Source organism: Mycobacterium sp. GA-1199 (genome assembly GCF_001500045.1).
Lineage (GTDB): Bacteria > Actinomycetota > Actinomycetes > Mycobacteriales > Mycobacteriaceae > Mycobacterium.
Window position 1 is genome coordinate 1 of record NZ_LQIX01000019.1, and the last position, 57,141, is coordinate 57,141.

Genomic DNA, 57,141 nt, shown 5'->3' on the forward strand with positions numbered 1-57,141 from the left:
CCCCCGCCACCCCCCCCCCCCACGACGACCACCACAACAGACGCCCCCACGACCACCGCGAGCGACGACGACACCGCAACCACGACAACGGCGTCGTCATCGCCTGCCGACGACTCCGCCGCGGTGATCGGGGCCAACTGCTCCCCCGAGGGCGCGACCGCCCAAACCGCCGACGGCTCGACCGCCTACTGCTCGACGCTGCAGAGCACAGGCGCCACGATCTGGTCGCTGACCGAGGGCGACGTCCCGAGCCCGACGGTCACCACCGAGGCGACCGAGCCGCCGCTGCCGGTCGCCGAGGAATCGCCCGTTCGGGTGTGCATGGAGCAGACCGGTCAGACCCGCCGCGAGTGTCGAAGGGACATCCGGGAAAGCAACGGTTTGCCGCCGCTGCCATGAAATACGCCGTCGTCGCGCCCGTTGCGGCGGGCGTCACCGCAGACCCCGCCTTCATGGCCGCGTTCGCCGCGCATCTGGAGGCCTGCGGGTTCGAGTCACTGGTCGTGGTCGAGCACACCGTCTTGATGTCGCGGTACACCAGTGTCTACCCCTACGACGTGTCCGGTCGGGTCGAACTGCCCGCCGACTGCGCCGTGCCCGATTCGCTCGATCTGCTCGCCTTCCTGGCCGGTCACACCCAACGACTCGGGCTGGCCACCGGCGTGCTCGTGCTGCCCAACCACCACCCCGTGGTGCTGGCCAAGCGGGCGGCGACGGTCGACGTGCTCTCGGGCGGGCGACTGCGGCTGTGTGTGGGAATGGGTTGGCTCAAAGAGGAGATCGAGGCGTGCGGAGCCGACTTCGCAAGCCGGGGCCGGCGCGCCGACGAGCAACTCGCCGTGCTGCGGCTGCTGTGGCAGGACCATCCCAAAGGTGTCGACTTCCACGGCGAGTTCTTCGATTTCGACAACGCCATGAGCTATCCGAAGCCCTTGGCGCACATACCAGTTCATGTCGGCGGGCACAGCAGGGCGGCGGCGAGGCGGGCAGGCAGGCTCGGTGACGGGTTTCAACCGCTCGGGGTCGGTGGCGCCGAGCTGACCGAACTGGTCTCGCTGATGCGCGAGGAGGCCGAACGATGCGGGCGCGACCCCGAGGCGCTGGAACTCTCGCTCGGGCACCTCGTCACCAAGATCGACGCTGAGCGGGCGGGCAAACTCGAGGCGCAAGGTGCGGACCGCGCGATCCTGGCCATGCCGTCGACGACCGATATCGACGAAGCGCGCGACGTGTTGTCCGCGTGCGCGCAGCGGCTCGGGCTGGGCTCCGTGGGGTCCTCATGAGGCTCATCACCGCCGACCGACTGGCGCTGGCCGACCTGGTGCACGTCTACGCCTCGGCCGTCGACGACCGCCGCTTCGACGACGTCGTCGAGCTGTTCACCGAGAACGCCGAGCTGCGGCTGCCGGACCCACCGCGGACGCTCGAGCCGGTGCGCCGTCACCACGGCCGCGACGGGGTGCGTGCGGCGATGGCCTCGCTGGCCGCTGTGGCCAGGACCGAACATGCGATCGTGGGCGAGGTGTACGCCGCGGCCGACGAAGCCGACTATGCGCTCGGCCGCATCACCTGCATAGCCCACCACTGGACTGTCAGCGGCGGTCAGGCGTCCGATCTGGTGTGGCATCTGCGCTACGACGACGAGTATCTGCGGACGCGGGCGGGCTGGCGCATCCACGGTCGCGCGTTGACGATCAATGCGATCGAGACTCGGCCGGTGCGTCGTCTGCGATTGCCGCCATCAGACGGTCCAGCAGGACCCGCTGACCCTTCAACAGCTTGGACCGAGCCTGCGCCACGGGAAACCAAGCGACCCGGTCGATTTCGGGATACTCCTTGATCGTGCCCGAACCTTTCGGCCACTCCATGGTGAAGGTGTTGGAGAAACAGCCGTCCAGGTCGAGGTCGCCTCGCACCGCGAATGCGGTGACGATCTTGCCGCCGGGCTGTTTGACGGGTGCGAACTCGAGGCGGGGGCCTTGCGGCGGAGCCTTGCCCAGCTCCTCTTCGAATTCGCGGCGCGCCACGGCCCACGGGTCCTCGCCCTGGCCGTATTCGCCCTTGGGGATCGACCAGGCCCCTTCGTCCTTGCGCGCCCAGAACGGTCCGCCCGGGTGGCCGATGAGCACCTCGACGTCACCGTCACGCACCCGGTAGAGCAACAGTCCCGCACTCAACTTCGGCACGTTCTCCATCTTCCGCGAGCGACCGTGGCTGTACACCGACACGCCGCGTCCAGGCGTACAAAAGCGGTCGCTCACGGCCGGGAAGGGACCACACGAGTGGCGGTCAGTACTTGCGGTCGCCCTCGCTGCTGTCGAAGAAGTCCCAGTCGCCGTCGTCGTTCTTGACCTCCATGCGCCAGCCGAGTTCGGGGTCCGCCTTCTGGTCGACGAACCAGGCGTGCGCATCGTCGGCGCTCTCGATGTCCTTGGTGTCGACAACCTCGCCCTTGGGGTTCAGCACGCGATAAGTAGCCATGCCGACACAGTTCCCCGGTTCAACGGGTTTGAATCAGCCCGCCTTCGGCGTCGGGATGCCCTCGCTGGCCGAGAACTGCGCGTCTTCCTGCGTGGACAGCCCGAACGAGACGACGGACCGGTCGAAGAACAGATCGGTCAGGTAGGCCAGGGTCACCGCCCAGCGGTTGACGAACCGCGGAATCGCATACACATGGTAGGCGCGGGTCACGACCTTGGCCGGGAAGCCGGACAACTGGATGTTGAGCGGATTGGCCACGGCGTAACGCGGGCCAAGGTCGACGACCAGGCCCATGTTGCGGTGCTTGTAGCGCTTCGGTTTGCCCACGCCGAGGCTGGCTGCGACGTTGCGCGCCAACACCTTTCCCTGCCGAGTGGCGTGCTGGGCGGTCGGCGGCGTGATCTTGCCGGGCTGTGTGACGTCGGGCACCGCGGCCGCATCGCCTGCGGCGAACACCCCGGGGTGGTCGGGAACCTCGAGCTCGGTGGTCACTTTCAGCCGGCCGCGCTCAGTCGGCAGCCCCAGCTTCTCGATCAGCGGCGCACCCGTCACCCCGGTGACCCACGCGACGGTATGGGTGCGGATCAGCGAATCATCGCTGAGCACAACATGTTCGGCGTGCACTTCCTTGAGCGTCACTCCCAGTCGGACATCGATGCCGCGCGACTTGAGCACGCGCTGCGCCGCGGCACCCAGCTTCTCCCCGACTTCCGGCATGACCTGTTCGGCGAGGTCGAGCAACAGGAACTTGACATCGTTCGGGTCGAAGCCCATCTGATTGGCGGCCGCGTCGGCCAGCGCCCGCAGCTGCACCGCCAGTTCCGTACCCGAGTACGACGCGCCGACCACGACGATCGTGCGTCGCGCCTGACGGCGGCCGGCATCGTCGTCGACATCGGCCAGTTCGAGTTGCTGGAGCACGTGATCGCGCAGATACAGCGCTTCGGCGGTCGACTTGAGACCACGCGCGTGCTCGGCGAGGCCGGGCACGTCGAACAGCTTGGTGACCGAACCGGGGGTCAACACCAGCCTGTCCCACGACAGCGCGCGTGATCGTTCCTCGGGATCGGTGAACGTGACGGTGCGTCCTTCGAAGTCGACCTCGTCGACGCGGCCGCGGATCACCTGCACCCCGCGCAAGGCGTTGGCCAGCGGGATCGCGACGAAGCGGGCATCGACCAACCCGCCGGCGACGTCAGGTAGGAGGGGCGTGTACAGCATGTAGTCGACCGGGGAGATGATCGAGATCTCGACGTCGGAACGCTCTTTGCGCAGTTTCTTGGCCAGGGTGCGCGCACACTCGAAACCGGTGAACCCGCTGCCGACGATTACCACGGAGGTCATGCGCCCGACTGTACGGAACCGCCCCCGTCGGGGAATGCTGGAGGCATGACGCGCCCGGAACCTCTGCGCCGATTCGACCCGTTCCGACCCCTCGACATGTTGACCGCGTTGTGGTCCTCGGCGGCGGTGACGCCGGTCACCACCGGGGCGGCCGCGGCGTACCGGACGCTGTTCCTGACGGTTCGCCGGCTCGTGGTCGGCAGGCGACTCAACGTCAAACTCGACGAGGCGGACCTGACGCTGACGGTCACCGAGTTCGACTCGCGCCTCGACGTCCGGGGTCTCTCGGTCGGCCAGCTCAACGACGTACGGCTGGCCGCGCGCGACATTCAGTGCAACGGGGCGCAGTTCGACCACGCCACCGCGGTTCTGCACAACGTGCACATCCGGCCGACGGCACCGCCGGTCCTGGTCGCGGCCCCCGTCGAACTGACGTTGGAGATTCCGGCGCCGGTCCTCGACGAGGTGTTCCGCTGGGCCGCGCCGCGATTCTCGGGCGCGATCGGCGCCGACGGTGTGGCCCGGCTGCGTCTGGCGCGGCGACCGGGGGCCGGCCACCTCGAGGTCGACGCCAAGATGGACGGCTCGACGCTGTGGCTCAAACCACGCTGCCTCACCTTCGGCCGGACGCGCTGTCCGCTTCCGGCGCGGACCCCGGCCTACCCCGTGCGGCTGCCCGAACTACCGCACGGTGTGCGACTCACCGCAATCAGCTTCGCACCGGGTGTGGTGCAGCTCTCGGCGTCGGTCGCGGAGTGGCGGATGGACCTGCCCCTGACACGGCTTGAGGACATCCTCGGCCAGTTGAGCGCAGTCGGCCGTCCGCTGCAACTGAGCCGGTTGGGGCGCCTGCTCTGACATTGTTTGCGCACGCCGAACACCGTTGCGCCGCTTAAAATTTGCCAATCTTCGGTCAATTTCTGCCAGGGAATTAAAACCGTCTCTTCTTGGTTGCCGCCAATGAGCCGACCGGAACGGGTTCGATCCGAATTTATTTGGTGGAAAGCCGCTTTCAGTGGCTCGCAGACAAGAAAAGAGGCACGTCAATGAAGAAGATAGGAATCGCAGCCGTAGCGAGCGGACTGACCGCCGCCCTGATCGGGCTGGCCGCACCGGTGGCCGCCGCACCGGCGGGGTCACAGAACGCACAGGACACCATCAACCAGCTCAAGTCTGAGGGGTACAGGGTCATTGTCACTCAGGTGGGGACGGCCCCGCTGAGCGATGCCGAGGTGGTCGCGGTCCGCGAGGGCCCCACCTTCACCCGGATCGACGCAGGCGCCCCGGTGATTGGAAGCAGCCACAACTACGTCACGCATCAGGACCGTCTCGTCTACGTAGACGTCAAGTAGCCGGTTCTTGAAAGACGGCGCGAGAGGGGCACCCGCAGGGGTGCCCCTCTTCGCGTATGGGCACAATCCTCGCTGTGGCCGAACTCGCCCGGTATCAGGACGGCACCGCACGGGTCGTCATCCTGCTCGACGGCGCCGACCTGGTCTTCTGCACCGACTACGCGGACGGCGAACCGCCGACGGGCACCTCCGAGACCCGCATCCGGGTCTCGGATTTCGTCGCCCGAGGCGAAGGTCCGTGGCCCTGGTACGACCTCGGTCCCAAACGCGAGGGTGTGTTGCGAGCGCTGGCCGGACTCGGCGTCGACCCACCGGAATGGACAGAGCCACTACCACCGGACGTCCTGGACCTGTTCTGCCGGGCGCAGCGCGGCGACTCGGCGGTGATCGAGATGCTCGCGATGGGCGCTGATCCCGATCCAGTGGACGCGTGTGGTGCGTCACCGCTCTGGTACGCAGTGCGCTCACCGGGCCTGGGCCTCGCGGTGGCGCTCATCGATGCGGGCGCCGACGCGGGACGCCGCATCGAGTTGTCGGCCCGCGGTGAGCGCTACACCACGATCCTGCACGAGATCGTGCGCAATGGGCGCACCGTGGCGCTGAAACATGCCCTGGCCAACGGCGTGTGCCCGGCGCTGCTCGACTCCGAAGGCGCGACACCGCTGCACGTGTTCGGCGGCGACGGCGACAACGTCAACCCGGAGTCGGTGCGCGCACTGGTGCGCGCCGGTGCGCCGGTCGACGCCGCGCTGCCCGACGGCACCCAACCCATCGACCGGGCCGCGCGGCAGCTGTTGCCCGCGACCGTCGCCACACTCGTCGATCACGGCGCCGACCCCCGGCGCGGCCTCGACGCGCTGATGTCGTGGTGGGCGGCCGGGGTGTCGTGCAGCGTCCAGCGGGCCGGCGTCGTCGCCGACGTCGTCGAGGTGCTGCGCTCCGGTGGCGCCGAGGTGAGCCAACGTCACCGTGACGCCGCGGCAGCCGCCGGCGTCGAGCAGGTGGCGGCGGCCCTGCGTCGTTGAGGTTTCAACGCGTGGCCGGATACGCCCGCCACGTCCCCATAGGACCCGGCGACGGCCCCTAGATGCCGAGGAACGGCAGCGGGATCGGCGAGTTACCGCTGCCGATCGACGACACCATCGCGGGGCAGAACATCGAGATGGCGATGCCGGTGAACATGGTTGCCGGACCCGGTGACATGCCGCCCATTTCGGCGACCTTGGCCGCGACGTTGGCGGCGTTCTGGCCCGGATCGGCGAGCATGGGGCACACCTGTTGACCCACCGCGACCGCACTGCTCGGATCGCTCATGACGACGCCGGCCTCCGTCACCGCGTTGAGAAAGGCGTCATCCACTGGGTCGGCCTGCGCCGGCGCGGCCACCAGGGCTGCGGCGGCGAGAAGTCCGGAGGTCAGCGCGAGCGCCGACACGGGTTTGCTAAGCACCCGGGAATCCTACGCTGTGGAACCCTCAGACGCCCGTCCAGGCGGTGTCGATGGTGGCGCCCACGTCGATCACCTTGGCCTTCTGGGAGGCCGGGCTGTCGATCTCGCCGGCGACGTGCGCGGCGATGAACCGCCGGATCTCGGCGTCGATGCCGCCGAGAATGCGCACCACCTCCCCTCGCAGCGACTTGGATGTGACGTGGATGGAGATGTCGGAGGCCCGCGGTTTCTCGACGTCGAGGATCAGCAGCAACGGTTCGGCGGCGCGCGCGGTGGCGTTCAGCGCGATCTCCCCGAAGACCATGAACTTCGGCTTGTCGATGCGCAGATCGACCATCATGTCGATCTCCAGCGGGATGCGGATGGCGAACGTGATCAGCGGTCCCACGTGGCGGGTCAGTCGCGGCTCCTGGATCCGCACCCTGGCGGTGACCTTCGCGATCTTGCCCGGACCCTGAGCGATCGGGCCCATCTCGAACTCATCGCCGGCGATGTCGGCGATGGCGCTGCCGACGCGCTGCTCGGTCACCGCGACCTCGAAGAATCTGCGGCCGAATTCCTCGTAGGTGATCTCGGTGGACTCATCATCGACAGGCATGGTGCTCATACGGTCTCACGCGCCCGGCTCGGGCCGCACGCGACGCGACCGCCGCGACCGAATCGAGACACCTCGTGCACGCCCCTCGCGATGCTTCTGCAACCGTTCCGCGATCCCGTGTGCCGGCCCGTCAGCCACCGTCGTTACTGCGCGCCTCGGCCCCGCTCTCCTCCGCGTCGATGGCGTCGTCGGAGAACGTCTGGCCGACATAGGTGCCGTCGTCGTCGCCGTTGTCCTTGCCGGCGCGGGAGCTCGCCACGTGGTCGTCCTCGGTGACGCCCTCTTCGCTGCTGTCGTCATCTTCGCGCGGAGTCATGCGGCCGGATTACCCACGGTGGACGTGGTCAAACGGTCGCTGGACGAGGACCGGGGAGGCACGAGCTTGAGCGCCAGGAGCCCGAGCAGCGCCACGATCAGGGCCGGCGTCCCGTACAGCAGGACCCCCATGGCGAGGGTCGTCGTCGAACCGCTCATCGCGGCGGCGACCACGTGGACCGAGAACACCCAGCTGGCCATCAGGGCGACGCTCATGACGACCACCGCGACAGCCAGGCTGCGGGCAGGCCCGTAGTGCCGGTAACCGGTGACAGTGAGCACCGCAACGGTGGGGATGCCGAGGATCGCGGCGGCCATCCACGTCTGCTCGAGCGTCGCGAGCTGTCCGATCGTCGGCAGGATCAGGCAGGAGGCCAGTACCGCGGCCAGGACCACGCCCACAACGGCGACCTCGCGTGAATCAGTGTGTCGCATGGTTGCCGGGTTGCCCCGGGTCGAGAAAGCGAAACGTCGGGTGGTTCAGGCAGGCGTTGCGGCGTAGTAGCGGATTCGCCTGATCGCGAACGGTTTCGCCGCCACGTCGGCGATCAGCACATCGCGCGTCCCAGCGCCTTCGATGCCGCACACCAAGCTGTGACCCGACCCGATCAGTTTGCGGGAGCGGGCGCCGGTCAGCCGGGCCAGCAGTTCTGTGCTGCCCATCGGTGTGTGGTCGCCGGCGGTGATCTGTGTGCCACCGCCCACCCAGCGCCGCAGCCCGACCTCGTCACCCGCATGGGCGGCCGCGAGGAACTCCTCGAACCGCCGCTTGCCCTGGGGGCCGACGCCGCGGAAGCCGCTCAGAAAACCGAGCGTCCCGACAATGCCCTGGTTCGTCAGCAGCCCGCGGGACAGCTGGAGCCCGGCGGGAACCGATCGGATCCCGCCGCTGAGGAACTGCCCGACCATAGCCGGAAGCTCCCAATAGGCGGACAGCTCTGCGATTTTCAGCACGCCAGCGTCGTCGTGGAGGTGGTAGCGCAGGTACGCGGGGATCCGCAGGGTCAGACCCGCCGCCATCCGGACCTCGAGCGCCAGATCGCGGACCACGGTCGAGCCCACCACGATGTCGACGTCGCGGTGGAACACGATGTCGCGCGGGCCGACGAAGGTGTCGTAGAAGCGGGTGACGGCCGTCGTCCCGCGGTGCGGCCGGGCACCCACCGGGTCTTCGACGATCGCGTCGAAGGCGAAGGCGGCAACCCACGCCTCGCGGTCGTGGACGGCGACCGCGGCCGGGGAGCGCTCGACGGCGGCCAGGGCCTCGGCCCGGGAGATGGCCATAGAGGTTGCCTACCACTTCGGGATCGCCTCAGTCGACTACTTCACCGCAGGCGGGCACACTGGAAGCAATACCGCGCAGAGGTGCGGGCGCCCCAGGAGGAGGCACCATGAGCAGCAACGGCCCGTTCGGGTTCGACCCCGAGGAGTTCGACCGCGTCGTGCGCGAGGCCGGTGAGGGGCTGCGCGACGCGCTGGACGGCCTCGGCAGGTTCTTCAGCACGTCGGGGGAACGCGCGGGCTGGGCCAACCTGGTCGACGAGTTCACCCGTTCGTCGCGGCCCCGACGCGAACCGGAGACCACCGGTGAGACCGGTGACGGGGTGTGGGCGATCTACACCGTCGACGACGACGGCGGTGCGCATATCGAGCAGGTCTACCCCACCGAGCTGGACGCGCTGCGGGCAAACAAGAACAACACCGACCCCGCCCGCAAGGTGCGGTTCCTGCCGTACGGCATCGCGGTCAGCGTGTTGGACGCCGGCGACACAGGTTCGGCCCCCGACTCCACTGCCACCGACGACGCCTAGCGCGAGATCGCTTGCCCCGCTTCACTGCTGGTTCGAAGGCTGCGCGTCCAGTGCTCGCTGAATGTCGGGTTTCATCTGCTGTAGCTGTTGGCCTGCGTAGCCCCAGCTGTGGATGCCGGCGGGGAAGTTGAACACGCCGTTGTTCCCGCCCGCGGCGATGTAGGCGTCGACGAACGCCCGGTTGGACTCGATCGCGAAGCCTTCGAGGAAGCCGAGCCCGGCGATGGGCGCGTCGGGATTGGTCAGCGCGGGGTCGGTGAGTGTGCCGTCGCCGCAGTAGATCCAGACCCGCGTCCCGTTGGCGGCGAGCCTGCCTGCCTGCACCGTGGGATCGTTGCGGGCCCATGCCGGATCGCCGGGCGGGCCCCACATCGCGGCGGGATCGAAGCCCCCGTTCCACATCTGGGCGACCCTGACCTGGCCCGGGCCGTTGGGCGCCGACAGGTTCAGAAACCCCGACAGGGAACCGGCATAACTGAACAGCTGCGGGTGGTAGGCCGCCAGGATCAGCGCCGCAGAGCCGCCCATCGAGAACCCGACCACGGCGTTGCGGGTCGGCCGTACCCCTTTGTTGGAGGCCAGCCACGCCGGAAGCTCCCGAGTCAGGAAGGTCTCCCACTTGTAGGTGTAGGTCGCGCCGTTCCCCACCGCGGGCGCATACCAGTCGGAGTAGAAGCTCGACTTGCCGCCGACGGGCATCACCACTGAGATACCCGAGTTGTCATACCAGTCGAAGGCCTGGGTGTTGATGTCCCAGCCGTTGAGGTCGTCGCCGGCCTCCATGCTGTCGAGCAGATACAACGCCGGCGAGTCGGCGCCCGCGCCGAGAAACTCGACCCGGACCGGGCGGTTCATCGCCGCCGACGGCACTTCCAGGTGCTCGACCGGCAGGCCCGGATCCGAAAAGGCCTGCGCGGACGGGCTTACACCCCCGGCCGCGAGCGCCGGAAGCATCGCGGCGGCCACTGTCGCTGCAGCCCATCGCGTAACCCGGCGGAGTGACGGCCACTTCATGAGCGCCATCGACGACCTCCTTCTCATCGCCGTCCCAGAGCGGACGATACGCCCGCCCGCACCGGATCGATCGCGAAATGGCATTCCGGCAGGGAAAGTTCGAGTGGACGCCTGCTGGAACGCCATTTCGCGGACTCGCGCACCCGGCCGCCCCGACCCGTCAATTTTGTTATGTTTGCACAAATAGCGACTTTGGCGGCCGCATGGTGTGGCGCGATGCGGACATCTGCGGAGCTCGCCGGTGATCGAGGAGGCGCCGACGTGAGATCGCTGACATACAAACGGCTTTTCATCGGCGGCCGATGGGAGACGCCGGCCACCGGGCAACGTATCGCGGTCATCTCGCCCCACACCGAGGAGCAGATCGGCGAAACACCCGAGGCCGCCGCACAGGACGTCGACCGCGCGGTACAGGCCGCCCGGACGGCCTTCGATGAGGGCCCGTGGCCGCTGATGAGCGTCGACGAGCGCATGGAGAAGATCGAGAAGCTCGCGACGGTCTACGCGGCCCACACCGACGAGATGGCCGACCTCATCACCGCCGAGATGGGCTCACCGCGCAACTTCAGCCGGTTGGGGCAGGCGACCGGTGCGCTCGCCCAGATGCATCTGATCTCGGCCGCCGCGCGGGAGTTCCCGTGGATCGAGCGGCGGCCCGGGTTGTTCGGCGACGCGCACATACGGCGCGCACCCGTCGGCGTGGTGGGGGCGATCGTGCCGTGGAACGTCCCGCAGTTCCTGATCATGCCGAAGATGATCCCGGCGCTCATCGCGGGCTGCACCGTCGTGGTCAAACCGGCGCCCGAGACGCCCATCGACGCGATGTGGCTGGCCGAGATGCTCGAAGAGGTCGATCTTCCCGACGGAGTCGTGTCGATCCTTCCCGGCGGACGCGACACCGGTGAGCACCTGGTGCGTCACCCCGGCGTGGACAAGATCTCGTTCACCGGTTCCTCGGCCACCGGACGCCATATCGCCGCCGTGTGCGGCGAGCAACTGAAACGCGTCAGCCTCGAATTGGGCGGCAAGTCCGCGGCGATCATCCTCGACGACGCCGACATCGAGCGCACTGCCGAGCATTTGAAGACGGCAAGCCTGATGAACAACGGGCAGGCGTGCGTGGCGCAGACGCGGATCCTGGTGAGTAAACGCCGCCACGACGATGTGGTGGAGGCGCTGAGGGCGATGATGTCCGGGCTTACGGTGGGTGATCCCGCCGACGACACCACCGACATCGGACCACTGGTGGCGCAGCGTCAACAGCAGAGAGTGCAGGGCTACATCGACGCGGGACGCGCCGAAGGTGCGCGAATGGTGTTGGGCGGCACCGAGACACCCCATGACCGGGGGTGGTACGTCCAGCCGACGCTGTTCACCGAGGCGACCAACGAGATGCGCATCGCCCGCGAGGAGATCTTCGGGCCGGTGCTGACCGTGCTCACGTACTCCGACGAACGCGACGCCATCCGGATCGCCAACGACAGCGACTACGGGCTGGCCGGCTCGGTGTGGACGGCCGACGTCGCGCACGGCCTCGAGATCGCCGCACAGATTCGGACCGGCACCTACGGGATCAACATGTACACGCTCGATACGACCATGCCGTTCGGCGGGTTCAAGCAGTCCGGGATCGGTCGCGAGTTCGGCGCGGAGGGACTGTCGGAGTACATCGAGTTGCAGACGACCATCAGCGCGGACAAGTTGCCGGATCTAGCGTGACAGCTCGAGCGTCAGCTCCGCCGGGCAGCACAGCTCGCCGCGTTGATTGAACACGGTGATCTGCAGATCGACCAGGCCGGTGTCCCGCTTGCCCACGACGCACCCGCGACCCACCATCGAGTCACCGGCGTAGATGGAGCCGAGCAAGGTGATCTTGCGGCGCACCACGCGGCTGTAGGGGCCGGCCCAGTCGGTGGCGATTCGGTCGACGAACCCGGCGATGTGCATCGTGTTGACGAAGATCGTCGGATGCCCGTGCTGTTCGGCGTAGCGCGGGTCGTAGTGTGCCGGAAAGTAATCCCACGTGGCACCGGGGTTCATCACGACGCGCTGGTAGTCGATGTGGTCCACCAGTTCGGGCAGGTCCGATCCAACCGTGACCCGCTCCCATTCCACGCCAGGCTGCGCCCTCACACCTGCTCCTCGGGTGTGAACCGGAACAACGTGTTGCGGTTGACGGCGACCAATGTCCCGTCGTCGCGGCGGAACTCGTCGCAGGTTTGGACGAAGTGCCCGAGCCCGAGGCGGGTGCGCTTCAGTGGCGAAACCGAGACGACCTCCTCGATCAGGGCCAAGCGATCCCCTTCCACGATCGCGCACGGATACTCGGCGTCGTTGGCGGCGTTGATGAACGTGGTCCCGGGCAGCGGCACGCGTATCGCGATCGCCGCGACCGCCGGCCGGCCGTTCGGCAGCCACGGCGGTGGAATCAGCCACCCCATCAGCAGGCCGGGCGGCGCGAGCAGACCGCCCCACTGGCGGCGGGCGAAATCATGGTCCCAGTAGCCCGGATTGGAGTCGCGGACCATGGCCGCGAAGTGCTGGATGCGGGCCGCGCTCACCACGGTTCCGGCGTACCGCGGCTCGGTGCGCGTACCGACCATCCGCAACGCGTCTTCGTACGTGCCGAACGCCAGCTCATAGGGGACGGTTTCCATCACCCCGGTAACGCGCTCTCACGCGGAGCCGGGTCCCAGGCCAATCGACGCGAGGCGAAATACCACCCGCCCCGCTCGTAGACGAGGCTGTCGGTGTAGCCGCCGGTGGCCTCGAGTTCGTTGTCGCAGAACAGCAATGCGACGCATTGTTGAGTCGCTTCGATGCCATCGACCGTGATGTCGTGGTCGACGGTGACCAGTCGCCGGCCGTTGCCGCCGTCGAATGCGTCCGCAAGGTTGGTGAAAGACTCCTCGCCCCTGGTGTACGTCGCACCGGAATGCCGGAAGGTGGCGAGCCAGCCGGCCAGGTCACCGCTGGAGAACAACCGGTTGTGCCTGGCGCCGAGGTTGAGGATGCCCGCCCGTCCCGCCAGCCCGTCGAGCACGTACTGCTGTTGGTAGCTCAATGCCATCGTCACACTCCTTCACCGACTCAGCAGGTAGCCGTGGGCTTCTCGATCCCACACCGCCGCGCTCAAGCCTCGTTGCCGCAGAAGATCCTTTCGTACCCGCCCGATGACGTTCTTCGGAATCTCTTCCAGCACTTCGAGATACCGGGGCACGCAGAAGTACGGCATGCGTGCCGCGCAGAAGTCCAGCAGTTCGGGAAGGTCCACCGTCGCGCCGGGACGAAGGGCCACGACGACGAGGATGTCGTCCTCACCCAACTCGCTCGGGACGGCGACCGCGGCGGCTTCGGCAACCGCCCTGTGCTGCATCACCACCTGCTCGAGCTCGACCGACGACACGTTCTCGCCGCGCCTGCGCAGCGAGTCCTTGGCGCGGTCCACGAAGGTCAGGTTGTGGTCGTTGTCGAGGAAACCGAGATCGCCTGTGCGAAACCACTCCGGGTGGGGCTCGATCCGCAGGCCGCGGTGCCCGGGCGCGGACGACACATACCCCTCGCTCATCACATGCGCTGTCCGCGGCCGGCACGCGATCTCACCCGTCATGCCTGGGGCAACGGGGCGGCCGTCCCCGTCGACGATGCAGACCTCGAACGCCGGGTTGACTTGTCCTGACGTACCCGGGACGCCGTCGTCCGAAACCGCCTTGTAGGCGATCGGGAACGCTTCGGTCATTCCGTACATCGTCACCACGCGGCACCGGTAGCGGTCCTCGATCGCGCGGTACAGCTGGGCCGAAATGGGGGCGGCCGAGATGAACCGGATTCCGAGCTGTGCATCGCCCGGGTCGGGCGGCAGATTCCACAGCATCGACACCATCGCACCAGCCCCGGCGAACCCCGCTGCGCCACAGGCTCGTAACTCATCTGACACGTCGGCGGGGTGGAAGGCGCTCGCCAGCGCGCTGGTGCCGCCGACGAGCATCGGCGCCAGCACCGTCGGGGCGGCGCTGAGGTGAAACAGCGGCATCGCCGTCCAGATCAGGTCACCTCGGCCGTACTCCCACGCCGATGCGACGGTGGCGGCCGCGACGAACAGGTAGTGCCACGTGGTGGCCACCGCCTTCGACGGTCCGGTGGTTCCCGAGGTGAAGAACAGCACTCCCACCTCGTCGGCGTCGGTGTCCATCGTCGGGAAGGTGACACCCTGCGATCCGCACAACGTTGTCGCGACCGAATCGTCGATCAGCAGGGTCGCGGCCGGGGCGTCGAGGTGGTCGACCACCTCGGCGACTCGAGCACGGCGGGCGTCGTCGGTCACCACCAGTTTGGCCCGGGACAGGTTGAGCGCGTGTGTCAGGAAGTCGCCCTTGTTGGCGCCGTTGACCGCGGCACTCACGGCGCCCAACCGGGCGGCACCGAGCCAGAAGTACACCCACTCCGGACACGTCCCGGCGAACAGCGCGACGGTGTCACCCCGGCGGACGCCGCGCTCGGCCAGCATCGCCGCAGCGGCGCAGGACCGGTCGCGCATCTGGGCGAACGTGATCGGTGCGCCGTCGATCGACATCATCACCTGGTCGCCGAACTGGTCGGCGCGCCGGTCGAGAACCGACGTGACCGTGAAACGTTCGACACCGAAAGCCGCGGGCTCGATGCGCCACGCCCTGCCTGCGGGCATCAAGCGTCCGCTGCCGACGGGTCGGGTTCACCGCTGGCCGTGTACCCGAAGTCGGTCGCCGACGGTTCGGCACCCGGATAGAAGCGATGCGCCCAACGTCGCAGCGCGGCGTAGTCACGGGCTTCCTCGGGTGCGAGGTTCGGCTTCTCCAGGTACTTCATGTTCTCCCAGGTGAAGAAGTCTTGTTTGATGACCTCCTGCTGCAACTGCAGGAACTTCGCCGCGCGGCCGGTGGGCTTGTCGCCGGTCTCGCCCGGTTCGCGGATCGACGCCTGGGTGTAGAAGTAGTCGGTGTAATCCTCGTCGACCGGGGTCTGGCCCGTCACCTGGACGGTGGCGACCAACTCCGAGGGGAAGCGCACCACGCCGAGGCCGAGCGAGTAATTGTCGTAGATGATCTTCGCGTCCACGGGTCCGTTCGGGGTGAGCCACGTCTTGGCCCGTCCCCCACCGAAATTCGCGTTCACCGTCGCGTGCAGGTGATAGCCGGACACTTCGAACGACGCGGTGTTGGCGGGATTGGCGGCCTTGTGCACGTATTGAACGTGGTACGGGTCGGCCGCGTTCTCGATGATCATCTGCGCGTGCACCTTGACCCTGTTGACCATCCGGGTGTGCGGGTGCAGCGGGTAGTACTCGTCGGTCTCGAGTTCGGGCAACACCGGCGGCTGCCAGTACGGGGCTCGGCCGTGGCGTTCGTGCCAGACCAAGATGAAGCCGTACCACTCGGTGCACGGGTAGCGCTTGATCCGCACATTCTGTTTGCAGCCGATCTTGCTGTAGGGAACCAGCGCGTTGGTGCCCTCACCGGTCCAGTGCCAGCCGTGCCAGGGGCAGACGATGTGCTCACCCTCGACGGTGCCGCCGACGCCCATGTTGGCGCCCAGGTGCTGACAGTAGGCGTCGAGCACGCTGACCCGCCCCGATTGGGTCCGGAAGATCACCAGCTCCTCGCCGAAGTAATGGGCGCGTTTGACCTGACCGGGACCCAGATCGGAGGAGAATCCGACGATGAACCATCCCGTCGGAAACCGGTAGGTGGACAAGCTGATACCGCTGGGCCCGAATTCGCGCTCCGACGGGTCGAGCGTGGGATCGTCGACCGTATCCGCCATCGCAACTCCGTCCGCGCACGCACCAGCCGGGTCAGCGGCGCTGTCCGTTGCCTATTTTTACTATTTTAGGCATTCTGGGTCAAGGACGGCGAAGGGAACCGCGCATGACGACGACCGGCCCGGTCGACCTGTCCGATCCGGCATTGTGGCAGAAAGGTTTTCCCGACGATCTCTTCGCGCAACTGCGGCGCGAGCGGCCGATCTTCAAGCACGGACTCACCGACCGGGTCGCGGCGACGCTGAAGCGCGACTTCTGGATGACCACCAAGTTGCACCACGCTCACCGCATCCACCGTGACACCGAATCGTTCACCGCCGCCGAGGGGCCGTTGATCCAAGGTGTGGGCGCCGTGGGGGCGTTCCCGACGATCATCAACATGGATCCGCCCGATCTGCTCAAGCGGCGCCGGGTGATGTCACACGCGTTCACGCCCAGGGCGATCGGGAAGCTCGAGCGAGACATCCGCTCGCGGGCGGCCGCGATGATCGACCGCCTCCTCGAGCGCGGCGGCGGTGACTGGATCGCCGACGTCGCCGACGCACTTCCGATGTCGGTGATCGGGGACATCGTCGGAATCCCCGAGCCCGACAGGCCGGAGATCTTCGACACCTTCGACCTGATCCTGCAGGCCAATTCGGCGTCGACGGACCAGCAAGCCGAGCAACAGCATCTGGAACTGTTCGGCAAGGTCTTCACCTACGCGGCGCAACTGACCGCCGAGAAGCGCCGGCACCCCACCGATGACATCTGGAGCACGTTGGCCACGGCGGTCGTGACCGACGAGAACGGTGAGGAGCTGTCGATTCCCGCCGCCGAACTCGACATCTTCTTCTTCGTGATCGCGTTCGCGGGTAGTGACACCACCAAGAACGCGTTGGCCTACGGCCTGCGGGCGTTCGTCGACAACCCCGCGCAGATCGAGCGCTACCGCACCGATCCGTCCGTGCGACAGACGGCGGTCGAAGAGGTGCTGCGCTGGTCGTCACCGGTGGCGTTCTGGAGCCGGGTCACCAAGGTCGACGTCGAGATCGACGGCGTCACAATCCCCCGAGGCGAACGCGTGGTGTCCATGTTGCGGTCGGCCAACCGCGACGAGGACGCCTTCACCGACCCGTTCACGTTCGACATCGACCGTACGGACAACCCGCACGTGGCATTCGGCGGTGGCGGACCACACCACTGCCTCGGGGCGATGCTGGCCCGCGCGGAGATTCGCGCTGTGCTCGACGAGGTGCTGTGTCGCGCCGACGACATCGCGCTCGGAGCGGCCGAGGTCACCTATCCGACCCTCGCCAACAACATGACGATCTTCCACTCGATGCCGATCTCCTTGCGGGCCCGCTGAATTCACAAACCCTTCGGTCGTGTCCCGATGACGCCCTGAACTTCGAGCCGCTCCAGGTCACCTTCGGTCAGGCCGCACAGCGCGGTGAGGACGTCGGCGTTGTGTTCGCCGAGTGTGGGAGGCGGGCGCTTGAGCCATCGTTGGCTGCCGGGCAGCCGGGTGAACGGCGGACAGGGGTAGAGGTTGCCCCCGGTACTCGGATGGTCCAGGTGTTCGAAGAACCCGCGGTGTCGTAGTTGAGGGTTCTCGGTGACGAGCGAGGGCGACACCACGACCTCGGCGGGCACACCCGCGCGTGTCAGCGCCTCAGCGGCGGCCGCCGCGTCGCGGGTGGCAAGCCAGGTCTGGAGGTCCGCACCGCCGGTGACATCGGCCAGTGCGGTGCGTTCATCTTCGGTGCGCGCGGCGAGTGCGATCCAGCTGTCGTCTCCCGCGCACCGATAGACGTCCTGCACGGCCGCGTCCTGCCCCCGGTTGCCTCGCCGCTCCATGACACGCCCGAACACCTCGTATTCGATTGTCTGAGCGGCGGTTACGTTCAGCACCGCTTCGATCATCGGCACCTCGACGAGCTGCCCTTCACCCGTACGGTCGGCGAACTCGAGTGCGGAGAGCGTCGCGAAGGCGGCATGAGCTCCGGCAAGCGGATCGCAGGCTCCGCGCGGAGCGATCGGTGGACCGTCGGGCATCCCGGTGACCCACGCCAAACCGGCGATCTGCTCCATGGTCGGAGCGAATCCGACGCGGTCCCGCCACGGGCCGGACAACCCGAACGCAGGCATCCGAACCACGACCAGCCGCGCATTGAGCGCGAGCAGAGCCTCTGCGCCCATGCCGAATTGCTCCATCACGCGCGGCGAGAAATTCTCCACCACGACGTCGGCCCGGGCGATCAGGCGCCGAACCAGCCGCAGCCCCTCATCGGACTGCAGATCGAGGGTCACCGACCGCTTGTTGGTGTTCATCGCGTGGAACACCCAGCCGTACTCCCACCAGTCGTCGACATCTTTGCGCATCCCGCCCGAATAGCGGATGCCGTCCGGGCGCTGGACCGATTCGATCTTGATGACGTCGGCGCCGAAGGCGGCCAAAGAATGGGTGGCAGCCGGACCGGCCCAGAACGCGGTGAAGTCGACGACCCGCACACCCGCCAGCGGCATGCGCTCGGTCGTCGCCTGGTCGGTGCGCGACAGCCTTGGCTCCCAGAATGATTCATCGTCACTCCCGCCGACGGAGGGTGAGGTGCCGACCGGGGCGGGACGCGCCCTCGACATGAGCCACGGGGGCCGCGGCTGACGGAATCCGGCCGGGTTGTCGACGTAGACTCCGCGTTCGCGAAGGTGATCCATCGACGGAATCGTCGCGCCGTTACCCAACGGTGCGAGCGGCAACCGGAACAGTTGTCCCAGTTCGACGATCTCGGCGACCGTGCGTTCCCTCATCCACGGGTCGATGCGTTCGCGGATCCATTCGCGGTAATCCCAACGGCCGATCTGGAACTGCAACTGCGCGATCTCCGTCAACTCCGGACAGTCGACCATCGCGGCGAAGTCCAACCACTGCTGCCCGGTGACCATGCTGATGCCCACGTAGCCGTCCTTGGCGGGTTCGATCGACGGCACCTCCACCGACCGCCGCACCGGCAGGACCTGCAGTAGGGCCGAATGAAGCCACTCCCCGCTCTGCATCAGCGTGATCGCCTCGAGCACAGACATGTCGAGGTGGCCGCCGGCACCGCCGGCGCGGACGCGCCGACGAAGGGCCAACGCACCGTATGCGGCCCACACCCCGCCCATGTACTCCCCCAGGTCTCCGCCGATCGAAATCGGCGGACCCGCTGGATCGCCGCGAAAACCGGTCAGGCCCGATGCCGCCTGCAGCGTGAATTCGGTCGCGGGCCGCCCAGACCATGGCCCCGTCCAACCGAAGTCCGAGATCGAGACGACGATGCATCCGGGCGCGGCCGCCAGCAGCGCGGCGGGGTCGATACCGTTCCGGCGGGCCGTGGGCTGGTCCCCTGTCACCACGATGATGTCGACACCGGCGAGCAGCTCACCTGAAATGCTTGTGACACCGCGCTTTCCGGCGTTGAGATAGCTGAACAGCGGCGAATCGGTGTTGTCGTCGAGCGCGGCCCCGCAGGCCGTGACGCGACGCAGCGGGTCGCCTTCGGGTGGTTCGACCTTGACCACGTCGGCACCCGCGTCGGCAAGAAGCTTGCCGCAGTACGCCCCGGCGATGCGGTCGCTGACCTCGACGACCCGCACATCGTCCAGTGGGGTGGGTACGGGTACGGTGGCACTCACACGTTCACCCACGCGCACCTCCAGGTTTTTCGCCATCTTAGTAACTATTGGCAGATGCGGGCCGCCGGTTGGCGGCGCTATCGCTGTTAATATTGCTAAGACATGACAACACTGGGTATCGGACTCGAGGCGCGCCGCCGGCTGGGATCCCGCAGGACCGCGGAGATCGTCGCTGACGAACTTCGTCGGCAGATCATCGAGGGTGAGCTCGTCGATGGCGACTTGCTTCCGCGGCAGGAAGTGCTCGTCGAGCAGTTCAACGTCAGCCTGGTTTCGCTGCGGGAAGCGTTGCGGATACTCGAGACTGAGGGGTTGGTCTCGGTGCGGCGCGGTAACCGCGGTGGCGCCGTGGTGCACGCACCGGCCAAGGCCAACGCCGCCTACATGCTCGGACTGTTGTTGCAGAGCGACTATGTCCCGCTGGCCGACCTGGGTTCCGCACTTCAGGAACTCGACCCGATGTGTGCGGCGCTGGCTGCGCGGCGACCGGATCGGGCGAAGACGCTCGTCCCCAAACTTCGCGAATACAACGCCGCGATGGAGGAGAACATCGAGGACGGTGCGCGATTCACCGAGATCGGCGGGCAGTTCCACGACGAGATCGTCCGCGGCTGCGGCAATCACACGATGGTCGCGGTGGTCGGCAGCCTCGAGACGCTGTGGACCGGCCACTTGAATTGGTGGGCCAACGAAACCGCCGCCAAAGGTGAGTATCCGTCGATGAAGCGACGCCGCATCGCGCTGAGCGTGCACACCAAGATCACCGACGCCATCGAGGCCGGAGACGCTGAACGGGCTCGCAAACTGGCCGCCAAGCACGTCGCCGACACCCAGACTTACTTGCTGGCCGGTGATCCCGAACAGCGGATCGTCGCCCTCTCACCTCAGGCGCTGGCGCAGCGTAAGCGTTGAACAGCCGCGAAAGGCACTGTATGCGGACGGCTTTGATCACCGGCGGCAGCGGCGGCATCGGTAAGGCGTGCGGCCGTAAACTCGCCGAACTCGGGTACGACGTCGTACTGACGGCGCGCCGGGAGGCGCCGCTGCGGGCGGCCGCCGAGGAGATCGGTGCGCGCTACGTCGTGGCCGACGCGAGCCTGCCATCGGGGTTCGGTCCCGCGGTCGAGGCCGCGGGAAGCATCGACCTGCTCGTGCACGCCTCTGGGGTCCTCGGTGGGACCTACGCGCGCAAGCAGACTTTCGAGCAGTGGCGGGCGACGATGTCGGCGAACCTCGATTCCTGTTTCGTGGTGACGTCGGCCGCGCTGCCGCGGATGCGAGCCGGTTCCCGGTTCGTGTTCATCTCGTCCTCGGCCGCCCATGAGCCGATGCGGGCCCGCACCGCCTACTCCGCGGCGAAGGCGGGCATGAACGCGTTCGCAGGCGCGCTGGCGCAGGAGGTCGACCGCGACGGGATCAACGTGCATGTGGTCACCCCCGGCCCGGTCGAAACCGAGATGCTGCAGGATGTGCCGTTCGAGATGTACGCGATCCGGGCCGCCGACGTGGCCGACGCCGTGGCCTGGCTCGACACCGTCGACCCGGCGGTCGACGTCCCCGAAATCCGATTGCACGCAATCACGCGCGGGCCCTTCGCCCGCCCGCCGATCGTTCCGCTCGAGGCGCAACGCCGCGCCGAAATCTCTACAAAGACTTGACCGTCGAGGGCAGCTTGTAGAGCGCGATGGCGTTGCCACGCATGATCCGCTCGCGTTGGTCGGCGGGAAAACGGCGGACAGCCCACTCCGGCGAGTCGTAGCTCCAGTGCGGGTAGTCGGTGGAGAACATCAGGTTGTCGCCGAGGTCCATCATCTCGAGGTACTCGCGGTAGACACCGACATGGACCTCCTCCACCGGCTGCGTGGTGAAGCGCACGTGTTCTCTCACGTACTCGGACGGTCGACGCTTCACGTGTGGCAGATCGGATCTGCGTTGCTCCCAGATGCGGTCCATCCGCCACATCACCGGCATCGCCCAGGTGAAGCCACCTTCGACGAAAACCACGCGAAGATCCGGATGGCGGTCGAACGCCCCGTCGAAGACCAGGCTCATCAGATGCGATACGTACAGCAGCGGCCAGGACGCGAAGAAGTCGTGCCAGTGTGCGGGGTTGCCCACGGGATAGATCGGGATCAGTTCGAACGGCGTCTGGCCCATCAGGTGTGTGGCGATGGGTAAGCCGTGCCGGGCCGCTGCGCGATACAGAGGGTCGAAATGTGGGCTGCCGAAGGGGATTCCGCGAGTCTGCGGCGTCATCAGCACCTCGGCCATGTAGGGGTGCCCCGCCCAGCGTTCGACTTCGGTGGCGGCGGCGTGCGGATCCTGAGCCGTCACGCTGATCGTTCCGCGCCAGCGACCATGCCAGTTGGCATCGCCCAGCCACACCTCGGCCAGCCAGTCGTTGTAGGTTGCCTTGAGGATGTGTTCGGCCTGCGGAAGCTGCGCGTCGCACATCGGTTCCAGCACAGCGATGCTCACGCCGGCGTCGACCAGCAACTGTTGGGCGGCGAAGTCGGGGTCACTGCCCGGTAAGCCACCGCCGGGCGGGCCGGCGTCGACGCGTAGCGAGTTCGTCTTGTAGGAGTCGGGCGTGTCGTAGAAATGAGGCACAGGTGAAACGGCGTTTCCCGTCGGCCACAGCGTGTCCCGCCACTTCGGCGGTGCATAGGACTTGAGGGTCTCGGCCGAGACCGGCATCGGATGGACGTCGGTGTCGACGATCGTGACCGCGACGTCCGCGGCCGCTGCGTGAGGAGCCGATGCGATGGCCGTCATGTCACCGCCACCTCGGACTCCAGCGCATACAGCTCACTGGCGTTGCGCCACAGCAGGTTGTCGCGTTGAGCCCCGTTGAGGCCGCGCACCGCATCGGCCGGCGTCATCGCCGACCAGTGTGGATAACTCGAGCCGTACATCACCAGATCCGCCTTGTCGGTGAAGTCCATCCAGCGCGCGGCCTGGCCGGCGGCGGTCGGACCGTCGAAAGCCGACGTACAGAACCGGACATGGTCGCGTAGGAACTCGCTGGGACGGCGATCGACCCAGGGGGTCTGATCGCGCACCGACATCCAGAACGTGTCCAGCCGCCACATCAGCGGGGTGAGGACGTCATAACCGCCGTCGGCGAAGACGAACTTCAGGCCGGCGTGCCTGCCGAACGTCCCCTCGATGATCAGCGTCGCCAGATGGACGAAACCGTTGAGCGGCATGAACGACGCGTATCCGGGATAGGTGTGTGCGTGCCCGGCGAACGTCGGCGCGTGGTCGACACCGTTACCGCCGTTGATGTGCACCGCGACCGGAAGCCCGTGCGCCGCGGCGGCCTCCCAGATCGGCTCGAACATCGGCTTGCCGTACGGCTCACGCGACTGCAGCGGGACACCGACCTGAACCATATTCGGATGGTCGGCTAACCGCTCGATCTCGGCGACCGCGCCCCTGACGTCCTCGGGGTTGACCCGGATGGTGCCGCGGAACCGTCCGGTGCCGTCGGGTTCGAGCCAGCGGTCGAGCAGCCAGTCGTTGACGGCAGCGCAGATGCGGCTGTTGAGCAGATAGTCGGCGATGTTGCCCCTGGTCAACGGGTTGAGGATCGCGCAGTCCACGCCGTTCTCGTCGAACAGGTGACGTGCCACGACGTCGGGGCTCGATCCCGGATAGCCGTCGCCGTAGAGATCCGGCCGGTAGTCCCCGCCCGGCGCCTGATACCACTGCTGCTCGACGTCGGGTACCGCACGAAGTTTGTGCGGCTCGGCCAGGTAGCGCCGGATCTCGGCGTTGTAGCGGAAGTGCGGCTGCACGGATGCGTCGATGACGGTCATGCGGTCAGGTACACCTGCCCGTCGGCGACATCGACCTCGTAGGTGCGCACGCGTTTCGTCGGGTCGGCCACGTTGATGCCGGTCGGGATGTCGAATTCCCATTGATGCCAAGGGCATCGGATGATCCGGCCGCTGCGCACATGGCGAACCCGGTCCGGGAGTTCGGGCGCATACTCGGTCGTGCCCCGGACGTAGCCGGCGCACAGGGGCGCACCCTCGTGAGAGCAGTAGTTGGCGATCGCATATAGGGACCCGTCGATGTTGTAGACGCCCACGCCGAACTTTCCTGCCTGCACCAACTTCATGCTTCCTGGCGGCAGGTCCTCGATGGCACACACCGCTCGGCGCCGCATCACGTCCCCTCGGTTCACCTTGACCTAGGTTACCTAAAATAGTAAAGATAGGCGGGTAGAGCGCCAACCCCGCTGCCGGGAGGCAAGGTGACGATCAGCACCCGTCCGGATGACCAGACCGTTCCCGATGTGGCGAGCGACCCCTACGCCTTTTTCGAGCGCATGCGCAGAACCGAACCGGTGTGGCGCGGCACCATCATGGACACCTCGAGCGTGCCGCCGGAACTGCTGCCACCAGAGGAATGGACGCTGTTCGACTTCGACAGCGTGTACAACGCCTTCCGTGACAGCGACGTCTACGGGTCGGAGGTGTACCACCGCACCATCGAGTTGGTTTTCGGCCCAACGATCCTCGGGATGCACGGCAAGCAGCATCACGACCACCGCAGCCTGGTGGCCAAGGCGTTCCGGCAGACCGCGCTGGCTCAGTGGGAGCCCGAGGTCATCGTGCCGATCTGCGAGAAGTTGGTCGACGAGTTCATCGACGACGGCGAGGTCGATCTGGTCAAGGCGGTGACCTTCGAGTTCCCGACCCGCGTCACCGCGGAGTTGCTGGGGCTTCCGCAAGACGACCTGGAGCTGTTCCGCCGCCTCTCACTCGAACTGATCTCGATCACCGAGGACATCGAGGCCGGGTTGACCGCTTCGGTCGAACTCGGCACGTACTTCCAGGACCAGGTGGACCAGCGGCGCCGCAAGATGACCGACGACGTCATCGGCGACCTGGTCGGCGCCGAGATCGACGGTGAACGGCTGACCGACGAGGCGATCATCTCGTTTCTGCGGCTGCTGCTTCCCGCCGGGCTCGAGACCACGTACCGGTCGTCGGGCAACCTGCTGTATCTGCTGCTGACGCACCCTGATCAACTCGATGCGGTCCAACGCAACCGCGAGTTGATCCCCGCCGCGTTCGAGGAGGGATTGCGTTTCGAGACGCCGTTGGTGACGGTTCCGAGGTCCACGACGTGCGACGTGGAGATCCACGGTGTCCCCATACCGCAGGGTGCACAGGTCAACCTCTGTATCGGTTCGGCGAACCGCGACGAAAAGCGGTGGGACAACGCGAATGTGTTCGACATCCACCGCCCGCGGCGTGCTCACACGTCGTTCGCCGGTGGGCTGCACAGCTGTCTGGGAATGCATCTGGCCCGAGTGGAGACCCGGGTGATGTTGACCAGCTTGTTCGATCGCGCAACGGATTTCGAGTTACAGGTCGACGGCGACACCCGGCTCGCCGGCCTGCCGTTCCGCTCCCCCATACATCTTCCGGTCACGTTCCGTCCGACCGGATGAGGAGCCGGGCGGCGATCCTGTACGACGTCGGCGGTCCGTGGTCGGTCGAGGACTACGAGTTGGACCCCCCGCGGGCCGGCGAGGTGCTCGTCGAGATGGCCGCCGCCGGATTGTGCCACTCCGACGATCACATCCTCAAAGGTGACATGTCGGTGTCCAACGAGGTCGCCCGCCAGTACGGTCTGACGCCGATGTTCCCGATGATCGGCGGCCACGAAGGCTCCGGTACCGTGGTCGAAATCGGCGACGGTGTAACGGAATTCGAGGTTGGCGATCACGTCGTGATGTCGTTTGTCGCGGTGTGCGGCCGATGCCGCTGGTGCGCTTCGGGAATGGAGTACCTGTGCGACGAGGGCGCAGGCACCATGGCCCCGGGGATGCCGACCGACCAGACGTTTCGACATCACACCCTCGACGGGCACCCGCTCGGGCATCTGTCGAAGGTAGGTGCCTTCGCCAGACACACCGTGGTCTCGGTGCACTCGCTGGTCAAGATAGACCCGCACCTACCCCTCGTCGCGAGCGCGCTGCTGTCCTGCGCTGTCCCGACCGGCTATGGCTCGGCGGCCAACCGGGCCGCTGTGCGTGGCGGTGACACCGTCGTGGTGATCGGGGCGGGCGGCATCGGAACCGCGGCGATCCAGGGCGCGCGGATCAACGGTGCCGCGCAGATCGTGGCCGTCGATCCCGTCGAGTTCAAACGAAAGGCGGCGCTGCAGTTCGGTGCCACCCACAGTGTTTCGACGGTCGCCGACGCGCTCGATCTCGTCCGCGACCTCACCGACGGGGTCATGGCGGACAGCGTGGTGGCCGCGCCGTCGCTGATCGCTGGCGAGGACGTCAACGCCTACCTGAAACTGACTCGCAAGGGCGGGACTTGCGTACTGACCGGGATGACGGCCCAGACGACGCGACGGGTCACGATCGCGCTGCAGGACTTCATCCTCTGGAACAAGAACCTCGTCGGCACCGTGTTCGGTTCGTGTAATCCGCGAGCCGACATCAGCCGGCTGGCCGGTCTCTACCAGTCGGGCCTGCTACAGCTCGACGAGATGATCACCCGCACGTACCGGCTGGACGATATCAACACCGCCTACCAGGACCTGCTGAACGGTGAAATCATCCGCGGTGTCATCGATTTCGCGCTCGACTAGCGCGCCGGCTGCCGGACCGATGCGCGACGTTCCGGCTGCGGTCGCTAGTACTGCCCGAGCGGCCGGCACAGGTTGGTGATCGGGTTCCAGTATTCGCCGGGCGCGCATGCCAGCGGTGTGGTCGCCACCGGGCCGCGACACACGTTCGCGACCGGATCCCACCACTGCCCGCTCGGACAGTTGATCGGTTGAGCCGAGCCGCTTGCCGCCGTGGCGATGGAAAAAGCCGCGATCGGGCCGGCGGCCGCGGCGAGGATCATCCCGCGAGAAACGATCTTGGTCATGCGTCGAGCTTGCCCAGAATGGGGCCGCCGCAAACCACCGGGGCCCAAAATCGTCGCTTAGCGGGTGGATAGCACGCGCCAGGTGCGTGCTACCCACCCGTTAACGCATTGTCGCCCGCCTCAGGGCAATACGACGTCGAGGCGCTCCCAGCCACGGACCGTCGACGTCGGCGCCAGACGCGCGGTCTCGGTGTCGATGTCCCACTCCGGCCAGCGGTTGAGCAGTTCGTCGAGCGCGACCCGCCCCTCCAACCGGGCGAGGTTGGCGCCCAGGCAGTAGTGCACCCCTTTGCCGAACGTGATGTGGCTGATGTTGTCGCGGTGGATGTCGAACGTGTCGGGATTGTCGTAGCGGCGCGGATCCCGGTTGGCCGCCCCGAACATCAGCAGTATCGCGCTGCCCGCCGGCACGGTCCGCCCGTGCGCCTCGAAATCCCTTGTGACCAAACGCGCCACGTTGTGGCCGGTCGGCTCGTATCGCAACGTCTCGTCGACCACACGCTGCAGCAATGACCGGTCCTGCACCACTTCGCGGCGCTGACCGGGATGCTCGGCGAGAACTTTGGCCAGCCACCCGATGAGTCGGCCCGTGGTCTCGTTGCCGGCGCCCGCGACGACCTGCGTGTAATGCAGGACCTCCTTGCGGGTGAGCTTGCGCGTCACGTCGTTCTCGTCGGTGAACTCGACGTTGAGAAGGGCGGTCATCAGGTCGTCCGAGGGGTTTTTCGCGCGCCAGTCAACGTATTCGGCGTAGATGCTGCCGTCGGCGATCTTGTCCGCGCGTACCACCTTCATGGGTGAGCCGGGCTTGGTGCGCAGGCTCGCGTCGTTGGCGTCGCGCACCGACACCTGCTCGGATTCGGGTATGCCGAGCAACATGCCGATGACGCGCATGGGCATCATCGACGCGAGTTCGGCGATGATGTCGAAGCGATCGGAGCCGACCAGGGGGTTGAGGCAGTTGACGCAGTACTGGCGGATCTGGTCCTCGAGCGCGGCCATTCGGCGCGGGGTGAACACCCGCGACATCAAGCCGCGCAGCATGGTGTGAACCGGCGGATCCTCCATCATCATCACGCCTTTGGGCATCTCGAACTCCGACTGGATGAGTTCGAGGATGTCGCCCCGGCTGTTGGAGAACGTCTGCCAGTCCAGCAGCGCGCGCTCGACGTCCTCGTGGCGGGACAACGCCCAGAAGTCGTAGGACTGGTTGTAGTAGAGCGGCGCCTCCTCGCGCAGGCGGGCATACGTCGGATACGGGTCCGCGACGATGTCCACCCGGTACGGGTCGTAGTAAACGGCGCTGCCGTGGGCCTTCTCGTCAACAGCGGTCATCGGTTCTCCCTACTTCAGGAGGCTGCCGGCGTCGACGGGCAGAGTCACGCCGGTGATGTAGCGGGCTTCGTCGGAGGCGAGGAACAGCACGGCGTTGCTGATGTCGACCGGCTCCACCCAAGGGATCGGAAGGTAGTGGAACGACTGGCAGATGGGCGCGAGGTCATCGGGCCCCGGATTCTCCAAGTCCGGCCGAAACAGCCGGTATGTCGGTTCGTTCATCAACAGCGGGGTGCACACATGGGTCGGGTGCACGCTGTTGACCCGGATCGAGTGCGCTCCGAGTTCGACGGCGAAGGTGCGCATCAGCCCGACGACACCGTGCTTGGCGGCGATGTAGTGGCCCACCTGCGGATAGGCCTTGGTGCCGCCGACCGAGCTGGTGAGGATGATCGACCCGCCCCGGCCGCCGGCGAGAAGATGTGGAACCGCCGCCTTGACGGTCTTCCACACGCCGCCGAGGTTGACGTCGATCGTCTCGTCGAAGCGGCCCTCGTCCATCTTGTGCAGCTTCACGCCGGTGGTGCCGATGCCCGCGTTGGCCACGACGATGTCGAGGCCGCCCAACTGTTCTACGCCGTTGTCGACGGCGGACTTCAGCGCGTCGAAGTCGCGGACGTCCACTTCGGCCGTGACGACGCGGCGGTCGAGGTTCTTGACCATGTCGGCGGTCTCGGCGAGGTCTTCCGGTGTGGCCGCCGGCGCGGTCGAGTCCGCGAAACCACGGCAGATGTCGACCGCGATGATGTCGGCGCCCTCCTGTGCCAACCGGACCGCGTGGCTGCGCCCCTGGCCCCGCGCCGCACCGGTGACGAACGCGACCTTGCCCGCAACCCGACCAGCCATCGCGCAGCTCCCCTCACTTGTTGGGCGATCGCCCAACATCTAGGCTGGCGCCATGTCTAGCAGCCCCGTCGGCGAGCGGTCAAGGGGCGGACGGGAGTCGGCCGCGCGCTCGGCCCTGATCGAGGCGACCGCCCAGGTCATGCTCGACGAGGGATACGCCGCAGCCACGTCCAGGAGGGTGGCGGCCCGGGCCGGGGTGAAGCCCGCGTTGGTGCACTACTACTTCCCGACCATGGACGACCTGTTCCTGGCCGTCCTGCGCGAAGGCGCCGAGGCGAACCTGGCACGGCAGCGGGAAGCGGCCGATGCCGACGAGCCCCTTCACGCGCTGTGGCGCCTCAACAGCACCCACGGGGCGCGGCTCTTCATGGAGTTCATGGCCTTGGCGAACCATCGCAAGGCCATCCGCAGTGAGATCGCGGCGTACGCCGAGCGGTTCGGAGGCGTCGAGGAAAGCGTGGTGGCCGCGGCGATGAGGGCGCACGGCGCGGACGTCGAGGCGTTCCCGCCGGTGGTGATGTCTATGATCATCACCAGCTTGGCCCGGATCGTCCTTCTCGAACGGGGGCTGGGCATAACCCGAGGTCATGCCGAGGCGCAAGCGTTCATCGGACGCTACCTGGACCGCTTCGAGATCAAGTGATCGTGAGCTGGCCCACACTGCGAACGCACGGGTGACCAGCAGCACTCCGACTTGAGTTAACCTAGGGCCAAATGAGAACTTATACGGGCTAAGTTACGCAGAGACGCATGCACAACGACGAATACGACTTGAGGGCGGATATGGGTTGCATCGGGCGGGCGCAGTAATGCTCCGGAAGGCGAGAAAGGTCTGGCTGCCCATCGTCATCATCGTTGTGGTGGCCATCGCGGGTTTCACGGTCAGCCGCATCCGGACCTTCTTCGGCGCCGAAGGCATCATCGTCACCCCCCGGGTGTTCGCCGAGGACCCCGAACCGTTCGACCCCAAGGTCATCAAGTACGAGATCTTCGGCAGCGGATCGTATGCGGACATCAACTATCTGGACCTCGACGCCAGGCCGCAACGGATCGACGGCGCGTCGTTGCCCTGGTCGCTGACGCTGCAGACCACGGCGCCCTCGGCCGCGCCCAACATCGTCGCCCAGGGAGACGGCCAGACCATCACCTGCCGAATCACCGTCGATGACGAAATCAAGGACGAAAGAACCTCCACTGGCGTGAACGCCCAAACCTTCTGCTTTGTGAAATCCGCATGACCGTTCCGACGAACGAGGCCCCGACGGACGCCTTCCCTCCCGTTCGCCGCGCCAAGCGGCCCTTCATCCCGCGGACGATCCGCACCTTCGCGGTGCCGATCATCCTGGGCTGGGTCGCGATTATCGCGCTGCTCAATGTGACTGTGCCGCAACTGGAAACAGTCGGCCAGGAGCGCGCCGTCTCGATGAGCCCGGATTTCGCGCCGTCGATGATCGCGATGAAGCGCGTCGGTCACGTCTTCCAGGAGTACGACTCCGACAGCTCGGCGATGATCGTGATCGAGGGCGAGCAGCCCCTCGGCGACGACACCCGCGCCTTCTACGGCGAGATGGTCGCCAAGCTCGAAGCCGACACCAAGCACGTCCAAAGCGTCCAGGACTTCTGGAGCGATCCGCTCACCGCCTCCGGCGCACAGAGCAGCGACGGTAAAGCCGCCTACGTGCAGGTGTACCTGTCCGGCAACCAGGGCGAGGCGCTCGCCAATGAATCGGTCGAGGCGGTTCAGGACCTGGTCGCGGGCATGCAGCCACCGCCCGGCGTGAAGGTCTACGTGACCGGCCCCGCCGCCCTTGCCGCCGACCAACACATCGCCAGCGACCGCAGCATGCGGGTCATCGAGGCCCTCACGTTCACCGTGATCATCACGATGCTGCTGCTGGTGTACCGGTCGATCGTCACCGTGATCCTGACGCTGGTGATGGTCGTCCTGCAGTTGGCCGCCACCCGCGGCATGGTGGCGTTCCTCGGCTACCACGAGATCATCGGGCTCTCCCCGTTCGCGACCAACTTGTTGGTGACGTTGGCGATCGCCGCGGGAACCGACTACGCGATCTTTCTCACCGGCCGCTACCAGGAGGCGCGCGGGGCCGGAGAAGACCGGGAGACCGCGTACTACACGATGTTCCACGGCACGGCGCATGTGGTGTTGGGCTCCGGTCTGACGATCGCGGGCGCGCTGTTCTGCCTGAGTTTCACCCGGCTGCCGTACTTCCAGACGATGGGGGTACCGCTGGCCGTCGGAATGGTGACCTCGGTGCTGGCGTCGCTGACGTTGGGGCCGGCGATCATCAGCTTCGCCAGCCGATTCGGCAACGTGCTCGAGCCCAAGCGGGCGATGCGGGTGCGGGGCTGGCGCAAGGTCGGCGCGGCCGTCGTGCGGTGGCCCGGACCGATCCTGGTCGCCACGGTGGCCCTGTCGCTGGTGGGCCTGCTGGCGCTGCCGGGATATCGGACCAATTACAACGACCGCAACTACCTGCCCGCCGACCTGCCGGCCAACGAGGGCTACGCGGCCGCGGACAGGCACTTCTCGCCGGCCCGGATGAACCCCGAGCTGCTGATGGTCGAGAGCGATCACGACCTGCGCAACTCCGCCGACTTCCTGGTCATCGACAAGATCGCCAAGCAGATCTTCCGCGTGCCCGGGATCTCCCGCGTGCAGGCCATCACCCGGCCCGACGGTAAACCCATCGAGCACACGTCGATCCCGTTCCAGATCAGCATGCAGGGCACTACCCAGCAGATGAACCAGAAGTACCTGCAGGACCGGATGGCCGACATGCTGGTGCAGGCCGACGAGATGTCCAAGACCATCGCGAACATGGAGCGGATGTCCAAGCTCACCAAGGAGATGGCCGCGACCACCCACAGCATGGTCACCAAGATGAAGGACATGACGGTCGACGTGGCCGAGCTGCGCGACAACATCGCCAACTTCGACGACTTCTTCCGGCCGATCCGCAACTACTTCTACTGGGAACCGCACTGCTTCAACATCCCCATCTGCTGGGCGTTCCGGTCGGTCTTCGACACCCTCGACGGCATCAACACGATGACCGACGACATCCAGGATCTGCTGCCCGATATGGAGCGGCTGGATCAGCTGATGCCGCAGATGGTCACGCTGATGCCGCCGATGATTGAAACGATGAAGACGATGCGGACGATGATGCTGACGATGTACTCGTCGCAAAAGGGTCTGCAGGACCAGATGGCAGCCATGCAGGAGAACTCGACTGCCATGGGTGACGCCTTCGACGCGTCGATGAACGACGACTCGTTCTACCTTCCGCCGGAGGTCTTCGACAACGAAGAGTTCAAGAAGGGCATGGAGAACTTCATCTCTCCGGACGGCAAGTCGGTGCGATTCATCATCGCCCACGACGGTGACCCGATGACCCCCGAGGGCATCGCGCGCATCGACGCGATCAAGCAGGCGGCCAAGGAGGCCATCAAGGGCACGCCGCTGGAGGGCTCCACGATCTATCTGGCCGGCACCGCCGCGGTCTACAAGGACATGTCGGACGGCAACAGCTATGACCTGATGATCGCGGCCATCCTGGCGCTCGCGCTGATCTTCACGATCATGCTCATCCTGACCCGAGCGGTCGTCGCCGCCGCGGTGATCGTTGGCACAGTCGTGATCTCGCTGGGCGCGTCGTTCGGTTTGTCGATCCTGATCTGGCAGCACATCCTGGGCATCGAGCTGCACTGGATGGTGATGGCGATGGCGATCATCATCTTGTTGGCGGTCGGCGCCGACTACAACCTGCTACTGGTCTCCCGGTTGAAGGAAGAACTACACGCCGGAATCAGAACCGGGATCATCCGGGCAATGGGCGGCAGCGGTTCCGTCGTGACCTCGGCCGGGTTGGTGTTCGCGTTCACGATGATGTCGATGGCCGTCAGCGAATTGACAGTCATCGGACAGGTCGGAACCACCATCGGACTCGGCCTGTTGTTCGATACTCTTGTCATCCGGGCATTCATGACGCCGTCCATCGCGGCGCTCATGGGTAAGTGGTTCTGGTGGCCACAGCGGGTGCGAGAACGTCCAGTGCCTGTACCGTGGCCAAAACCGAGGGAACTGACGCCGTCAGGGGGGGAAGGAGCACAGTCATGAAACGACTGATCAGTGGGGTTGCTGCCGCAGCGGCGGCGCTGGTGCTGGCCGCACCCGCCCAAGCGCAGGACATCGACACCGACTTCACCAACGAGCTGCACACGTACGGCATATACGGGCAGAAGGACTACAACGCCTGGATCGGCAAGATCACCTGCAAGCGGATACGCAAGGGCGTCGACCGCGATGCTTTCGCCTCGGCACAGTTCGTCCAGAACCAGCTGGCGCGGAGTCAGAACAGCACCGACCAGGCATGGAAGTTCCTGGCCGGAGCGCTGCGCTTCTACTGCCCCGACCGCCTTCCCATCTTGGACCAGGCCCGTGACCACCGCTAAAAACAGGAGCCGCAACGTGTTTCGTAAAGCCACCATTGCGCTGGCATCCTTCGGCTGCGCGGCGATGATCTTCCCGGTCACCGCTGCCGCGGACGCCACCGACGACTACCCGATCCCGAACCGGATCATGAGGACCACCTGCACGGTCGACCAGTACATGGCCGCGGTCCGCGATCAGGACCCGTTCTACTTCGAGCGCTACATGATCGACTACCGGAACAGGCATCCCGATGTGCAGAAGGGTGCTCGCGACCGGATCTACTGGTTCTTCTCGCTGGACTATGCGGGTCGCCGGCAGTACTCAGAGAACACTGCGACCAACGTGTTCTACGAGACGATGGCGCAACGGTGGGCCAACTGGGCCAAGCTGTTCTTCAACAACAAGGGTGTCGTCGCGCACGCCACCGACGTGTGCATGAACTACCCGCCGAGCCAGCCCGAGATCTGGAACTGGACCGCGACGCCATAGCCCGGCTCAGGGCAGCCCGCCGAACAGCGGGCTCAACGCGGCCTGAATCGGATCCGGAAGCGGCACGAGCGCTGGCGGCGCCGCAGCGGATTGCGCAGCGGGCGTCAAGCTCAGCCGGTCCGTGCCGGTCTGCGCGACGATGACGGTCGCGGTCGGTTCGTGATGCAACTCGGCCACCGGCGCCACGGTTTCGGTGGCCGGTTGCTCGCTGACCTCCGAAGCAACGGCGGTATCCATGCCGACGTCGGATGGGGAGATCGAGGCGTCGGGCATCGGCACCGGCTCGGCGACGACGTGTTTCACCACGATGGGGACGACGGGTCGCGACGGCACGGCGTGGACGCTCATCGACTGGCCGGCGTCCGACACCGCGGCGGCGGGGGTCATCGGCGCGGTCTCTACCGACGGCTCGACCCTGACCTCCGGCGCGTCCCAGCGGGCGAGTTCCGGGCCGAAGGCGAACAGGGCGATCACACCCGCCGCGAGGACCATCGCGGCGCGTCCATGCGGACTCAACCGGCGCCGGGAACGCAGCTGCCTCGACTTTCCCGCTGGCGGGGGCGGCGCCGCGGCGCTGATTGCCGGACCGCAAAGCGCGGCACCGCGGGCCAGCGCGAGCTGAACGTCGTCGGACGAGACGACCGGGATACCTAGGGCCTCCCCGAGGGGCGCCGATATCAGCTCGAGGTCCCGGCGCGCGCCGATCAGGTGGAGACGGTCCGGGCGCACCCCCTCGTCGTCGAAGAAACCCGCGAGCCACCTGGCGAGGCCGTCGGCGCTCTCGCGCATGTGCGTCATCGCGGTCCGGACGTTCTCACCCAACACCGTCACCACCGTGACGGCCGAGGACTCCACCACGCACACCGCGCACCCGTCGAATTCGTCGGCGGACCCGATCGCCCGGGCCCAGGCTCGCGCGGCATACGCCATCCGTACCGTGGACACCTTTGCAATTCCCATGTCGGACAACGACTTCCGGAGCAGTTCGGCCTTCGCGCCGACATCGGCGCTCCACGTCATGCGAACCTTGTCCACCCGATGGCCGCTGGCCGACGCGATCGCCCGCGCGCCCCGCACCGCTGCTTGATGGGTCGAGATGTCCCCGTCGGTCGCTACGTCGGCGACGACGGTGAAGTGGTCGTGGTCCACCGTCTTCGCATCGACGTCCTCGCCTTCGAGCAGGACCCACGCGATACCGGTCGATGTCATCGACAGCCCGAGCACCGTGTCCACGCCGCCTCCTTTCCCGCCTGAACCCCAGCCGCAGCTGCGCTGTTCGGCTGAGATCGGCGAAGCGAGCATAAGTTGCTTCGCGGTGCGCGGCATCTCGAAAGATCTGCGGGCTCCAGCGTTCCGAGATCGGACTGTTGTTGCCCGCCGCTGGCTCCGTTAACGGGTCGTCAACCGTGTCCGGCGTGATGTCACGTCTGGGCCCTGCGTAGCGAAATACCCGTATGAGCGAAATCGCCGGCTGCGCGGCCCTCCTGTCCGTCGCGATCACAGTGTCCGCATTGGTCGGTGTCCCGCCGCCGAGGCGGCCCCGTGCCCGGAGGTCGAGATCGTCTTCGCGCGCGGTACAACCGAGCCGCCGGGAGTCGGGGGCATCGGGCAGGCCTTCGTCGACTCGGTGCGGTCCCGGCTCGGCGACCGGTCCGTGGGTGTCTACGCCGTCGACTACCCCGCCAGCCGCGACTTTGCGGTGAGCACCCGCGCCGGCGCCCAGGACACCCGCGACCACGTGCAGTCGATGGCCGCCGACTGCCCCGCAACCAGGATGGTGCTCGGTGGCTACTCCCAGGGTGCCGCGGTAATGGACGTCGCCACCGCCGGGATGCCCCCGACGGTCGCTCCGCACGTCGCCGCGGTCGCACTGTTCGGTGGCCCGCGCAGCAGCTTTGCCGATCGGTTGTCGCCAGGCCCGCTGCCGTCTGTGGGGCCCGACTACGCCGCCAAGACGATCGATCTGTGTGTCCCGAACGACCCGATCTGCTTCGAAGGGGGACGCGACATGGGCGCACATGTCGCCTATGTGCAGGCCGGATTGGTTAACCAAGCTGCGGAGTTCGCTGCAGGGCGGATCTGACTACCCGTTGAGGGGTTTCATCTGGTAGGAACTAAGGCGGTCCTAACACCATAGGGAGGAGCTCCGCCGAGGTGAATTCCTGGTGAGCGCTCCCACCGCGCCTTCAACCGAACACGCCGCGCACTCCGAACGGTCTCAACTGGCCAAGTGGATCCGGCGGCTCGCCCTGCCCATCATCGTCGGGTGGATCGCGTTGATCGCGCTCCTCAACGTGACCGTGCCGCAGCTCGAGGTCGTCGGCCAGATGCGCTCGGTGTCGATGAGCCCGTCGGAGGCTCCGTCGGTGATCGCGATGCAGCGCGTCGGCCACGTCTTCGAAGAGTTCAAGTCTGACAGCTCGGCGATGATCGTCCTCGAGGGCGAGCAGCCGTTGGGCGACGACGCGCGCCGGTACTACGACGAACTCGTCGACAGGCTCGAAGCCGACGACAAGCACGTCGAACACATCCAGGACTTCTGGGGCGACCCGCTGACCGAGGCCGCGGCCGTGAGCGGCGACGGCAAGGCCGTCTACGTGCAGGCCTATCTGGCGGGCAACATGGGCGAGGCCCTGTCCAACGAGTCCGTGGAAGCCGTCAAGAGCATCGTCGACAGCATCCCGCCTCCCCCGGGGGTGAAGGTCTTCGTCACCGGCGGGTCGGCCCTGGTCGCCGACCAGCAGATCGCCAGCGACCGCAGCATCCGCATCATCGAGTACGCGACATTCGCGGTCATCATCACGATGCTGCTGCTGGTGTACCGATCGATCGGGACCATGCTCATCACGCTGGTGATGGTCTTTTTGGCGCTGGCGGCCACGCGCGGAGTGGTGGCCTTCCTCGGGTACCACGACCTGATCGGCCTCTCGACGTTTGCGACGAACCTGCTTGTGACGCTCGCGATCGCGGCGTCCACCGACTACGCGATCTTCCTCATCGGGCGCTATCAGGAGGCCCGAACTCTGGGTGAAGACCGAGAGACGGCGTTCCACACCATGTTCCGCGGAACGGCCCATGTGGTTTTGGGCTCGGGTATGACGATCGCCGGCGCCACCTTCTGCCTGTCGTTCACCCGCCTGCCGTACTTCCAGTCCCTCGGTGTTCCGCTGGCGGTCGGAATGACGACCGCGGTATTGGTGGCACTGACGCTCGGCCCGGCGATCATCACGATCGCGACGCGATTCGGTCGCTTGGAACCCAAGCGCGCCATGCGCATCCGTGGTTGGCGCAAGATCGGCGCCGTGATTGTCCGCTGGCCCGGGCCGGTGTTGCTCGCGACCGTCGCGCTGTCGCTGGTGGGGTTGCTGACGTTGCCCGGGTACCAGCCCAACTACAACGACCGTCTGTATCTACCCGCCGATCTGCCTGCGAACCAGGGCTTCGCCGCTGCCGAACGGCACTTCTCCCCCGCCACCATGAACCCCGAGTTGCTGCTCATCGAGACCGATCACGACCTGCGCAACTCGGCGGACTTCCTGGTGATCGACAAAATCGCCAAGGCGGTCTTCCGGGTGCCGGGCATCTCGCGGGTCCAGACCATCACCCGCCCCAACGGCAAACCGATCGAATTCAGCACCATCCCAGCGCAAATGAGCCTCGGCGGCGTCGGGCAGGATCTGAACCGCAAGTACACCCAGGACCGCATGGCCGACATGCTCGTGCAGGCCGACGGGATGCAGGAGAACATCGACACCATGACGCGGATGATGGCGTTGATGGGCGAGATGAACGCCACCACCCACAGCATGGTGGAGAAGACCAAGACCATGGCGGCCGACACCGCCGAATTGCGGGACCACATCGCCGATCTCGACGACTTCATGCGGCCGATCCGGAACTACTTCTACTGGGAACCGCACTGTTTCAACATCCCGGTCTGCTCGACGATACGGTCGATCTTCGACACCATCGACGGCACGAACAAGCTGACCGACAATGTCCAGGACCTGGTTCCGGACCTGGAGCGTCTCGATGCGCTGATGCCGCAACTGCTGGCGCTGATGCCCGAGCAGATCGAGTCGATGCGCACGATGCGGACCATGATGCTGACGATGCACGCCTCGCAGGGGGGCCTGCAGGATCAGCAGGCCGCTATGAGCGAGAACCAGTCGGCGATGGGCGACGCCTTCAACGACTCGTGGAACGACGACACGTTCTACCTGCCGCCGGAGATCTTCGACAACGAGGACTTCAGACGCGGCATGGAGAACTTCATCTCGCCCAACGGGCAGGCCGTTCGGATGATCGTTCAGCACGAGGGCGACCCGCTCAGTGCCGACGGCATCGAACGCATCGACGCCATCAAGCAGGCCGCGAAGGAAGCCATCAAAGGCACGCCACTGGAAGGGTCGACGATCTACGTCGGCGGAACCGCCGCGGCCTTCAAGGACATGCAAGAGGGAAACAACTACGACCTGATGATCGCGGGCATCCTCGCGCTGGCGCTGATCTTCACGATCATGCTGATCATCACGCGCAGCGTCATCGCGGCCGCGGTGATCGTGGGCACCGTCGTGCTGTCCCTCGGTGCGTCCTTCGGCCTGTCGATCCTGGTGTGGCAGCACATTCTCGGCATCGAACTGCAGTTCATGGTCATGGCCATGGCGGTGATCATCCTGTTGGCCGTGGGCGCGGACTACAACCTGCTGCTGGTCGCGCGGTTGAAGGAGGAGCTGCCCGCAGGTATCAACACCGGGATCATCCGGGCCATGGGCGGCAGCGGGTCGGTGGTGACCGCGGCGGGTCTTGTCTTCGCGTTCACGATGATCTCGATGGTGGTCAGCGAATTGACCGTGGTGGCGCAGATGGGCACGACGATCGGCATGGGTCTGCTCTTCGACACGCTGGTGATTCGCGCGTTCATGACGCCGTCGATCGCCGCGCTGCTCGGCCGCTGGTTCTGGTGGCCGCAGCAGGTGAGGGCCAAGCCGAAGCCCGTGCCGTGGCCCGCGCCGTCGCAGCCGACGCCGTAAAGCAACCCAGCGTCGTCCACCCCAAGGCTCCGGTCAGCCCGTTCTTGGCCAGCAGCACCAGTGCCACGCCGGCCAGCACGATCATCACACCGGCGGCCACCGATCGCGGCCCTGTCGCACCGACAGGTGCGTCCCACCACGGCAGGCGGCGATGCTCGAGCGGCGAGAGCAGTCGGAACAAGGCGAACATCACGATGGCGAACACGGCGGCGCGAAGCGCGAGCATTGCCCAAAAGTACGGTGCGTCAACGTCATACGCGTCGAGTCCGATCGCGTGCAGTGAGAACGCGGCGATGGCAATGGCCACGATGTGCCAGAGGTACAGCGTCATGGCTCCCCCGTTGCCGACCGCGACGACGTACCAGACCCGTGGCCGCTGCGCCCACCGCTGGATTGCCCCCGCACACGCGATGAACGCGGCGGACACCCACGTGCAATGCAATGCGAGAAGCAGGGTGGGCGGCGAGACGTTCGACAGCTGCTCGGTTCCGGTGACGACGAGCGAGACCTCGTAGGGCCCGAACATCGCCAACGCCGTCTGTGCGAGTAGCGCACCGGCCGCCACCGCGAGCGCGACACGCGGACCGATCAACCGTCGCGCATATCCGACGCCCAGAACGACCGGGATGAGCCAGACGATGACGAAGTTCGCGACTCCGGCCATCGGAGCACCGACGGAGAGCCGGATCGTGTCAACGACCGCGGCGGCAACCAGCAGGCCGGCCACGACCACCGCGACGTCGCGGCCCGTCGTCAGCCGGGTCAGGGCGGGCACGAACGCGAGCACGACCAGGTACACGCCCAAGAACCACAACAGCGCGACGGACTCGCGGCCCAGGTCCGCGGCGGAGTCCGGGCCCAGGGTCAGCCGCACCGCGAGAAGTCCGACCGTCCAGGCCGCCAGATACCAGAAGACCGGCCGACACAATCGCTGCGCACGTGCGACCAGCCAGGTCCCCCACGACTGGCCTGCGTGCCAGCCGTATGCGCCCGCGGCGCCTCCGGCGAGGAAGAACAGGGGCATGACCTGCACGATCCACGTCACCGGGGCGAGCGCGGGAATCTCTCCGAGGATGTTGCCGATCCGGACGCCACCGGAGTCGATGGTGGCCAGCAGCAGCGCGCAGTGGCCGAACATGACCACGATGAGTGCGGCCAGGCGGGCGACGTCGACGGCGCGGTCACGGGTCGGCGGTGTGTCGGCGGCCAGTTCGTCGGCGCCGGAGAGGGCCTTGGTGAGCGGCATGAGTTCAGGATGCCCCGGCCCGCCGCGGCTCGGCTTGAGTAGTACTACGTGACGGTCCCTCGGATTATTTGATCGCGACCACCATTGAGTCCGGCCCCACCAGCGGTTCGACGTAGCTGTCGCGAAAGCCGGCGTCGGCCATCCACCGGCGGCAGTCCGCGCCGGTGAAATCGAAGCCGCCGACATCTTCGATCAGCATGTTGAGACTCATCAGCAGCCCGAATGCGTTTTCCCGCCGATCGTCGTCGATGATCGCTTCGTAGACGATCAGCGCTCCTCCTTCGCGAAGCGCGGCGTGGGCATTGCGCAGCAGCAGGCACTTCTTCTCGAGATCCCAGTCGTGAAGTATGTGCCCCATGATGATCACGTCGGCGGTGGGTAAGGCGTCGACGAAGAAATCCCCGGGTACGAACTGGAGTCGGTCTCTGAGGCCGTGTTCGGTGACGTAATCATTGAAGACCGGTTCGACTGGGGCCAGATCGAACCCACTGCCGGTCAGTTGAGCATGGGCTTCGACGATCTCGACCGCGACCGCACCCTGCGCGCACCCGACGTCGACGAAGTTCTTGTAGTCACGCCAGGGGAACTTCTGGGCCAACGCCTCTCCGGCCGCGCGGCTGAGTCCGCTCATCGCCGCGGCGAACTGCGCGAGCTTGTCGGGATCGGAGTACACGGCTTCGAAGAATCCCCCGCCACTCTTTACTTCGCTTTGAGGCTGGCCGGTGCGCAAGGCCTCGGTGAGCGATCCCCAGAAGGTGTAGAGGCGCGCGTTCTCCATCTCGAGCACTCCGCCCATGTAGGTGGGCTTCGCGGGGTCAAGGAACAGGTCGGTCGCCGCGGTGTTGGAGTACCGACCATCGACGCGTTCGAGCATCTTCAACGCGACGAGGGCGTCGAAGAAATCCCGTGCGCTGCGCGGATGGATACCGACGCGGTCGCGCAATTCGTCGACGGTCAGCGGACCCGCATGGCTGAGAAGACCGAAAACTCCCAATTCGACCGCGCTCAGGAGCGTCTTGGAGCCCCAGAACGCCGTGCCCAACTGCATGATCGCGTCGGGTGTGACGGTGCCGTCGCGGCCGGTATCGCTGCTCATTGTCGACATAGCAGACCTCAATCCAGTTGAGCCGAAGGACTACGTCCGTGCTGCCGCTTGATTGTCGTCTCTACGGTGCAAAGCTTCTACGGCGAGCGCTACTCGATCTTCCCGAGGGAACTTTCTATTCGTCAAAGGTGCGGTGGCTCAACGCCATCTAGCAAATTGCGGTACGCATTCTCACGCTCGGTGAGAGCAGGCGAGGTGATCGCAGCGAAAGCGGCGGCGTCACGGGCGAACCGAGCCGGCGCACCATCCAGCGCGTCGGGACCCTCGAGGCGGAAGCAGCTCGGGGCGAGCGGGCCGAACAACAGGGCGCGGTGAAACTCGGGCCAGTTCTCGATCACCGGATCGACGCCTGCGGCCCGGGCGAAGGTCAACGCCACGAGATTCATCCGCGTCTTCTGCGGCAGGCCACGGCGCAAGCGGTACGCCTCGATTGCACAGCGTTGCTCGGAGGCACTCGGAACCGGGATCGTGCCGCCCCACGTGTAGGCGATCCAGCGGGCCTGCAACTCCAGCGGCACGAAGTATCCGCCGGACTGATCCCACATCCCCATGAACGCCAAGCCGGGCAGGTCGGGATGGAAGGTGTGGCGATCGGTGTCGAGGTGAACGTCGTCTGCATCGAGGGTTGCTTGGACCTCGTTGTGCAGGAACGGCATCGAAAGACGGAAACCGGTGCCGAGCAGGATGCCGTCGAACTGCTCGGCACGCCCGTCGGCGAACGTCACCGTCGCACCCGCCACCGATGTCATCCACGGGCGCACCGCGATTCGGCCCTCCCCCACCAGCGGCAAGTAGTGCTGGCTCAGCGTGACGCCTGCGGCCAACAGCGAGGCATCGGGTGCCGGTGCGCCATACTGCTGCGGCATTCCCCCGGCTTCGACGACGATCTCCTTGAGTTGACGGTCGATCTCGGCGGAGGGCAGTGTCTCGTCGGCCAGCGCCAGGTACCGGGTGAAGATTCGGTGGTCGGATGGAACACCGGCGGCGAACTTCGGCAGCACGTAGCGCTGACGGCGCTGGGTGACCACCACGCGTGCGGCCCCGCGCTGAGCCAATTCGGCGGCGATCTCCAACGCGCTGACAGCACATCCCGCCACCAGGACACGCTTGTCGCAGTAGGGCGCCGGATCCCGATAGTCGAACGTCGGTATGGCACCAAGTGGACCGGTGAAGCCGTCCAACCCATACACAGCCGGAACGAGGGGCGACTGGAACCGCCCGGTGGCTACGACGACGCGCTCGTAGCGTTCCTCACCGCCCGCGCTGCTGACCAGCCACCGACCGTCGTCGTGGCGGATGCTGGTCACCGGAGTGAGGAACCGGATTCGTCGGGAGAGATCGAACATCTCTGCGTACCGGTGGAGGTAACGGACGATATCGACCGCCGGCGGAAAGACGGGGCCTTCCCCCGGGTCGAGATCACTGAACGCGGTGAGGACGCGACTTGTGTTGGTGTGCATGGCAGGCCACACGCCGCTGCGGCCCCGCTCCCCGGTCCACTGACCTCCTAGGGTCTCGGCGCGCTCGTAGATCGTCGGCTCGAATCCCTGAGCGATGAGCCAGCGTGCCGCGACGAGCCCGCCGGGGCCCGCACCGATGACCGCTACGTCACCGGCCACTTGGCTTTCCGGGACGCAGCGTGCCGCCACACTTCGGCATGAGAGTCGAATCTACTGCGGATTTTTCTCGGGCCATGCCGATCGCGTGCTGAATCGGCCCGCCACCGTGAGGTGACGGGCCGATTGTGGGGAGGTTTTCAGGGCAGCCGGGTGAGCACCGGCAGCTTGCCGGCGGGCAACGCCGGGCGCACGTTGACCGGATTGCGCTGAGGCGCAGTGGTGATCACGATCTTGCCGCCGCGGCAGGAGACGATCTTGCCGTCGACAAAGACGTCTTGACCGTCGTCGATCGGGATGTCATAACCGTCCGCGTCGGTGTAGGTGCATCCGCCGCTGCCGGGCGTGGGTTCGTTGTCGACAGCGAAAGCGGTCGCCGGGGCGAACACGAAGACGGCCAGGGCGCCGGCGAGCGTGGCGGCGTACTGGAGTCGGGTCCGTCGAGCTTGTGTGGTGGTCATGCCGGGGTCCTCTCGGGGGTGGTGCGGGGTGTTGAAAGAAAATGATTGCGAGTCGACCGGGGCTCCGTAATCGCCGCAAAGCCAGAATCCGTTCGTGTGTGGGGAGGTTTTTCTGTCTCCGCGGTAAGGGCGGAGGATCAACTTATTGCGACAGAAACTATCTGTGGCATTGACGACCGCGTCGTGGGTTGCGTGACAGCGAATATGGATGGGTATACGAGGCCAAAATATCCACCTGCGAAAGGCGACAACGATGGCAGAGCCCGAGTCCGGCGAGTGGAACGTTGCGGCCAAGGAGAACAGGGTCTACATCGAACGCGCCAATGATGATGGCGAAGTGTTGTTCGGTGATTCTCTCGAGCCGCATGAGGCGCGCCAGCTGGCACGGGCGCTGACGAAATTTGCGGACAAGCTGGACGACTCCCCCCGATCCAGCGATGAGGACGCCGACGACGACTCCGACGACAAGGATTCCGACGACGAATCCGAGCACGACGACGAGGACGCCGACGACAAGGACTCCGACGAGGACGACGAGGACGACAAAGACGAGGACTCCGACGAGGACGACAAAGACGACAAGAAGTCCGACTGAGGTTGCCCAGCGGTTGGTGAATCCCGCTCTCGCACAACGGGTGCGGCGCATTCCCACAGCCTGGTTTGCGTTATGGTCGCGCTCCGGCGCTGGACGCGACGCATCAATCGTTATCAGAAGCAGCGCCCATCGTTATCAGAAACACCGCACGACCTCTGCCCCTCGACGGCCGAACTGCTGGACCATAGCCGCACGCGGTGCGATGCTGGGGACATCGCCCGCGAGTGATCGGTTGGACACGGCTGGCATGGGGAGGGTTACATGCGCCAACCAGCGACGGCATTCGGTGCTGCGATGGTCTGTTTGTTGGTCGCCGGGTGCGCCAGCTCGGTCGGCAATGCGGTGGCGCCGACGCCCACCCGGACATTGATTCCGCGTCCCCTTGTGGAGCGCGAGCTGGACGAACTGCTCCTGCATCCCGCGCAGTTGAACGCCGAGATGGGCTCGCAGACCCTGGAGGTCACGAGCGCTCAGAGTTCGATGTCGGACAACAGCGCCACGATGGAACCGCGGGAGTGCCTCGGTATCGACGGGGCGGCGGAGGCGCCGGTCTACGCCGACAGCGGGTACCAAGCCTCGCGGGATCAGAGCCTGAACGACGGTGACAAGTTCGCGCACTACGTGAAGCAGGCCGTCGTGTTGTATCCGCTCGTAAAGAAGGCACAGGGCTTTCTCGATGCATCCGCGCAGCAGTGGCCGGCCTGCCACGAGTACACCCACCTGCAGAGCGGCACGAAGTGGACGGTCGGGCCGATCACCAACGCCGACAACGTGCTGAGCACCGTCGCGACTCTCCAGGAAGCCGCTGCGCCGGGGTGGGCCTGCGGACACGCGATCGCGCTGGAGAACAACGTCATCATCGACGTGAACACGTGCAGTGCCAACCCGGGTGATTCGGCCGTGCGGATCGCCAAGCAGGTCGCGGAGAAGGTGGCCGATCGCTGGTAAGGAGCAGCTGGTTGACGACCGGCGGCGAAACCATTAATAGGTCGAAAAGAATGGTTGGGTGGTTCGGCAACGTCGCCTAACGGATAGCTGGCTATCGTTATTAATGTGCAGCACCCGGACTGCGAACGACTTAAATTGTTGATCAAGCAAATTGTTTTTTGATTTTACAACGATAACGTCCGTTTCACTGGGTTAGGCGAACTGGGGTGAATCCTGGAGGGATCGTTCATAGGTGCCTCGCCCACCGGACGATGGAAGTGGCAGCATCGAAGCACCTTCGTGCAGTTCACACCGCTCCCGCGCAGGACTTACGCGAACACCCCGCTCCGCCGGGCGTAGCCTACGATGAACACGCGCCTCACAAGTAACATTCACTCCCACAGATAACGCGGCTCGATAGTTCTCCGTGGGCAAATTTTTCGAAAACGACAGTTTGGCTGATTGCTGAGTTAAGGTGAGCGCGTCCGTTGGAATGCTATAAACGACGATCGCCAACGGGTCTTAGTTGGGGGCATGGGGGTCTGCATGTTTCGCAATACACCCGTTGCTCGATCTCTCACCGAGGCCGTCAGGCCCACTTTTTCAACACACCGCATCGGAATTCCGGGGGTTTCTCATGAGTAATGCATCGTGTATCGGCCGTGTGGGGGCGTTGGCTGTCGCGTTGGGCATCGGCGTTGGGCTGATGGCGACGCCGGTTGAGGCGTTCGCCAAACCGGACAAGGACTCGAGCGCCTCGAGCGATTCGTCGACGTCGAAGGCAAACAAGACAGAGAAGGCGCCCAAGGCGGAGAAGGCGGCAGCGGCGAAGGCGCCCAAGCCGGAAAAGAACATCGCCGTGTCGAAAAACGGTGTGGTGAAGAAACAAAGCGGCACCGCGCAAGCCAGCACCCCAGCGGGCAGTACCGGCACCAAGGCCAGAGCTAATGGCGATGGCGCCACAGCGACGGTTACTAGCGGCAGCAAGAGCAGGGCTACCGCGGTGGGCGATGGTGCTTCGGCGACTGCGGGCGGTGGGGTCAAGAACAGCGCCAAGGCCAACGGTGATGGCAGCACCGCCGCCGCTGGCGATGACGGTACCGGTGGCACCAACAACAACAACAACACCGCTCGGGCGAGCGGCGATAACAGCGAGGCTTACGCAGGCAGCGGCGGCAGCGGCAACAACAAGAACAAGGCCACCGTCGACGGCGACAACAGCACCGCCTACGCGGGCGCCAACGGCAACGGCAATAACAACAACACAGCCACCGTCAGCGGTGATACCACCACCGGAGTCCCCGGCGACAACAGCATTGCGTCCGCGGGGTCCTTCGGCGACAACAACACCAACAACCGCGCCAGCGCCATCGGCCAGAATGCCCAAGCCTGGGCCGGCGGCGGCACTTTCGACGTTTTGAACGGCGGGCCCGGCAGCGACAGCGATGGCAACGTCGCCACCGCCACCAATACTGGGAGCAGTGACAGCCAAACAGTCGCATATGCTGGCGTCGTCGGCAACAACAACGACAACAACACCGGTACCGCTACTAATAGCGGCACCAGCAGCACCACGGCCGTCGAGGTCGGCTCCCAGGGTGACAACAACAGTGGCAACACTGCCTCCGCGACCAATACTGCAGACACCGCCTTCACAACGGCTCTTTCCGGATCGATCGGCAACGACAACACCGACAACGCCGCGACTGCCTCGAACAGCGGCGCCGGCAGCCTAACCGTGGCCGAGGCAGGCTCCGAAGGCAGTAATAACAGTGGCAACACTGCCTCGGCAGTCAACACCGCAGACAACGCACGCACTAGTGTGGCTTCCGGCTCAGGTGGCAATAACAACACCGACAACGCCGCTACCGGCTCGAACACCGGCAATGACGCCATTAGTCAAATCTTCGCGGGAGTCATCGGGGACAACAACGCCGGTAACACCGCGACAGCGACAAACAGCGGCGCAAACGCAAACACTACGGCGAACGCCGGATACAACGGGAGTAACAACACCGGTAACAGCGCCGTCGCTACGAACGTTGGCGATGACAACATCACTGAGGCCGGGGCCGGCGTCAGCAGCGATGGCAACACCGGCCTCGACGTCACTGCATCGGACGGCGAGATCGTTATCCTGCCTACGCCCTAAGTAACGTCTGGGACGCCCCGGCGGCGTATGTCCGGCTAGGGACTTGCCCGCCGACTCGGACAATCGACCGGGGTTCGGTTGGATCACCAGTCCTCCGGCGTCGGGTGGTCGCCGTGCTGCCCGCGCTGGAGCCTGGGGCCGGCCCCGAATCGGGGCGCGAGGGCGCGGACGACAGCGCGGGATAAACATCGGTGTCCTAATTTCCCGGGTCGGCGTCGGGCTGTTCTAACGCCGGAGGAGGCTTCACCAAACGGGCAAATACTCAAGTGCCGCGAGCGGCCATTCATGACGGTGAAGGCCGCCTTTTTGGAGTAAGCGAGTCGTGGGAGCGATCTGAACGCGCGTGTGTTCACTGACTAGCCGAATCGTTCGCACGTTGCCGCAGACCGCACTTGCCACGATTCAACAGTTTCTTGACGGCATTGAGTGGTTGCGCGTGTGATCCCCGGGCCCGGTAATAGCACCGAAAGCGCCTGGGCAACGACTTCGAAGTGACTCAGGTCGGTCCCCCGAACAGCGGCGCGCTGACCTGTAGTCTTTTTTCACGCAAGGGATTACGTTGCACGATCGTCGGCGGCCGAACCTGTCTGTCCCTCAGAGGCGGTATGACAACACAGTCCTTTCATCGGGGACGCTGGTGGATTTCTCGTTTCGCGAGGCGGTTCTCAATGTCTGGTCGGATGGACATCTTCAAGAAGCGAATTGACGAAAAGGGCTAATTCAGCCCCTTTGATGAGTTAAATTTTCGGTGGCCGTTGAACGACCTACCAGATCGGTCGTGCGACAACGGAGCCGCTTCTCGGCACGGGGGTATTGGGACATGTTCACCGACATTTCGTGCCGTAGCAACCGTCGTTCTGTTTTCACCTCACTTCTCGCTACATCGCATCTCTGGGGGTTTCATCATGGGTAATGCAACGTATATCGGCCGCGTCGGGGCGTTAGCGGTCGCGCTCGGGATCGGAGTCGGGCTGATGGCGACGCCGGTTGAGGCGTTCGCCAAACCGGACAAGGACTCGAGCGCCTCGAGCGATTCGTCGACGTCGAAGGCAAACAAGACGGAGAAGGCGCCCAAGGCGGAGAAGACGTCCAAGGCGGCGAGCGATGCGTCAGCGGCGAAGGCGCCCAAGCCGGAAAAGAACATTTCGATCTCGAAAAACGGTGTGGTGGTAAGACAAAGTGGCACCGCGCAGGCCGAGACCCCGGTGGGCAGTACCGGCACCAAGGCCAAGGCCAAAGGCGATGGCGCCACAGCGACGGTGACCAGCGGCAGCAAGAGCAGGGCTACCGCGGTGGGCGATGGTGCTTCGGCGACTGCGGGCGGCGGGGTCAAGAACAGCGCCAAGGCCAACGGTGATGGCAGCACCGCCGCCGCTGGCGATGACGGTACCGGTGGCACCAACAACAACAACAACACCGCCCGGGCCACCGGCGATAACAGCCAGGCCTACGCAGGCAGCGGCGGCGACGACAACAACAAGAACAAGGCCACCGTCGACGGCGACAACAGCACCGCCTATGCCGGCGCCAACGGCAACGGCAACAGCAACAACACAGCCACCGTCAGCGGTGATACCACCACCGGGGTTCCGGGCGACAACAGTGTGGCCGGCGCAGGGTCCTTCGGCAACAACAACACCAACAACCGCGCCACCGCCATCGGCCAGAATGCCCAAGCATGGGCCGGCGGCGGCACCGGACCCGAAGTGCCTGAGGGCGGGGGCCCTGGCAATGACAGCTCCGGCAACGTCGCCACCGCCACAAACACCGGTAGCGATAGCTTGATCGTTGTCGGCGCCGGCGTGATCGGCGAAAACAACGACAACAACACCGCTACGGGAACGAACACCGGTAGCGAGGCCCTCCTGCAGGTAATTGCCGGCTCGGTAGGTAGCGACAATTCCGGCAACACCGCCACGGGAACGAACAGCGGCAGCAACACGATCTTGCAGGCTTTCGCCGGGTCTCTTGGCGATGGCAATACCGACAACACGGCCACCGCCACCAATAGCGTTGACGGCGGCATCACCGCCGCCGGGGCAGGTATTTTCAGCGATAGCAACGACGGGTATGACGTCACGGCAACTGACGGTGAGACGGTCGTCGAACCGCCTGAGGAGTAGGCGGCTGCCACCGTGCGTTCAGGGCCAGCACGAACCGTCGATGGGATCTGCTGTGCGGCCGTCGACGATCCATGTAATGGCGAGCGGCTCGTCGCTCTTGCTATGTCTGCCGCCGTGAGTAGGACCGATGCATCCACTGCAGCCTCCTGTAGAAGCCGGAGCAGTCGACGACGAATGGCAGCCTCGTGGCCACCGCCGCGCAGCCTGTTTCGCTGAGACCGTGGACCTACCGCAGGATCGCCGATCGGGATGACGGGGTTGAGCCTGCGACCACTTGACCCCAGTGTCGTCAGAGGGGTCCGGCGATAACCTATCCGAGCACTTTCGACAGATTTGAGAATGCTCGCGGACGGCGGCGGACGCCCTCGAATCGGATTGCGATGCTATCTGAGCGTTCCAGCAATCTGGCTCGCACAGCAGGGTGATTAATCAAAGCCCGACCGAGGCGTGCGGTCAGGCGCCTCCAACAATGGCCACTGTCAATGCCCAAAGTGCGCTTGCCAAATCACGGCCATCACCGGTTTCGGTTCCCGAGGCCCGCAGACGATTGACTCGTTGCTCAGGCAAATTTTCCGATTAGTAAACGAGTAGACGGCGTCGAGCGTTAAGGCGGCAGAGTTGGGTGTGTGCAACACGGACACGGATGGCAACCTGTGGATCCGCCAAAGAAAGATTTGCTCCTTAGCAGCTGGTCAGATCTGTGGGAGTAAGAATGAGGGTTCGCGTGCCGGCGCGGTGCGGGGGAGGAAACCACCTTCATAGTTGTTTTGTTTCCCCAAGTAACAACATATGTCGACGCCACGGCGGCAAACTTCAAAATTGTGACAGTTTGCGTGATCTGTCGGTTACATTGAGCGAGTCCGTTGGAAGGCGTTATCAATTGATCGACAACGGGCCGTCACCGGGGGCAGGGGGGTCTGCATGTACTGCATTACACCCGTCGCTCGACCTCTAAAGGCCGTCAGGCCAGCTTTCCCACTCACACATCACATCGCACCTCTGGGGGATTCATCATGAGTAATGCAAACTACATCGGCCGCGTTGGAGCGTTAGCTGTCGCGCTTGGCATCGGAGTCGGGCTGTTCGCGACGCCGGTAGAAGCTTTCGCCAAACCGGACAAGGACTCGAGCGCCTCGAGCGATTCGTCGTCAGCGAAGACGAACAAGTCCGACAAGCCTGACAAGGCGGGGAAAGCGTCCAAGGCCACGAGCGATTCGTCGGCGGCGAAGGCGCCCAACGCGCAGAAGGCGCCGAAGCCACCAAAGGACGTATTTGTCTCCAAGAACGGTGTGGTGAAGAAGAACGGCGGCGGAACGGCATACGCGGAAACCCCAATCGGCAGCACTAAGACCAAGGCGAGGGCCACCGGTGCTGGCGCCTCGGCAATCGTGACCAGCGGCGACAACAGCAGTGCCACCGCGAAGGGCACCAATGCCACCGCGACGGCCGGCGGTGGGGTCAAGAACAAGGCCAAAGCCCAGGGAGATTCCAGCATCGCCGCCGCCGGCGATGACGATAGCGGTATCGGTGGCAACAACAACAACGGCAACACCGCTCGGGCGAGCGGCGACAACAGTCAGGCTTTCGCAGGTAGCGGCGGCGAAGGCAACAACAACAACAGGGCGACCGTCGACGGCGACGACGGCAGAGCCTATGCGGGCGCCAACGGCAATAGCAACAATAACAACACAGCCACCGTCACCGGCGACAACAGCACCGCCTATGCGGGCGCCAACGGTAACGGCAACACCAACAACATTGCCACCGTCGCCGGCGATACCGAAACCGGTACTCCCGGTGACAACAGCGTGGCGAGCGCGGGTTCCTTCGGCAACGACAACACCGACAACCGTGCCAGCGCTATCGGCCAGAATGCCACTGCCCTCGCCGGCGGCGGCCAGGTGGGGGCAGGGGGCAACGCGAACTCCGGCAACACCGCTACCGCCACCAACACCGGCAGCGATAGCCAAGTAATCGCCGCCGCTGGCGCCATCGGCGAAGGCAACAACGACAACACTGCCACCGCCACCAACAGCGGAAGCATGGCCACCCTGCAGGTTGTCGCCGGCGTTTTCGGCTTGAACAGCTCCGGCAACACCGCAACTGGGACCAATAGCGGAAGCAACACCTTCCTTGACGCTTGGGCTAGCTTCTTCGGCAACGACAACATCAACAACACCGCCACCGCCACCAACATCGAAAACGGCGTCACAACCAGGGCCCTAGCCGCCGTCGGCAGCCATGGCAATGAGGATCTTGACGCCGTTGCGGCCGACGGCGACGAGGACATTCAGCCGGAGCCGTAGTCGCGCATTCTTGTCCCGCCCCGGCGGCGTGGTGTCCACCAAGGACTCTCGCCGCCGGGACGCGGGAAGTGGACAATAACGATCCGCCGAAAAGGTATAAGCGGCTCTTAATCCGTTGACACTTTGCCGCCCTCGTTGCGAGTCAGTTTCGGTGCGGTTGGATTGTGTCGAACAATTCGGGGTTTACTCCTGCGGAGATCCGTGAGCTCGTTGTCGAGTATCAGTTGTCGCCCTTATGGCAAGGGGGCCTGGCTTGTCGCCCAGAGCAGTTCCGAGGTGGGAGGCCGTGGTGTTCGGCGGTGATCTAGACCGAGGGAGCTCAGGGGTCTTGAGACCACGTCCAGAAGGGGCAGTATTTGTTTCCACAATCATTTCTGCTATCAGACTTGCTTGGGCAAATTTTTACAAATGTGACAGTTTTGCTTTGATCGCTGGGATACCGTGAGCAAGTCCGTTGGTGGTTTTATAAATCGATCGTCACGGGCAAATCTCGGGGGCATGGGGGGATGCGTGTACTGCACTAAGCCCAACAGCAGAACTTTCGAGTTCCTGCGCCCTTTCCACACCACCACACATCACATCGCATTTCTGGCAGGACAGGGGATTCATCATGGGTAATGCAAACTACATCGGCCGCGTTGGGGCGTTAGCTGTCGCGCTTGGCATCGGAGTCGGGCTGTTCGCGACGCCGGTAGAAGCTTTCGCCAAACCGGACAAGGACTCGAGCGCCTCGAGCGATTCGTCGTCAGCGAAGACGAACAAATCGGAGAAGGCTGATAAGAACACCAAGGCCGCTAGCGATGCGTCCGCGGCGAAGGCGCCCAGCGCGCAGAAGGCGCCGAAGCCGCCGAAGCCGCCGAAGGACGTGATGGTTTCCAAGAATGGCGTGGTTGTGAAGAATGGCGGCGGCAGCGCGGTCGCTTACACCCCTGAGGGGAGCACCAAGACCAAGGCGCGGGCGACTGGAGCCGGCGCTACCGCACGAGTGGAGAGCGGCAACAACAGCAGTGCCACCGCGAAGGGCACTGACGCAAAGGCCACCGCGGCCGGAAGCGTCAAGAACACGGCCAAGGCCAACGGCGAGAGCAGTGAGGCCTACGCAGGCTCGGCCGGTGACAACAGCAACAACAACGCCCGTGCGACAGGTGACAACAGTGAGGCCTACGCCGGCTATGGCGGCACCGGCAACCACAACAACACCGCCACCGTCGACGGCGACAACAGCCTCGCCGTTGCGGGCTCGTACGGAAACGACAACACCAACAACCGCGCCACAGTCAGCGGCGATTCCGACACCGGTGTTCCGGGCGACAACAGCGCTGCTATCGCCGGCTCCTATGGCGACGGCAACGACAAGAACACCGCCTCTGCGGTCGGCGAGAATGCCGTCGCCGCGGCCGGCAGCGGCATCGAGACCTTAATCACGGGGAACAACAACAGTGGCAACGTCGCCACCGCCACCAATAACGGTGGTGGCAATGCACCAACCACTGCTTTTGCCGGCGTGGGCGGCGATAACAACACCAACAATCGCGCCTCCGCTTCCGGCACGGACAGCGCCGCCATTGCCGGTTCCCTCGGAAGCGACAACGGCGGCAACACCGCCACGGCCACTGGAGCGAACAGCGCCGCAGATGCGGGTATGGGCGGAAACGACAACGACAACAACAAAGCCACCGCCAACACCAGTGGCGGCGCCACTCTCGGCCAGGCACGAGCGGGAAGCGACGGCGATAACAACGACAACAACACCGCCACGGCCTCGGCCAATGGCGCCGGCAGCGTGAGCGTCGCCGGGGCTGGTTCCACGGGTGATGACAACAGTGGCAACACGGCCTCCGCGAGCACCACGGGAAGCGGCTCCGCAGCCGTGGCCGGGGCAGGAGGCGGCGGCAACGACAACACCGGCAACACAGCCACCGCAACGAACGTTGGAAGCGACGCTCTGATGCAAGTCATCGCCGGCATCGGCAACAACAACAGTGACAACACGGCCAGGGCGGACAACACCGCAAACAACGCCCAGACGGCGGCCGTAGCCGGAGCAGTCGGCAACAACAACACGAATAACCAAGCCCTCGCCACTAACAGCGGCGAGGGCAACATCACCGGAGCGGCGGCGGCAGCCAATCTCAATAACGAGAGCGGGAACAAGGCTGAAGCGACCAGCGGGCAGGTCGTGGAGGAACCCGCGCCGTAACAATCGCCCGGCCCGGCGGCGGGGTTTCCACATGGACACGCCGCCGGGCCGCGGGCGGTCAACTGCGCCGAGGCCAACGGTGACCAAAGCATTCGCGACTTGTTCCACCAGCCCCTGTAACAACACAACAGCGCCCGAGGCAATCGAATCCGTGAGTGATTCACCCAAAGCTGTAGCTGCAAACTCGCCGCCGGGCGCGGCGCCGGTTCGACGTCGAAAAGCTGCCGTCCAATAGTCGATCTGACGTCCAGGTCCGGCTTCACCGGAGCATGCTTGTGAACTCCCCGCATGCCCAGCCAAACATCGTTCGCAAACTGCGATCGGGGTGCACTGCGGACAGCGGCATCGCGATGGACCGCAGGAACGCCTCACGATCATTATGCGACGGGAGTGCCGGTCTAGCGCCCGTCGTCCCCAACAGTCGGCGTGTTCTGGGACAACGGCTGAATGAGGCTCGCGGCGCAGGGATCGCTTCGTGCGGTGATGGACCGCTAAGGTATCGTTCCCTCGTCCCTCGAGATGTCTCGGCGGACCAGCGGGCTGTGGCGCAGCTTGGTAGCGCACTACACTGGGGGTGTAGGGGTCGCAGGTTCAAATCCTGTCAGCCCGACCGCGAAGTGACGACGCAACATGGGACGCAACTAGTATTGTTTGCGTCATGCGGCGGTACGCAGATCCGCAGTTGGCAGCAGCTATCCGCACATCTCGATCGTGGCGCGGCGTACTGCGCGCGCTCGGGCTGTCGGCCACTTCCTCCGCTGCTATGCGTTCGGTCCGCCTGCATGCCGACCGCCTGGGCCTTGACTACAGTCACTTCACCGGCCAGCGGCGCTGGACGGATGTGCAACTAGTCGCGGCAGTCACCTCCGCTTCGAATTGGACACAGGTTGCCGAAAAGCTCGGGCTGGCGGGCGGTTCGAGCACAGCCACCATTCGCGGCCACGCAGCGCGGCTCGGTCTCGACACCACGCACCTTCGCCCGTCGAAGAGGGTAGGCATTGCAACTGCGGGAATGTATCCGCGGCAACGTCACCTAGCCCGAGCCGGTTCCCTGATGGCTGCTGCGTGGTTCGAGTTATGTGGATATTGCGTCTCGTGGCCCTTGGAACCGTGCCGCTACGACCTTCTCGTTTCGATGGACGACACGATCAAACGCGTACAGGTCAAGACGACGACGGTGAAGCAAGGATCTTCGTGGACGGTCTGGATTTCGAGTACTGGCAAGACGCGCACGGCGTACGACCCCGAGGAGGTCGATTACTTCTTCATCATCGACGGGGACTTGGATTACTACCTGATTCCGGTGGCGGTCGTGGGAGGCTTGACCGCTATCCAGCTATCGGCATATCAGAACTACCGGATCGACCGAGACGTCCGCCGCGGCCAATACGAAGCTGCTGATGGATGACTCCGGCGCCGAACGCTTATCGAGTGGCGCTGGGCACAACCTCGGCCTCGTCGGCCGCCGGCACCGACTCCGCGGGCCGCCGGTAGCGCCAAGCCACGTAAAGCGCTGCGGCCCAGCCGATCACAATCAACGTGTAAACGCCCGACGACCACGGCCATTCAATACCGAAGTAGTGCACCAGCTTCTGGCTGTTGGTCAACACGATGACGCCGCCGACCGCGGTTCCCAGTAGAGCGGGGCGGATGCGGCTGACCAGCCACGCCGCGAACGGGGCGGCGACCACGCCACCCACGGCCAGCCCCAGCACCACCGGCAGGTTCTCGACGAATTCCTCGCGTAGCCCGACCCCGAAGCCGACCGAAGCCGACGCCGCCACCAGGAACTCCGAGGCACTGACCGAGCCGATCACCGTGCGCGGCGCCGTCTTACCGCGGGACAGCAGCGTGCTCGTGGTCACCGGACCCCAGCCGCCGCCTCCAGACGCGTCGATGAATCCGCCGAACAATCCGAGCGGGCTCAGAAACCTCGCCGTATGCGGTGTCTCACGGTGCCTCATCACCGGCGGGTTGCGCAGCGAGAACCGCAGCAGCACGTAGACCCCGATCGCCACCAGGATCGCAGCCATCAGCGGCGCGGCATGTTCGGTCGACAGCGACGACAGCACGGTCGCACCCGCGAATGCCCCGATCGCACCGGGCACGCCCAGCTTCAACACGATCGACCAGTCGAGGTTCTTGAATCGCCAGTGCGACAGACCCGAAGCCAGCGTCGTGCCGACCTCGGCGAGATGCACTGCGGCGCTCGCTTGGGCGGCTCCGAGGCCGCTGAGCACCAGCAGCGTCGAGGCGGTCACGCCGAACGCCATGCCCAGCGCGCCGTCCACCAGCTGCGCTCCGACGCCGACGAGCGCGAAGATCAGAAGCGAACGCACAGGTTCGACTGCTTTCGGAAATGGTCAGCGCGGCGGGGCGGCCGACCGGACGGACAGGTGGGCGCGGATCAGATGCGCGCGCGACACCACTCGTCGAAGGCGATGACCCGGCGCGACGGCCAGAACGGCTCCAACGCGCAAAGGGCAGACGGCGCGGTGTGGAACTGCCGTTCGGCCACCCGTCTCCCCTTTCCTGGTCAGCGGTTTCCGTCACCATACCCAAGCCGTCTAGACGCTCAGCAATCGATACACCCCGATCATTCCCACGATCACGATCACCGCGCGCAACGCGTTCGGCGACAGCCGTCGTCCATAGTGGGCGCCCAGGAAGCCGCCGACCAACGAACCGGCCGCGATCAGGCCCGCCGCCGCCCAGCTGATCCGGTCGAACGCGACCACTGTGTATGCCACCGCCGCGACCACGTTGACCACCAACGACAGGAGGTTCTTGGCGGCGTTCATCCGCTGCATGTCCTCGGGCAGCAGCGCACCCATCGCGGCGATCAGCATGATCCCCTGGGCCGCGGTGAAGTACCCGCCGTAGACGCCGACCGCGAAGGTTGCGAACACGACCGCGGCCATCCGCGCACGTGACACGTGCTCGGCGGACTGCCCGGCGGCCTCGGCCCGCGCCCGCGCGTAGGACTGAATCCGCGGACCGACCACCACCAACACCAGCGCGGCGATCAGCAACACGGGCACGACCCGCTCGAACACCGTCTCCGGCAGACGCAACAGCAGCCACGCACCCAGCCCCGCTCCTACGAACGAGGCGGGGAGCTGCCACCGGAGTCGATCCCACTGTCCGCGCAGTTCGCGGCGATAACCCCAGGTACCTGAGACACCACCGGCGACCAGCCCGATCGCATTCGACATCGTTGCCGTCACCGGCGGAAACCCGAGCGTCACCAGCGTCGGGAACGTGATCAGCGTGCCGGAGCCGACGAGCGTGTTGATCGCGCCCGCTCCCAGGCCCGCCAATGCGATGAGGACCATGTCGACGACGGGCACTTGGGCAAGGCTAATCGTCGATTTGTGGAGCGGCGGCGGCGCCTACCGCCGGTGCGACTCCACTGATCACCGGGAGCGGGGGCCGCGCTTCTCGCGCATCCGGACGTTGATCCGGATCGGGCTGCCCTCGAAGCCGAACGTCTCGCGCAGCCGCCGCTCCAGGAACCGCCGATAGCCGGCC

54 protein-coding genes, 1 tRNA gene and 2 pseudogenes (1 of these 57 only partly in view) are annotated in these 57,141 nt (G+C 65.7%); 28 read left to right on the forward strand and 29 right to left on the reverse strand.

Annotated features, from left to right (window positions below):
- From AU198_RS13985 to AU198_RS25805, 3 genes and pseudogenes are all read left to right on the forward strand, one after another.
- Positions 1-399: pseudogene (locus tag AU198_RS13985) on the forward strand (serine/threonine protein kinase); the annotation flags it as partial.
- Complete coding sequence (locus AU198_RS13990) at positions 396-1,283, forward strand: LLM class F420-dependent oxidoreductase (protein ID WP_064348754.1); 888 nt, start codon at positions 396-398, stop codon at positions 1,281-1,283. The pseudogene AU198_RS13985 and the gene AU198_RS13990, both read left to right, overlap by 4 nt.
- Positions 1,280-1,624: pseudogene (locus AU198_RS25805) on the forward strand (nuclear transport factor 2 family protein); the annotation flags it as partial. The gene AU198_RS13990 and the pseudogene AU198_RS25805, both read left to right, overlap by 4 nt.
- 70 nt (positions 1,625-1,694) lie before the next feature.
- Here the strand turns inward: AU198_RS25805 and AU198_RS13995 are convergent.
- From AU198_RS13995 to AU198_RS14005, 3 genes are all read right to left on the reverse strand, one after another.
- Positions 1,695-2,186 carry an NUDIX hydrolase gene (locus AU198_RS13995; protein ID WP_064348813.1) on the reverse strand — a complete coding sequence of 164 codons (492 nt, stop codon included), beginning with the start codon at positions 2,184-2,186 and terminating at the stop codon, positions 1,695-1,697.
- Between the two features lie 103 nt (positions 2,187-2,289).
- On the reverse strand, positions 2,290-2,481 hold the full coding sequence (locus AU198_RS14000; protein ID WP_064348755.1) for a hypothetical protein: 192 nt from the start codon (positions 2,479-2,481) through the stop codon (positions 2,290-2,292).
- Positions 2,482-2,514: 33 nt separating this feature from the next.
- A complete protein-coding gene (locus tag AU198_RS14005; RefSeq protein ID WP_064348756.1) occupies positions 2,515-3,825 on the reverse strand; it encodes an NAD(P)/FAD-dependent oxidoreductase in 1,311 nt (436 codons plus the stop codon).
- A gap of 45 nt (positions 3,826-3,870) precedes the next feature.
- On the opposite strand from AU198_RS14005, the gene AU198_RS14010 reads away from it, so the two are divergent.
- The 3 genes from AU198_RS14010 (at position 3,871) to AU198_RS14020 (ending at position 6,202) form a co-directional block, all read left to right on the forward strand.
- The gene (locus tag AU198_RS14010) at positions 3,871-4,683 is read left to right on the forward strand and encodes a hypothetical protein (protein WP_064348757.1); all 813 of its coding nucleotides are present in this window, start codon (positions 3,871-3,873) and stop codon (positions 4,681-4,683) included.
- A gap of 188 nt (positions 4,684-4,871) precedes the next feature.
- Positions 4,872-5,177 carry a hypothetical protein gene (locus tag AU198_RS14015; RefSeq protein WP_064348814.1) on the forward strand — a complete coding sequence of 102 codons (306 nt, stop codon included), beginning with the start codon at positions 4,872-4,874 and terminating at the stop codon, positions 5,175-5,177.
- A 74-nt stretch (positions 5,178-5,251) separates the two neighbouring features.
- Complete coding sequence (locus AU198_RS14020; protein WP_064348815.1) at positions 5,252-6,202, forward strand: ankyrin repeat domain-containing protein; 951 nt, start codon at positions 5,252-5,254, stop codon at positions 6,200-6,202.
- A 58-nt stretch (positions 6,203-6,260) separates the two neighbouring features.
- Here the strand turns inward: AU198_RS14020 and AU198_RS14025 are convergent, their stop codons facing one another.
- The 5 genes from AU198_RS14025 to AU198_RS14045 all read right to left on the reverse strand — a co-directional run bounded on the left by AU198_RS14025 (position 6,261) and on the right by AU198_RS14045 (position 8,823).
- Complete coding sequence (locus tag AU198_RS14025; protein WP_064348758.1) at positions 6,261-6,626, reverse strand: DUF732 domain-containing protein; 366 nt, start codon at positions 6,624-6,626, stop codon at positions 6,261-6,263.
- A 25-nt stretch (positions 6,627-6,651) separates the two neighbouring features.
- Positions 6,652-7,233, reverse strand: coding sequence for a hypothetical protein (locus AU198_RS14030; protein ID WP_197416115.1), 582 nt, complete (start codon positions 7,231-7,233; stop codon positions 6,652-6,654).
- A 121-nt stretch (positions 7,234-7,354) separates the two neighbouring features.
- Entirely contained in the window at positions 7,355-7,540 is a 186-nt protein-coding gene (locus tag AU198_RS14035) for a hypothetical protein (RefSeq protein WP_064348759.1), read from the reverse strand.
- Positions 7,537-7,974, reverse strand: a complete 438-nt coding sequence (locus tag AU198_RS14040) for a hypothetical protein (protein WP_064348760.1) — start codon at positions 7,972-7,974, stop codon at positions 7,537-7,539. Before AU198_RS14040 ends, AU198_RS14035 begins: the two co-directional genes overlap by 4 nt.
- Positions 7,975-8,019: 45 nt before the next feature.
- A complete protein-coding gene (locus tag AU198_RS14045; protein ID WP_064348761.1) occupies positions 8,020-8,823 on the reverse strand; it encodes a nuclear transport factor 2 family protein in 804 nt (267 codons plus the stop codon).
- A 107-nt stretch (positions 8,824-8,930) separates the two neighbouring features.
- Here AU198_RS14045 and AU198_RS14050 point away from each other — a divergent pair, with 107 nt between their 5' ends.
- Positions 8,931-9,350 carry an Rv0313 family protein gene (locus AU198_RS14050; RefSeq protein ID WP_064348762.1) on the forward strand — a complete coding sequence of 140 codons (420 nt, stop codon included), beginning with the start codon at positions 8,931-8,933 and terminating at the stop codon, positions 9,348-9,350.
- 21 nt (positions 9,351-9,371) lie between these two features.
- On the opposite strand, the gene AU198_RS14055 is transcribed toward AU198_RS14050, so the two are convergent.
- Entirely contained in the window at positions 9,372-10,373 is a 1,002-nt protein-coding gene (locus AU198_RS14055) for an alpha/beta hydrolase (protein ID WP_156431603.1), read from the reverse strand.
- Between the two features lie 207 nt (positions 10,374-10,580).
- On the opposite strand from AU198_RS14055, the gene AU198_RS14060 reads away from it, so the two are divergent.
- The gene (locus tag AU198_RS14060) at positions 10,581-12,083 is read left to right on the forward strand and encodes an aldehyde dehydrogenase (RefSeq protein ID WP_197416116.1); all 1,503 of its coding nucleotides are present in this window, start codon (positions 10,581-10,583) and stop codon (positions 12,081-12,083) included.
- Here AU198_RS14060 and AU198_RS14065 read toward each other — a convergent pair.
- The 5 genes from AU198_RS14065 to AU198_RS14085 are packed head-to-tail and all read right to left on the reverse strand — an operon-like array spanning position 12,075 to position 16,163.
- Positions 12,075-12,497: a MaoC/PaaZ C-terminal domain-containing protein gene (locus AU198_RS14065; protein ID WP_064348763.1), complete on the reverse strand. Its 423-nt coding sequence runs from the start codon at positions 12,495-12,497 to the stop codon at positions 12,075-12,077. The two genes, AU198_RS14060 and AU198_RS14065, sit on opposite strands and share 9 nt — an antisense overlap.
- Positions 12,494-13,021, reverse strand: a complete 528-nt coding sequence (locus AU198_RS14070) for an FAS1-like dehydratase domain-containing protein (RefSeq protein WP_064348764.1) — start codon at positions 13,019-13,021, stop codon at positions 12,494-12,496. The genes AU198_RS14065 and AU198_RS14070 overlap by 4 nt, the downstream gene beginning before the upstream one ends.
- Complete coding sequence (locus AU198_RS14075) at positions 13,021-13,434, reverse strand: nuclear transport factor 2 family protein (RefSeq protein WP_064348765.1); 414 nt, start codon at positions 13,432-13,434, stop codon at positions 13,021-13,023. The genes AU198_RS14070 and AU198_RS14075 overlap by 1 nt, the downstream gene beginning before the upstream one ends.
- Positions 13,435-13,446: 12 nt before the next feature.
- Positions 13,447-15,048, reverse strand: a complete 1,602-nt coding sequence (locus AU198_RS14080) for an AMP-binding protein (RefSeq protein WP_064348766.1) — start codon at positions 15,046-15,048, stop codon at positions 13,447-13,449.
- Entirely contained in the window at positions 15,048-16,163 is a 1,116-nt protein-coding gene (locus tag AU198_RS14085; protein ID WP_064348767.1) for a Rieske 2Fe-2S domain-containing protein, read from the reverse strand. Before AU198_RS14085 ends, AU198_RS14080 begins: the two co-directional genes overlap by 1 nt.
- Before the next feature lie 104 nt (positions 16,164-16,267).
- On the opposite strand from AU198_RS14085, the gene AU198_RS14090 reads away from it, so the two are divergent.
- The gene (locus tag AU198_RS14090) at positions 16,268-17,509 is read left to right on the forward strand and encodes a cytochrome P450 (RefSeq protein WP_064348768.1); all 1,242 of its coding nucleotides are present in this window, start codon (positions 16,268-16,270) and stop codon (positions 17,507-17,509) included.
- Between the two features lie 2 nt (positions 17,510-17,511).
- Here the strand turns inward: AU198_RS14090 and AU198_RS14095 are convergent, their stop codons facing one another.
- Positions 17,512-19,851 carry a CaiB/BaiF CoA-transferase family protein gene (locus AU198_RS14095; RefSeq protein ID WP_064348769.1) on the reverse strand — a complete coding sequence of 780 codons (2,340 nt, stop codon included), beginning with the start codon at positions 19,849-19,851 and terminating at the stop codon, positions 17,512-17,514.
- A 66-nt stretch (positions 19,852-19,917) separates the two neighbouring features.
- On the opposite strand from AU198_RS14095, the gene AU198_RS14100 reads away from it, so the two are divergent.
- Together AU198_RS14100 and AU198_RS14105 are read left to right on the forward strand one after the other, a co-directional pair.
- Positions 19,918-20,727, forward strand: coding sequence for a FadR/GntR family transcriptional regulator (locus tag AU198_RS14100; protein WP_064348770.1), 810 nt, complete (start codon positions 19,918-19,920; stop codon positions 20,725-20,727).
- 20 nt (positions 20,728-20,747) lie between these two features.
- A complete protein-coding gene (locus tag AU198_RS14105) occupies positions 20,748-21,473 on the forward strand; it encodes an SDR family NAD(P)-dependent oxidoreductase (protein ID WP_064348771.1) in 726 nt (241 codons plus the stop codon).
- On the opposite strand, the gene AU198_RS14110 is transcribed toward AU198_RS14105, so the two are convergent.
- From AU198_RS14110 to AU198_RS14120, 3 genes are read right to left on the reverse strand one after another with little or no spacing between them, the layout of a single operon-like run.
- Positions 21,460-22,590 carry an amidohydrolase family protein gene (locus AU198_RS14110; RefSeq protein ID WP_064348772.1) on the reverse strand — a complete coding sequence of 377 codons (1,131 nt, stop codon included), beginning with the start codon at positions 22,588-22,590 and terminating at the stop codon, positions 21,460-21,462. The genes AU198_RS14105 and AU198_RS14110 overlap by 14 nt on opposite strands.
- Complete coding sequence (locus tag AU198_RS14115; protein WP_064348773.1) at positions 22,587-23,636, reverse strand: amidohydrolase family protein; 1,050 nt, start codon at positions 23,634-23,636, stop codon at positions 22,587-22,589. The genes AU198_RS14110 and AU198_RS14115 overlap by 4 nt, the downstream gene beginning before the upstream one ends.
- Positions 23,633-24,007 (reverse strand): Rieske (2Fe-2S) protein, encoded by a 375-nt coding sequence (locus AU198_RS14120; protein ID WP_231744669.1) that lies wholly within the window; start codon positions 24,005-24,007, stop codon positions 23,633-23,635. Before AU198_RS14120 ends, AU198_RS14115 begins: the two co-directional genes overlap by 4 nt.
- A 69-nt stretch (positions 24,008-24,076) precedes the next feature.
- On the opposite strand from AU198_RS14120, the gene AU198_RS14125 reads away from it, so the two are divergent.
- Both AU198_RS14125 and AU198_RS14130 read left to right on the forward strand, forming a co-directional pair.
- Positions 24,077-25,282 (forward strand): cytochrome P450, encoded by a 1,206-nt coding sequence (locus tag AU198_RS14125; protein WP_064348775.1) that lies wholly within the window; start codon positions 24,077-24,079, stop codon positions 25,280-25,282.
- A complete protein-coding gene (locus AU198_RS14130; RefSeq protein ID WP_064348776.1) occupies positions 25,279-26,436 on the forward strand; it encodes a Zn-dependent alcohol dehydrogenase in 1,158 nt (385 codons plus the stop codon). The genes AU198_RS14125 and AU198_RS14130 overlap by 4 nt, the downstream gene beginning before the upstream one ends.
- Positions 26,437-26,480: 44 nt before the next feature.
- Here the strand turns inward: AU198_RS14130 and AU198_RS14135 are convergent, their stop codons facing one another.
- From AU198_RS14135 to AU198_RS14145, 3 genes are all read right to left on the reverse strand, one after another.
- A complete protein-coding gene (locus tag AU198_RS14135) occupies positions 26,481-26,720 on the reverse strand; it encodes a hypothetical protein (protein WP_064348777.1) in 240 nt (79 codons plus the stop codon).
- 120 nt (positions 26,721-26,840) lie between these two features.
- Complete coding sequence (locus AU198_RS14140; RefSeq protein WP_064348778.1) at positions 26,841-28,055, reverse strand: cytochrome P450; 1,215 nt, start codon at positions 28,053-28,055, stop codon at positions 26,841-26,843.
- A 9-nt stretch (positions 28,056-28,064) separates the two neighbouring features.
- Positions 28,065-28,901: a mycofactocin-coupled SDR family oxidoreductase gene (locus tag AU198_RS14145; protein WP_064348779.1), complete on the reverse strand. Its 837-nt coding sequence runs from the start codon at positions 28,899-28,901 to the stop codon at positions 28,065-28,067.
- 52 nt (positions 28,902-28,953) lie between these two features.
- On the opposite strand from AU198_RS14145, the gene AU198_RS14150 reads away from it, so the two are divergent.
- The 5 genes from AU198_RS14150 (at position 28,954) to AU198_RS14170 (ending at position 33,846) form a co-directional block, all read left to right on the forward strand.
- A complete protein-coding gene (locus AU198_RS14150) occupies positions 28,954-29,544 on the forward strand; it encodes a TetR/AcrR family transcriptional regulator (RefSeq protein WP_082691015.1) in 591 nt (196 codons plus the stop codon).
- 166 nt (positions 29,545-29,710) lie between these two features.
- Positions 29,711-30,139, forward strand: a complete 429-nt coding sequence (locus AU198_RS14155) for an MmpS family transport accessory protein (RefSeq protein WP_064348780.1) — start codon at positions 29,711-29,713, stop codon at positions 30,137-30,139.
- Positions 30,136-33,042 (forward strand): MMPL/RND family transporter, encoded by a 2,907-nt coding sequence (locus AU198_RS14160; RefSeq protein ID WP_064348781.1) that lies wholly within the window; start codon positions 30,136-30,138, stop codon positions 33,040-33,042. The genes AU198_RS14155 and AU198_RS14160 overlap by 4 nt, the downstream gene beginning before the upstream one ends.
- Positions 33,039-33,377 carry a DUF732 domain-containing protein gene (locus AU198_RS14165; protein WP_064348782.1) on the forward strand — a complete coding sequence of 113 codons (339 nt, stop codon included), beginning with the start codon at positions 33,039-33,041 and terminating at the stop codon, positions 33,375-33,377. The genes AU198_RS14160 and AU198_RS14165 overlap by 4 nt, the downstream gene beginning before the upstream one ends.
- Before the next feature lie 64 nt (positions 33,378-33,441).
- Positions 33,442-33,846: a DUF5078 domain-containing protein gene (locus AU198_RS14170; protein ID WP_082691016.1), complete on the forward strand. Its 405-nt coding sequence runs from the start codon at positions 33,442-33,444 to the stop codon at positions 33,844-33,846.
- Between the two features lie 6 nt (positions 33,847-33,852).
- On the opposite strand, the gene AU198_RS14175 is transcribed toward AU198_RS14170, so the two are convergent.
- Entirely contained in the window at positions 33,853-35,079 is a 1,227-nt protein-coding gene (locus tag AU198_RS14175) for a DUF7159 family protein (RefSeq protein ID WP_156431604.1), read from the reverse strand.
- A 325-nt stretch (positions 35,080-35,404) separates the two neighbouring features.
- Between AU198_RS14175 and AU198_RS14180 the strand changes: the two genes are divergently transcribed.
- On the forward strand, positions 35,405-35,929 hold the full coding sequence (locus AU198_RS14180; RefSeq protein ID WP_286141470.1) for a cutinase family protein: 525 nt from the start codon (positions 35,405-35,407) through the stop codon (positions 35,927-35,929).
- A gap of 82 nt (positions 35,930-36,011) precedes the next feature.
- Positions 36,012-38,879 carry an MMPL/RND family transporter gene (locus AU198_RS14185; protein ID WP_082691017.1) on the forward strand — a complete coding sequence of 956 codons (2,868 nt, stop codon included), beginning with the start codon at positions 36,012-36,014 and terminating at the stop codon, positions 38,877-38,879.
- Here AU198_RS14185 and AU198_RS14190 read toward each other — a convergent pair.
- The 4 genes from AU198_RS14190 to AU198_RS14205 form a co-directional block, all read right to left on the reverse strand.
- Entirely contained in the window at positions 38,767-40,125 is a 1,359-nt protein-coding gene (locus tag AU198_RS14190; RefSeq protein WP_064348785.1) for an acyltransferase family protein, read from the reverse strand. The two genes, AU198_RS14185 and AU198_RS14190, sit on opposite strands and share 113 nt — an antisense overlap.
- Positions 40,126-40,189: 64 nt before the next feature.
- The gene (locus AU198_RS14195; RefSeq protein WP_231744670.1) at positions 40,190-41,221 is read right to left on the reverse strand and encodes a methyltransferase; all 1,032 of its coding nucleotides are present in this window, start codon (positions 41,219-41,221) and stop codon (positions 40,190-40,192) included.
- Positions 41,222-41,352: 131 nt separating this feature from the next.
- Positions 41,353-42,849 carry a flavin-containing monooxygenase gene (locus tag AU198_RS14200; protein WP_064348787.1) on the reverse strand — a complete coding sequence of 499 codons (1,497 nt, stop codon included), beginning with the start codon at positions 42,847-42,849 and terminating at the stop codon, positions 41,353-41,355.
- 137 nt (positions 42,850-42,986) lie between these two features.
- Positions 42,987-43,307 (reverse strand): hypothetical protein, encoded by a 321-nt coding sequence (locus tag AU198_RS14205; protein ID WP_064348788.1) that lies wholly within the window; start codon positions 43,305-43,307, stop codon positions 42,987-42,989.
- A gap of 253 nt (positions 43,308-43,560) precedes the next feature.
- Here AU198_RS14205 and AU198_RS14210 point away from each other — a divergent pair, with 253 nt between their 5' ends.
- From AU198_RS14210 to AU198_RS26210, 8 genes are all read left to right on the forward strand, one after another.
- A complete protein-coding gene (locus tag AU198_RS14210; protein ID WP_064348789.1) occupies positions 43,561-43,902 on the forward strand; it encodes a hypothetical protein in 342 nt (113 codons plus the stop codon).
- A 261-nt stretch (positions 43,903-44,163) separates the two neighbouring features.
- On the forward strand, positions 44,164-44,850 hold the full coding sequence (locus tag AU198_RS14215) for a sensor domain-containing protein (RefSeq protein ID WP_064348790.1): 687 nt from the start codon (positions 44,164-44,166) through the stop codon (positions 44,848-44,850).
- 616 nt (positions 44,851-45,466) lie between these two features.
- Positions 45,467-46,981 carry a beta strand repeat-containing protein gene (locus AU198_RS14220; protein WP_156431606.1) on the forward strand — a complete coding sequence of 505 codons (1,515 nt, stop codon included), beginning with the start codon at positions 45,467-45,469 and terminating at the stop codon, positions 46,979-46,981.
- A gap of 905 nt (positions 46,982-47,886) precedes the next feature.
- Positions 47,887-49,104, forward strand: a complete 1,218-nt coding sequence (locus AU198_RS14225) for a hypothetical protein (protein WP_064348792.1) — start codon at positions 47,887-47,889, stop codon at positions 49,102-49,104.
- A 1,013-nt stretch (positions 49,105-50,117) separates the two neighbouring features.
- Positions 50,118-51,410 carry a hypothetical protein gene (locus AU198_RS14235; protein ID WP_156431607.1) on the forward strand — a complete coding sequence of 431 codons (1,293 nt, stop codon included), beginning with the start codon at positions 50,118-50,120 and terminating at the stop codon, positions 51,408-51,410.
- Positions 51,411-52,020: 610 nt separating this feature from the next.
- Positions 52,021-53,610 (forward strand): beta strand repeat-containing protein, encoded by a 1,590-nt coding sequence (locus AU198_RS14240; RefSeq protein WP_064348795.1) that lies wholly within the window; start codon positions 52,021-52,023, stop codon positions 53,608-53,610.
- A gap of 536 nt (positions 53,611-54,146) precedes the next feature.
- A tRNA-Pro gene (locus tag AU198_RS14245) sits at positions 54,147-54,220 on the forward strand.
- A 48-nt stretch (positions 54,221-54,268) separates the two neighbouring features.
- Positions 54,269-55,018, forward strand: coding sequence for a group I intron-associated PD-(D/E)XK endonuclease (locus AU198_RS26210; protein ID WP_156431608.1), 750 nt, complete (start codon positions 54,269-54,271; stop codon positions 55,016-55,018).
- 16 nt (positions 55,019-55,034) lie between these two features.
- Here the strand turns inward: AU198_RS26210 and AU198_RS14255 are convergent, their stop codons facing one another.
- From AU198_RS14255 to der, 3 genes are all read right to left on the reverse strand, one after another.
- Positions 55,035-55,949 carry a sulfite exporter TauE/SafE family protein gene (locus AU198_RS14255; protein WP_064348797.1) on the reverse strand — a complete coding sequence of 305 codons (915 nt, stop codon included), beginning with the start codon at positions 55,947-55,949 and terminating at the stop codon, positions 55,035-55,037.
- A 228-nt stretch (positions 55,950-56,177) separates the two neighbouring features.
- The gene (locus AU198_RS14260) at positions 56,178-56,945 is read right to left on the reverse strand and encodes a sulfite exporter TauE/SafE family protein (protein WP_064348821.1); all 768 of its coding nucleotides are present in this window, start codon (positions 56,943-56,945) and stop codon (positions 56,178-56,180) included.
- 81 nt (positions 56,946-57,026) lie between these two features.
- Positions 57,027-57,141: the end of a ribosome biogenesis GTPase Der gene (gene der / locus AU198_RS14265; protein ID WP_064348798.1), read on the reverse strand. Its footprint extends 1,289 nt past the window's final position; only the last 115 of its 1,404 coding nucleotides appear in the window; its start codon lies off the right edge, out of view; it ends in the stop codon at positions 57,027-57,029.

Coding starts and splice junctions, on each gene's coding strand:
- AU198_RS14130 (WP_064348776.1), top strand. CDS start 25,279: ATGAGGAGCCGGGCGGCGATCCTGTACGACGTCGGCGGTCCGTGGTCG.
- AU198_RS14195 (WP_231744670.1), bottom strand. CDS start 41,221: ATGAGCAGCGATACCGGCCGCGACGGCACCGTCACACCCGACGCGATC.
- AU198_RS26210 (WP_156431608.1), top strand. CDS start 54,269: ATGCGGCGGTACGCAGATCCGCAGTTGGCAGCAGCTATCCGCACATCT.
- AU198_RS14105 (WP_064348771.1), top strand. CDS start 20,748: ATGCGGACGGCTTTGATCACCGGCGGCAGCGGCGGCATCGGTAAGGCG.
- AU198_RS13990 (WP_064348754.1), top strand. CDS start 396: ATGAAATACGCCGTCGTCGCGCCCGTTGCGGCGGGCGTCACCGCAGAC.
- AU198_RS14080 (WP_064348766.1), bottom strand. CDS start 15,048: ATGCCCGCAGGCAGGGCGTGGCGCATCGAGCCCGCGGCTTTCGGTGTC.
- AU198_RS14085 (WP_064348767.1), bottom strand. CDS start 16,163: ATGGCGGATACGGTCGACGATCCCACGCTCGACCCGTCGGAGCGCGAA.
- AU198_RS14100 (WP_064348770.1), top strand. CDS start 19,918: ATGACAACACTGGGTATCGGACTCGAGGCGCGCCGCCGGCTGGGATCC.
- AU198_RS14050 (WP_064348762.1), top strand. CDS start 8,931: ATGAGCAGCAACGGCCCGTTCGGGTTCGACCCCGAGGAGTTCGACCGC.
- AU198_RS14155 (WP_064348780.1), top strand. CDS start 29,711: ATGCTCCGGAAGGCGAGAAAGGTCTGGCTGCCCATCGTCATCATCGTT.
- AU198_RS14135 (WP_064348777.1), bottom strand. CDS start 26,720: ATGACCAAGATCGTTTCTCGCGGGATGATCCTCGCCGCGGCCGCCGGC.
- AU198_RS14040 (WP_064348760.1), bottom strand. CDS start 7,974: ATGCGACACACTGATTCACGCGAGGTCGCCGTTGTGGGCGTGGTCCTG.
- AU198_RS14240 (WP_064348795.1), top strand. CDS start 52,021: ATGGGTAATGCAAACTACATCGGCCGCGTTGGGGCGTTAGCTGTCGCG.
- AU198_RS14035 (WP_064348759.1), bottom strand. CDS start 7,540: ATGACTCCGCGCGAAGATGACGACAGCAGCGAAGAGGGCGTCACCGAG.
- AU198_RS14005 (WP_064348756.1), bottom strand. CDS start 3,825: ATGACCTCCGTGGTAATCGTCGGCAGCGGGTTCACCGGTTTCGAGTGT.
- AU198_RS14110 (WP_064348772.1), bottom strand. CDS start 22,590: ATGACGGCCATCGCATCGGCTCCTCACGCAGCGGCCGCGGACGTCGCG.
- AU198_RS14060 (WP_197416116.1), top strand. CDS start 10,581: ATGCGGACATCTGCGGAGCTCGCCGGTGATCGAGGAGGCGCCGACGTG.
- AU198_RS14075 (WP_064348765.1), bottom strand. CDS start 13,434: ATGGCATTGAGCTACCAACAGCAGTACGTGCTCGACGGGCTGGCGGGA.
- AU198_RS14045 (WP_064348761.1), bottom strand. CDS start 8,823: ATGGCCATCTCCCGGGCCGAGGCCCTGGCCGCCGTCGAGCGCTCCCCG.
- AU198_RS14165 (WP_064348782.1), top strand. CDS start 33,039: ATGAAACGACTGATCAGTGGGGTTGCTGCCGCAGCGGCGGCGCTGGTG.
- AU198_RS14215 (WP_064348790.1), top strand. CDS start 44,164: ATGCGCCAACCAGCGACGGCATTCGGTGCTGCGATGGTCTGTTTGTTG.
- AU198_RS14210 (WP_064348789.1), top strand. CDS start 43,561: ATGGCAGAGCCCGAGTCCGGCGAGTGGAACGTTGCGGCCAAGGAGAAC.
- AU198_RS14000 (WP_064348755.1), bottom strand. CDS start 2,481: ATGGCTACTTATCGCGTGCTGAACCCCAAGGGCGAGGTTGTCGACACC.
- AU198_RS14070 (WP_064348764.1), bottom strand. CDS start 13,021: ATGGAAACCGTCCCCTATGAGCTGGCGTTCGGCACGTACGAAGACGCG.
- AU198_RS14090 (WP_064348768.1), top strand. CDS start 16,268: ATGACGACGACCGGCCCGGTCGACCTGTCCGATCCGGCATTGTGGCAG.
- AU198_RS14220 (WP_156431606.1), top strand. CDS start 45,467: ATGAGTAATGCATCGTGTATCGGCCGTGTGGGGGCGTTGGCTGTCGCG.
- AU198_RS14010 (WP_064348757.1), top strand. CDS start 3,871: ATGACGCGCCCGGAACCTCTGCGCCGATTCGACCCGTTCCGACCCCTC.
- AU198_RS14140 (WP_064348778.1), bottom strand. CDS start 28,055: ATGACCGCTGTTGACGAGAAGGCCCACGGCAGCGCCGTTTACTACGAC.
- AU198_RS14055 (WP_156431603.1), bottom strand. CDS start 10,373: ATGGCGCTCATGAAGTGGCCGTCACTCCGCCGGGTTACGCGATGGGCT.
- AU198_RS14225 (WP_064348792.1), top strand. CDS start 47,887: ATGGGTAATGCAACGTATATCGGCCGCGTCGGGGCGTTAGCGGTCGCG.
- AU198_RS14235 (WP_156431607.1), top strand. CDS start 50,118: ATGAGTAATGCAAACTACATCGGCCGCGTTGGAGCGTTAGCTGTCGCG.
- AU198_RS14015 (WP_064348814.1), top strand. CDS start 4,872: ATGAAGAAGATAGGAATCGCAGCCGTAGCGAGCGGACTGACCGCCGCC.
- AU198_RS14205 (WP_064348788.1), bottom strand. CDS start 43,307: ATGACCACCACACAAGCTCGACGGACCCGACTCCAGTACGCCGCCACG.
- AU198_RS14160 (WP_064348781.1), top strand. CDS start 30,136: ATGACCGTTCCGACGAACGAGGCCCCGACGGACGCCTTCCCTCCCGTT.
- AU198_RS14115 (WP_064348773.1), bottom strand. CDS start 23,636: ATGACCGTCATCGACGCATCCGTGCAGCCGCACTTCCGCTACAACGCC.
- AU198_RS14145 (WP_064348779.1), bottom strand. CDS start 28,901: ATGGCTGGTCGGGTTGCGGGCAAGGTCGCGTTCGTCACCGGTGCGGCG.
- AU198_RS14170 (WP_082691016.1), top strand. CDS start 33,442: ATGATCTTCCCGGTCACCGCTGCCGCGGACGCCACCGACGACTACCCG.
- AU198_RS14190 (WP_064348785.1), bottom strand. CDS start 40,125: ATGCCGCTCACCAAGGCCCTCTCCGGCGCCGACGAACTGGCCGCCGAC.
- AU198_RS14150 (WP_082691015.1), top strand. CDS start 28,954: ATGTCTAGCAGCCCCGTCGGCGAGCGGTCAAGGGGCGGACGGGAGTCG.
- AU198_RS14030 (WP_197416115.1), bottom strand. CDS start 7,233: ATGAGCACCATGCCTGTCGATGATGAGTCCACCGAGATCACCTACGAG.
- AU198_RS14095 (WP_064348769.1), bottom strand. CDS start 19,851: ATGGCGAAAAACCTGGAGGTGCGCGTGGGTGAACGTGTGAGTGCCACC.
- AU198_RS14260 (WP_064348821.1), bottom strand. CDS start 56,945: ATGGTCCTCATCGCATTGGCGGGCCTGGGAGCGGGCGCGATCAACACG.